The sequence below is a fragment of the Ruegeria sp. CG8 genome, from assembly GCF_056537165.1.
On sequence record NZ_JBQFRA010000001.1, the window covers coordinates 785,043 to 840,567 of the forward strand.

57 protein-coding genes and 1 tRNA gene (1 of these 58 running past the window's edge) are annotated in these 55,525 nt (G+C 60.7%); 39 read left to right on the forward strand and 19 right to left on the reverse strand.

All coding sequences use genetic code 11. The features are described from left to right. The 3 genes from glpX to ACR0EF_RS03840 form a co-directional block, all read right to left on the reverse strand. Positions 1-163, reverse strand: partial view of a class II fructose-bisphosphatase gene (glpX, locus tag ACR0EF_RS03830; protein ID WP_093961740.1) — the 5' portion only. The gene continues 821 nt to the left of window position 1, outside the view; the window shows 163 of its 984 coding nt (coding positions 1-163); its start codon is at positions 161-163; its stop codon lies beyond the left edge, outside the window. 72 nt (positions 164-235) lie between these two features. After that, positions 236-1,522: a homoserine dehydrogenase gene (locus tag ACR0EF_RS03835; protein ID WP_170363721.1), complete on the reverse strand. Its 1,287-nt coding sequence runs from the start codon at positions 1,520-1,522 to the stop codon at positions 236-238. 132 nt (positions 1,523-1,654) lie between these two features. After that, positions 1,655-1,903 (reverse strand): hypothetical protein, encoded by a 249-nt coding sequence (locus ACR0EF_RS03840; protein ID WP_170339166.1) that lies wholly within the window; start codon positions 1,901-1,903, stop codon positions 1,655-1,657. A 100-nt stretch (positions 1,904-2,003) separates the two neighbouring features. Here ACR0EF_RS03840 and ACR0EF_RS03845 point away from each other — a divergent pair, with 100 nt between their 5' ends. Beyond that, positions 2,004-2,591: a TetR/AcrR family transcriptional regulator gene (locus ACR0EF_RS03845; protein WP_093961742.1), complete on the forward strand. Its 588-nt coding sequence runs from the start codon at positions 2,004-2,006 to the stop codon at positions 2,589-2,591. 31 nt (positions 2,592-2,622) lie between these two features. Here ACR0EF_RS03845 and ACR0EF_RS03850 read toward each other — a convergent pair whose 3' ends face one another. Next, complete coding sequence (locus ACR0EF_RS03850) at positions 2,623-3,534, reverse strand: pirin family protein (protein WP_093961743.1); 912 nt, start codon at positions 3,532-3,534, stop codon at positions 2,623-2,625. A 182-nt stretch (positions 3,535-3,716) separates the two neighbouring features. Here ACR0EF_RS03850 and ACR0EF_RS03855 point away from each other — a divergent pair, with 182 nt between their 5' ends. Further along, complete coding sequence (locus tag ACR0EF_RS03855; RefSeq protein ID WP_170371291.1) at positions 3,717-4,187, forward strand: hypothetical protein; 471 nt, start codon at positions 3,717-3,719, stop codon at positions 4,185-4,187. Between the two features lie 3 nt (positions 4,188-4,190). On the opposite strand, the gene ACR0EF_RS03860 is transcribed toward ACR0EF_RS03855, so the two are convergent. From ACR0EF_RS03860 to ACR0EF_RS03870, 3 genes are read right to left on the reverse strand one after another with little or no spacing between them, the layout of a single operon-like run. Beyond that, positions 4,191-4,775: a TadE/TadG family type IV pilus assembly protein gene (locus tag ACR0EF_RS03860; RefSeq protein WP_170357497.1), complete on the reverse strand. Its 585-nt coding sequence runs from the start codon at positions 4,773-4,775 to the stop codon at positions 4,191-4,193. Next, entirely contained in the window at positions 4,762-5,322 is a 561-nt protein-coding gene (locus tag ACR0EF_RS03865; RefSeq protein ID WP_170357498.1) for a TadE/TadG family type IV pilus assembly protein, read from the reverse strand. Before ACR0EF_RS03865 ends, ACR0EF_RS03860 begins: the two co-directional genes overlap by 14 nt. Next, positions 5,319-6,986, reverse strand: coding sequence for a pilus assembly protein TadG-related protein (locus tag ACR0EF_RS03870; RefSeq protein WP_254429305.1), 1,668 nt, complete (start codon positions 6,984-6,986; stop codon positions 5,319-5,321). Before ACR0EF_RS03870 ends, ACR0EF_RS03865 begins: the two co-directional genes overlap by 4 nt. 430 nt (positions 6,987-7,416) lie before the next feature. Between ACR0EF_RS03870 and ACR0EF_RS03875 the strand changes: the two genes are divergently transcribed. The 9 genes from ACR0EF_RS03875 (at position 7,417) to rpoD (ending at position 19,485) form a co-directional block, all read left to right on the forward strand. Beyond that, the gene (locus ACR0EF_RS03875) at positions 7,417-8,847 is read left to right on the forward strand and encodes a Glu/Leu/Phe/Val family dehydrogenase (RefSeq protein WP_170371289.1); all 1,431 of its coding nucleotides are present in this window, start codon (positions 7,417-7,419) and stop codon (positions 8,845-8,847) included. Between the two features lie 198 nt (positions 8,848-9,045). Next, on the forward strand, positions 9,046-9,846 hold the full coding sequence (locus ACR0EF_RS03880) for a hypothetical protein (protein ID WP_170340080.1): 801 nt from the start codon (positions 9,046-9,048) through the stop codon (positions 9,844-9,846). Between the two features lie 134 nt (positions 9,847-9,980). Then, positions 9,981-11,234, forward strand: coding sequence for a sarcosine oxidase subunit beta family protein (locus ACR0EF_RS03885; RefSeq protein WP_170371287.1), 1,254 nt, complete (start codon positions 9,981-9,983; stop codon positions 11,232-11,234). A gap of 53 nt (positions 11,235-11,287) precedes the next feature. After that, positions 11,288-11,551 (forward strand): sarcosine oxidase subunit delta, encoded by a 264-nt coding sequence (locus ACR0EF_RS03890; RefSeq protein WP_170371285.1) that lies wholly within the window; start codon positions 11,288-11,290, stop codon positions 11,549-11,551. After that, a complete protein-coding gene (locus tag ACR0EF_RS03895) occupies positions 11,548-14,481 on the forward strand; it encodes a sarcosine oxidase subunit alpha family protein (RefSeq protein ID WP_170371284.1) in 2,934 nt (977 codons plus the stop codon). The genes ACR0EF_RS03890 and ACR0EF_RS03895 overlap by 4 nt, the downstream gene beginning before the upstream one ends. Then, on the forward strand, positions 14,474-15,019 hold the full coding sequence (locus tag ACR0EF_RS03900) for a sarcosine oxidase subunit gamma (RefSeq protein WP_170371282.1): 546 nt from the start codon (positions 14,474-14,476) through the stop codon (positions 15,017-15,019). Before ACR0EF_RS03895 ends, ACR0EF_RS03900 begins: the two co-directional genes overlap by 8 nt. A 33-nt stretch (positions 15,020-15,052) precedes the next feature. Then, positions 15,053-15,349 carry a hypothetical protein gene (locus ACR0EF_RS03905; RefSeq protein WP_170357503.1) on the forward strand — a complete coding sequence of 99 codons (297 nt, stop codon included), beginning with the start codon at positions 15,053-15,055 and terminating at the stop codon, positions 15,347-15,349. Positions 15,350-15,429: 80 nt separating this feature from the next. Beyond that, a complete protein-coding gene (gene dnaG, locus ACR0EF_RS03910) occupies positions 15,430-17,382 on the forward strand; it encodes a DNA primase (RefSeq protein ID WP_170339727.1) in 1,953 nt (650 codons plus the stop codon). 114 nt (positions 17,383-17,496) lie between these two features. Continuing rightward, the gene (gene rpoD / locus ACR0EF_RS03915; protein ID WP_170339724.1) at positions 17,497-19,485 is read left to right on the forward strand and encodes an RNA polymerase sigma factor RpoD; all 1,989 of its coding nucleotides are present in this window, start codon (positions 17,497-17,499) and stop codon (positions 19,483-19,485) included. Between the two features lie 188 nt (positions 19,486-19,673). On the opposite strand, the gene ACR0EF_RS03920 is transcribed toward rpoD, so the two are convergent. Then, complete coding sequence (locus ACR0EF_RS03920) at positions 19,674-20,693, reverse strand: helix-turn-helix domain-containing protein (protein ID WP_170371281.1); 1,020 nt, start codon at positions 20,691-20,693, stop codon at positions 19,674-19,676. A 412-nt stretch (positions 20,694-21,105) separates the two neighbouring features. Between ACR0EF_RS03920 and ACR0EF_RS03925 the strand changes: the two genes are divergently transcribed. The 4 genes from ACR0EF_RS03925 (at position 21,106) to ribD (ending at position 23,631) form a co-directional block, all read left to right on the forward strand. After that, positions 21,106-21,507 (forward strand): hypothetical protein, encoded by a 402-nt coding sequence (locus ACR0EF_RS03925; protein WP_170371279.1) that lies wholly within the window; start codon positions 21,106-21,108, stop codon positions 21,505-21,507. A 22-nt stretch (positions 21,508-21,529) separates the two neighbouring features. Continuing rightward, entirely contained in the window at positions 21,530-21,943 is a 414-nt protein-coding gene (locus ACR0EF_RS03930) for a secondary thiamine-phosphate synthase enzyme YjbQ (protein ID WP_170371277.1), read from the forward strand. Positions 21,944-22,063: 120 nt separating this feature from the next. Continuing rightward, entirely contained in the window at positions 22,064-22,534 is a 471-nt protein-coding gene (gene nrdR / locus ACR0EF_RS03935; protein ID WP_039534475.1) for a transcriptional regulator NrdR, read from the forward strand. Further along, a complete protein-coding gene (gene ribD / locus ACR0EF_RS03940) occupies positions 22,531-23,631 on the forward strand; it encodes a bifunctional diaminohydroxyphosphoribosylaminopyrimidine deaminase/5-amino-6-(5-phosphoribosylamino)uracil reductase RibD (RefSeq protein ID WP_170371275.1) in 1,101 nt (366 codons plus the stop codon). Before nrdR ends, ribD begins: the two co-directional genes overlap by 4 nt. 9 nt (positions 23,632-23,640) lie before the next feature. Here the strand turns inward: ribD and ACR0EF_RS03945 are convergent, their stop codons facing one another. From ACR0EF_RS03945 to ACR0EF_RS03955, 3 genes are all read right to left on the reverse strand, one after another. Next, a complete protein-coding gene (locus ACR0EF_RS03945) occupies positions 23,641-25,641 on the reverse strand; it encodes a capsular polysaccharide biosynthesis protein (RefSeq protein WP_170371273.1) in 2,001 nt (666 codons plus the stop codon). 3 nt (positions 25,642-25,644) lie between these two features. Further along, a complete protein-coding gene (locus ACR0EF_RS03950; protein WP_367646390.1) occupies positions 25,645-26,778 on the reverse strand; it encodes a polysaccharide biosynthesis/export family protein in 1,134 nt (377 codons plus the stop codon). Positions 26,779-26,870: 92 nt separating this feature from the next. Continuing rightward, positions 26,871-28,169, reverse strand: a complete 1,299-nt coding sequence (locus ACR0EF_RS03955) for a capsule biosynthesis protein (protein ID WP_170371269.1) — start codon at positions 28,167-28,169, stop codon at positions 26,871-26,873. A gap of 152 nt (positions 28,170-28,321) precedes the next feature. Between ACR0EF_RS03955 and ACR0EF_RS03960 the strand changes: the two genes are divergently transcribed. From ACR0EF_RS03960 to ACR0EF_RS03980, 5 genes are all read left to right on the forward strand, one after another. Beyond that, a complete protein-coding gene (locus ACR0EF_RS03960) occupies positions 28,322-28,909 on the forward strand; it encodes a riboflavin synthase (protein WP_170371267.1) in 588 nt (195 codons plus the stop codon). Positions 28,910-29,025: 116 nt separating this feature from the next. Continuing rightward, positions 29,026-30,147: a 3,4-dihydroxy-2-butanone-4-phosphate synthase gene (gene ribB / locus ACR0EF_RS03965; RefSeq protein ID WP_170339708.1), complete on the forward strand. Its 1,122-nt coding sequence runs from the start codon at positions 29,026-29,028 to the stop codon at positions 30,145-30,147. Between the two features lie 2 nt (positions 30,148-30,149). Beyond that, the gene (locus tag ACR0EF_RS03970) at positions 30,150-30,701 is read left to right on the forward strand and encodes a 6,7-dimethyl-8-ribityllumazine synthase (RefSeq protein WP_170371265.1); all 552 of its coding nucleotides are present in this window, start codon (positions 30,150-30,152) and stop codon (positions 30,699-30,701) included. Beyond that, positions 30,698-31,180, forward strand: coding sequence for a transcription antitermination factor NusB (gene nusB / locus ACR0EF_RS03975; RefSeq protein WP_170363703.1), 483 nt, complete (start codon positions 30,698-30,700; stop codon positions 31,178-31,180). Before ACR0EF_RS03970 ends, nusB begins: the two co-directional genes overlap by 4 nt. A gap of 67 nt (positions 31,181-31,247) precedes the next feature. Beyond that, complete coding sequence (locus ACR0EF_RS03980; protein WP_170371264.1) at positions 31,248-31,547, forward strand: hypothetical protein; 300 nt, start codon at positions 31,248-31,250, stop codon at positions 31,545-31,547. A gap of 138 nt (positions 31,548-31,685) precedes the next feature. On the opposite strand, the gene ACR0EF_RS03985 is transcribed toward ACR0EF_RS03980, so the two are convergent. Further along, entirely contained in the window at positions 31,686-31,910 is a 225-nt protein-coding gene (locus ACR0EF_RS03985) for a hypothetical protein (RefSeq protein WP_170371263.1), read from the reverse strand. 123 nt (positions 31,911-32,033) lie between these two features. Here ACR0EF_RS03985 and ACR0EF_RS03990 point away from each other — a divergent pair, with 123 nt between their 5' ends. After that, on the forward strand, positions 32,034-33,011 hold the full coding sequence (locus ACR0EF_RS03990) for a PIG-L deacetylase family protein (RefSeq protein ID WP_170371262.1): 978 nt from the start codon (positions 32,034-32,036) through the stop codon (positions 33,009-33,011). 350 nt (positions 33,012-33,361) lie between these two features. Beyond that, positions 33,362-33,793, forward strand: a complete 432-nt coding sequence (locus tag ACR0EF_RS03995; protein WP_170357518.1) for an MmcB family DNA repair protein — start codon at positions 33,362-33,364, stop codon at positions 33,791-33,793. 2 nt (positions 33,794-33,795) lie between these two features. On the opposite strand, the gene ACR0EF_RS04000 is transcribed toward ACR0EF_RS03995, so the two are convergent. Next, positions 33,796-33,984 (reverse strand): DUF6324 family protein, encoded by a 189-nt coding sequence (locus ACR0EF_RS04000; RefSeq protein ID WP_093961768.1) that lies wholly within the window; start codon positions 33,982-33,984, stop codon positions 33,796-33,798. 70 nt (positions 33,985-34,054) lie between these two features. Here ACR0EF_RS04000 and ACR0EF_RS04005 point away from each other — a divergent pair, with 70 nt between their 5' ends. The 7 genes from ACR0EF_RS04005 to ACR0EF_RS04035 all read left to right on the forward strand — a co-directional run bounded on the left by ACR0EF_RS04005 (position 34,055) and on the right by ACR0EF_RS04035 (position 41,102). Next, the gene (locus ACR0EF_RS04005) at positions 34,055-34,546 is read left to right on the forward strand and encodes a GNAT family N-acetyltransferase (protein ID WP_170357519.1); all 492 of its coding nucleotides are present in this window, start codon (positions 34,055-34,057) and stop codon (positions 34,544-34,546) included. A 47-nt stretch (positions 34,547-34,593) separates the two neighbouring features. Next, positions 34,594-34,670: transfer RNA gene (locus ACR0EF_RS04010), tRNA-His, on the forward strand. Between the two features lie 364 nt (positions 34,671-35,034). Beyond that, complete coding sequence (locus ACR0EF_RS04015; RefSeq protein WP_170371261.1) at positions 35,035-36,018, forward strand: glycosyltransferase family 2 protein; 984 nt, start codon at positions 35,035-35,037, stop codon at positions 36,016-36,018. A 5-nt stretch (positions 36,019-36,023) separates the two neighbouring features. Then, a complete protein-coding gene (locus ACR0EF_RS04020; protein WP_170371260.1) occupies positions 36,024-36,959 on the forward strand; it encodes a hypothetical protein in 936 nt (311 codons plus the stop codon). Next, positions 36,956-38,950 carry a hypothetical protein gene (locus tag ACR0EF_RS04025; protein ID WP_170371259.1) on the forward strand — a complete coding sequence of 665 codons (1,995 nt, stop codon included), beginning with the start codon at positions 36,956-36,958 and terminating at the stop codon, positions 38,948-38,950. Before ACR0EF_RS04020 ends, ACR0EF_RS04025 begins: the two co-directional genes overlap by 4 nt. Positions 38,951-39,114: 164 nt before the next feature. Continuing rightward, entirely contained in the window at positions 39,115-40,119 is a 1,005-nt protein-coding gene (locus ACR0EF_RS04030; RefSeq protein ID WP_170371258.1) for a glycosyltransferase family 2 protein, read from the forward strand. After that, positions 40,119-41,102, forward strand: coding sequence for a hypothetical protein (locus tag ACR0EF_RS04035; RefSeq protein ID WP_170371257.1), 984 nt, complete (start codon positions 40,119-40,121; stop codon positions 41,100-41,102). The genes ACR0EF_RS04030 and ACR0EF_RS04035 overlap by 1 nt, the downstream gene beginning before the upstream one ends. Before the next feature lie 18 nt (positions 41,103-41,120). On the opposite strand, the gene ACR0EF_RS04040 is transcribed toward ACR0EF_RS04035, so the two are convergent. Then, positions 41,121-41,423, reverse strand: a complete 303-nt coding sequence (locus ACR0EF_RS04040; RefSeq protein WP_093961773.1) for a DUF6476 family protein — start codon at positions 41,421-41,423, stop codon at positions 41,121-41,123. Here ACR0EF_RS04040 and ACR0EF_RS04045 point away from each other — a divergent pair. Together ACR0EF_RS04045 and rpoH are read left to right on the forward strand one after the other, a co-directional pair. Continuing rightward, positions 41,422-42,465 (forward strand): RluA family pseudouridine synthase, encoded by a 1,044-nt coding sequence (locus ACR0EF_RS04045; protein ID WP_170371256.1) that lies wholly within the window; start codon positions 41,422-41,424, stop codon positions 42,463-42,465. The two genes, ACR0EF_RS04040 and ACR0EF_RS04045, sit on opposite strands and share 2 nt — an antisense overlap. Positions 42,466-42,589: 124 nt before the next feature. Then, on the forward strand, positions 42,590-43,486 hold the full coding sequence (gene rpoH, locus ACR0EF_RS04050) for an RNA polymerase sigma factor RpoH (RefSeq protein ID WP_170366919.1): 897 nt from the start codon (positions 42,590-42,592) through the stop codon (positions 43,484-43,486). Between the two features lie 61 nt (positions 43,487-43,547). On the opposite strand, the gene ACR0EF_RS04055 is transcribed toward rpoH, so the two are convergent. Next, positions 43,548-44,726, reverse strand: a complete 1,179-nt coding sequence (locus ACR0EF_RS04055) for a dipeptidase (RefSeq protein ID WP_170371255.1) — start codon at positions 44,724-44,726, stop codon at positions 43,548-43,550. 147 nt (positions 44,727-44,873) lie between these two features. On the opposite strand from ACR0EF_RS04055, the gene ACR0EF_RS04060 reads away from it, so the two are divergent. Genes ACR0EF_RS04060 through ACR0EF_RS04070 form a run of 3 tightly spaced genes read left to right on the forward strand, consistent with a single transcriptional unit; the run spans position 44,874 to position 47,059 of the window. Further along, positions 44,874-45,848 carry a Gfo/Idh/MocA family protein gene (locus ACR0EF_RS04060; RefSeq protein ID WP_170371254.1) on the forward strand — a complete coding sequence of 325 codons (975 nt, stop codon included), beginning with the start codon at positions 44,874-44,876 and terminating at the stop codon, positions 45,846-45,848. Between the two features lie 57 nt (positions 45,849-45,905). Then, positions 45,906-46,175, forward strand: coding sequence for a DksA/TraR family C4-type zinc finger protein (locus ACR0EF_RS04065; protein WP_093961778.1), 270 nt, complete (start codon positions 45,906-45,908; stop codon positions 46,173-46,175). Continuing rightward, positions 46,172-47,059 carry a DMT family transporter gene (locus ACR0EF_RS04070; RefSeq protein WP_170371253.1) on the forward strand — a complete coding sequence of 296 codons (888 nt, stop codon included), beginning with the start codon at positions 46,172-46,174 and terminating at the stop codon, positions 47,057-47,059. Before ACR0EF_RS04065 ends, ACR0EF_RS04070 begins: the two co-directional genes overlap by 4 nt. An 18-nt stretch (positions 47,060-47,077) precedes the next feature. Here the strand turns inward: ACR0EF_RS04070 and ACR0EF_RS04075 are convergent, their stop codons facing one another. The 4 genes from ACR0EF_RS04075 to ACR0EF_RS04090 all read right to left on the reverse strand — a co-directional run bounded on the left by ACR0EF_RS04075 (position 47,078) and on the right by ACR0EF_RS04090 (position 50,469). Further along, entirely contained in the window at positions 47,078-47,314 is a 237-nt protein-coding gene (locus tag ACR0EF_RS04075; RefSeq protein WP_170371252.1) for a hypothetical protein, read from the reverse strand. Then, positions 47,311-49,131, reverse strand: coding sequence for a M3 family oligoendopeptidase (locus tag ACR0EF_RS04080; protein ID WP_170371251.1), 1,821 nt, complete (start codon positions 49,129-49,131; stop codon positions 47,311-47,313). The genes ACR0EF_RS04075 and ACR0EF_RS04080 overlap by 4 nt, the downstream gene beginning before the upstream one ends. 70 nt (positions 49,132-49,201) lie before the next feature. Further along, positions 49,202-50,179 carry an alpha/beta hydrolase gene (locus tag ACR0EF_RS04085; RefSeq protein ID WP_170371250.1) on the reverse strand — a complete coding sequence of 326 codons (978 nt, stop codon included), beginning with the start codon at positions 50,177-50,179 and terminating at the stop codon, positions 49,202-49,204. After that, positions 50,179-50,469: an SCP2 sterol-binding domain-containing protein gene (locus tag ACR0EF_RS04090; protein WP_093961784.1), complete on the reverse strand. Its 291-nt coding sequence runs from the start codon at positions 50,467-50,469 to the stop codon at positions 50,179-50,181. Before ACR0EF_RS04090 ends, ACR0EF_RS04085 begins: the two co-directional genes overlap by 1 nt. A 29-nt stretch (positions 50,470-50,498) precedes the next feature. Between ACR0EF_RS04090 and ACR0EF_RS04095 the strand changes: the two genes are divergently transcribed. The 5 genes from ACR0EF_RS04095 to ACR0EF_RS04115 all read left to right on the forward strand — a co-directional run bounded on the left by ACR0EF_RS04095 (position 50,499) and on the right by ACR0EF_RS04115 (position 55,504). Then, the gene (locus tag ACR0EF_RS04095) at positions 50,499-51,107 is read left to right on the forward strand and encodes a tetratricopeptide repeat protein (RefSeq protein WP_170371249.1); all 609 of its coding nucleotides are present in this window, start codon (positions 50,499-50,501) and stop codon (positions 51,105-51,107) included. Between the two features lie 20 nt (positions 51,108-51,127). After that, positions 51,128-53,929, forward strand: coding sequence for a helicase-related protein (locus ACR0EF_RS04100; RefSeq protein ID WP_170371248.1), 2,802 nt, complete (start codon positions 51,128-51,130; stop codon positions 53,927-53,929). Positions 53,930-53,935: 6 nt separating this feature from the next. Continuing rightward, positions 53,936-54,307, forward strand: a complete 372-nt coding sequence (locus tag ACR0EF_RS04105; RefSeq protein WP_170339096.1) for an RNA-binding S4 domain-containing protein — start codon at positions 53,936-53,938, stop codon at positions 54,305-54,307. A gap of 66 nt (positions 54,308-54,373) precedes the next feature. Then, on the forward strand, positions 54,374-54,712 hold the full coding sequence (gene fdxA, locus ACR0EF_RS04110) for a ferredoxin FdxA (protein WP_170339660.1): 339 nt from the start codon (positions 54,374-54,376) through the stop codon (positions 54,710-54,712). A gap of 282 nt (positions 54,713-54,994) precedes the next feature. Further along, on the forward strand, positions 54,995-55,504 hold the full coding sequence (locus ACR0EF_RS04115; protein WP_093961789.1) for a CarD family transcriptional regulator: 510 nt from the start codon (positions 54,995-54,997) through the stop codon (positions 55,502-55,504). Positions 55,505-55,525: the final 21 nt, after the last annotated feature.

The window sequence follows — 55,525 nt, forward strand, 5'->3', positions numbered from 1 at the left end:
GCAGGTTCAGCTGTTCACGCATCGCGTTGACCGCGGCCTGGTCGGCGGCTTTCTCGTCTCCGCGTCCGACCAGCGAGGCCGAGGCCAGAGCGGCCTGCTCAGCCACGCGCGCAAGTCCAAGGGACAGAAGGCGGTCGTTGAAATCGATTTTGGCAGCGCTCATGCGATGTAATCCTTTGGTAAAGCGAAGACGTCCTGACTGGCATAGCCTGCTCGTGGCGCAGGCCGCAAGGGTTCAAACCTGCTCGATACGCAGAGCTACCGGTTCGCCCGCAACCACATCCGTGGTGCGCAAGTCCTCCAACGCAACGTCCAGCGTGGCGCGTGTGGTCTTGTGTGTAACGATCAGTACCGGTGCCGTGTCCTCGGCATGTGCGTATTGGCGCATCCGGTCGATTGAAACGCCGGCATTGCCCAGAATCGCGGCCACCTTGGCCAGCGCACCTGGTTTGTCCAGCAATGCAAGGCGCAGATAATAAGGGGCAGGCAGGCCGGTGATTGCGGGCTTGGAGTCGACCAGCGACGTGGCGGGTTGACCAAAGGTGGAAATCCGCAGGCCCCGCGCCAGGTCGCAAACATCCCCCATCACCGCACTGGCCGTCGGGCCTTCGCCAGCGCCGGGTCCGCGCAAAACGATCTGTTCGACGGCGTCGCCCTCAATGACCACCATGTTGGTGCCGCCTTCCAGCTGCCCCAAAGGCGAGTCACTGGGTACCAGGCAGGGTTGCATCCGCTGTTCAAGCCCGCGCGGCGTGCGCTGCGCAACGCCCAGCAGCTTGATGCGGTAGCCCATATCGTCGGCCTGATGGATGTCATCCAAGCTGATGTGCTGAATACCCTCGATCTCGATCCCGTCGAAATTCGGCTTTGTTCCAAATGCGATCGAGGCCAACAGCGCCAACTTGTGCGCCGCGTCGATGCCGCCTACGTCCAAGTTCGGATCCGCTTCGAGATACCCCAACTGAGCGCACTCCTCGAACAAGGCATTGTAGCCCAATCCCTGCGATTGCATTCGGGTCAGGATATAGTTGCAGGTGCCATTCATCACGCCCATGACGCGTTTGATGTCATTTCCGGCCAACCCTTCGGTCAGGGATTTTATGACCGGAATTCCTCCGGCCACGGCAGCCTCGAACCGGATCACGCGGCCTGCGGCTTCGGCCTGTTCCGCCAATGCCTGGCCGTGAATGGCAAGCAGCGCCTTGTTTGCGGTGACCACATCCTTGCCGGTGGCCAATGCCGCCTCGACCGAGGCCTTTGCCGGGCCGTTTTCACCACCCATCAGTTCGACGAACACATCGATGTCGTCTCGTTTGGCCAAGGCCACCGGATCGGTTTCCCACGCGAAGCCGGACAGGTTTACTCCGCGATCTTTGGCGGCGTCGCGCGCCGAAACGGCAACGATTTCGATCGGTCGACCAGTGCGCGCTTGCAGCAATTCGGCATGACGGCGCACGATCTTGACGACGCCCACTCCCACGGTTCCCAAGCCAGCAATTCCAAGCCGCAGCGCCTGTGTCATTCCGTGGGTTCCTTTCCGCTCGAAGTCTGCCTGTTGGACGCAAGGTCCTTTGTCGGCTGCCATAGCTGGTTCAACGCGGCGGTGCAATCCGTCAGGGACAGAGTTGTTGCGCAGCGGGCGAGCGTACGGGGCTTACTGGGTCTCGGCGTTCTGGAGTGCCTGTGCCTTTTGCGATAGCCGCTCGGCCCGTTGTTCCAATTCTTCTTCCACGGCGGCTGCCTCGTTCACCGGGTCGACGGGCGGCACGTTGACCTGGGTCAACGGGATCAGCTTGGGGTAGGGCGCGGCCTTTACCGAGGCTGCTTCGCTTCCCTCCAACTCGGGAATATCTGCGCACGCGGCCAAGAGGAGAAGCGGCAGGATGACGGAAACAGCTTTCATTTCGCGACCCGAACAGTGAGGAACCTGAACGTGATGCACTTTTTGCATGAACGGTTCAAGCGGGGTTCTATATGAACGTACGTTCATATACGATGGATCCATGGCACGTACTCAAGGCTCTCATTCCGATATCACCGGGCCCCGTATCCGCGAGGCCGCCCTGGGATTGTTTGCACGGCATGGCTATGCCGCTGTTTCCATGCGTCAAATCGCGGGGGAGGTCGGGGTGCAGGCCGGCGCGCTCTACAATTACACTCCGGACAAGCAAAGCCTTCTATTCCGCCTGATGCAGGACCACATGCAAGAGCTGCTGGCGGCCTATGAAGAGTTGGAACCACAGGCGGATGCATTGGGCGCCCTGCGGCAATTCGTGGGTTTCCACATCCGGTTTCACATGCAGCGACCGGACGAAGTGTTCATCGCGTACATGGAGCTGCGAAACCTGACGCCTGAAAACTTCGCCGAAATCGAAAAGCTACGCCGGCGGTATGAAGATGCGTTGCAGAGCATCCTGCTGGCCGGCCAGAAGGACGGTCTGTTCTCGGTTCAGGATGCCAAAATCGCGACTCTGGCAGTGATTGCCATGCTGAATGGTGTCATGACGTGGTACCGGGCCGGTGGACGGCTTTCGCTGGACGAGGTCGAGCAGATTTATTGGGATATGGTACGCAAGGCGGTCGCGGCCTGACTGGCCGCGCCCTGTTACCGGCTGTTTGGAGTCAGTGCGCCGGCTTGATGAAAGTACCGTTGCGCAACTCCCGAAACGCCTGCTCGAGTTCGGCGCGCGTGTTCATCACGATCGGGCCATGCCATGCGACCGGTTCATTGATCGGCGCACCCGAGATCAACAGGAATCGTACACCTTCAGGCCCGGCCTGAACGGTTATTTCGTCTCCGGTACCAAACCGCACCAGCGTCCGGTTGCCCGACATATCGCGAATGTTCAGCTCTTGCCCGGCGACTTCCTTCTCAAGCAGAACGCCGGTCGGTTGCGAGGCGTCGGCGAAAGCGGCCTGCCCATCGAAAACATAGGCGAAAGCACGGCGATAAGTATCTATCTTGAATGTCTTTTTCACCCCTGCAGGAATCGATACGTCCAGGTATTGCGGGTCCGCGGCGATACCGTCCACCGGCCCGGTCTTACCCCAGAACTTGCCGACGATGACCCGCACCGTGGTGCCATCATCGTCGATCACTTCGGGAATGTCCTTGCCCTGAACGTCCTGGTATCGAGGAGCCGTCATCTTTTGAGCCGAGGGCAAGTTGCCCCACAGCTGAAACCCATGCATCTGCCCGGATGTGTTTCCCTTGGGCATTTCCTGATGCAGAATTCCGGACCCCGCCGTCATCCACTGGACGTCTCCGGCACCCAATTGGCCGCTGTTGCCCAGCGAGTCGCTGTGATCGACGGTTCCTGACAGCACGTAGGTGATAGTTTCAATGCCGCGGTGAGGGTGCCAGGGAAAGCCGGCCTGGTAGTCCTGCGGGTGCTCGTTGCGGAAGTCATCAAACAACAGGAATGGATCAAGTTCGGACGGATCCTGAAATCCAAAAGCGCGGTGAAGCTTTACGCCAGCGCCTTCCATCGTCGGAACGGCCTTGCGGGTTTCGAGTGTTGGTCTGAGCGACATGTGGATCTCCTGTCTCTGGACCCGTTATCTAATTTTCGCTGAAGTACGGTATCTAATTTTCGCTGAAGTACGGTCAATTTGCGAGAAAGCACTGCCTCTGTGCAAAATTGCGCCGGGTGAGTCTTGGTCTGTTGCTTGTCGCTGAAAGCGGGTATGGGGGGCAGGCAAAGGCGGAGTTGGAAATGCAAGAAGACGTACTGGCAACGATTCAGGCTTCATCGGCACGGCGGTGGATGGGCGTGGGAATGCTCGTCACCGTGGGCGCGTTCGTGACTTATGTCGCCCTGGCCGCACCGCCAGCGCCGGAATGGCAGCTGTTCCTGTTCGTGGTCGGAGGTGGCGCGCTTTGGCTTGCGCATCGCGTCTGGCATGCGACCGCGGACCGGATCGAGCTGACGCGCACGGAACTGCGGACAGGCAGCGGCAAGCTGATTGTCGAGGTTGGTGAAATCGAAGGGGTGGATCGGGGTGTGTTCGCCTTCAAACCGTCAAACGGCTTTCTGCTGACGACCCGTAGCAAACGGGGCAGGGCTTGGGCCCCGGGCCTTTGGTGGCGCGTCGGGCGACGTATTGGCGTCGGCGGCATGACGTCCGCCGCCGAGACCAAGTTCCTGTCAGAAATGCTTTCCGCGATGCTGGCCGAGGCCGAATAGCTCTCAGCACCCGCCCGGTGCGTCGATCTTGTCGTAGACGCGCGGGTGGGTGAATACGAAATTGTCCATGGCAAATTCGTTTTCGCCGTATCCGATGCGGAAGGGACGGCGATAGAAGTCCTTCACTTCGACCAGGATCATCTTGCCGTTGTCCGGCATGATGGGCAGCTTGTCCCGGATTTCGCTGATGGTGCCATCGGTCCACGCCTCAAAGCTTTCGCCGCGAATACAGGACCACTGCACATAGTGCCGGTCATCCGGCAGGTCGAAGCGAAGGAACGAGATGCGCATCGACACGTCGGAGCGGTCCGACATCATCTGCTGCAGCAGGTCGTACAGCGTATCCATGTAGGTCGCGTTGATGTCATTGCGTTCGCGGGAAATGACGTCGGCGATCGCATAAGACGCCTTGAGATTCCGCGAGCTCTGCTTGTACCCGTCGAAGAACGTATAGGACGCACACATGCCCCAGAAGAGCAAGGGATAGATCATCACGGCCTCGACACTGATCACGCCGGATTCCTTGCGCGAAAACCGTTTCAGATACCGGACAGCCAGCGGGAAGATTGAGCGATCAGGTCGGTTCATAGACAAACACCGTTGTTGCGTGCAGTTCGTACATACCGTTGGGCTTTTTCCGCGCGATGGCGCCCAGAATGGTACCCCACCACAGCGGCTTTACCTCGACGCAGGCGCGGACGATCATCAGTTCGTCCGACGTGCCGGGCTCGAAGATCTGGCTGTTGCGGATCGTTGCCGGGGTATCGATGCAGTAGGGGTTGGGATCCAGCGTGGTCCCAATAAACGGATCGACGCGGGTCATTTCCAGGATCAGGTTTTCCTTGCACTCAGGAATGTAGCCTGCCTTGTCGCAGACGATGTCCTTCAACAGAGTGTGGGTCCAGCCATCCTGAACGTTGGTGGTATACTTGTCGAGGTTGTTCAGGCGAACGTCGCGGATCGTTTCGTCCAGACCACGCTCGAGATTGGCGTGGTTGAAGGCCCCGATTCCGACTTCGACGGCCGAATAGGTCGTCATGATGAAGATGGGGAACCAGAAGACGAACTCGATCGTCGCCATCCCATCTTCTTTCCGCCGGAACGTGCGGAATTGATGAAGCAAACGCTTGATCATTGGGTCAGCCTCAAATTGCGGATGGTTGATCCGATCGATGCAAATACGTCGACGATTTCGTCACCGGTCGCCTCGTAGTAGGCGCCATCATCGCTTTTGCAGTCTTTCAGAAGGGCCTTGCCCTGATCGGGAGCTTCGAAAGCGATAGTGAAGACTACGATGCCATTGGCGCGAGCGGCGGCACACATTGCGCGCGCGCGCGGGTCCTTGGTGCCCGACCCGATCGAAGTGACCGCGTTGTTGTACCAGGTGTTGCCTTTCGTGCTCCCCAGCGCTTCGCGGAACAGGTCGCGGATCGCGCGACGGGTCGTGCGTTCCCAGACCTGAACCCAGGTCAGGTTGACCGATGTCGCGGGGTCGCCATTGTTGTCCAGAACAGTGCGGGTTTCGCTTCTGCTGTAGTCAAAGTTGTAGCAGACGCCGCCGGACCGGTAGGTGCACCGATAGACAGTATACTCGTCGTTGCCATAGGGATCGTCCTGCCAGATCTCGCGACCCCAGTACCAACCTTTGCTGCTGTCCCATTCGGTATAGTCGACATCGTGCCAGAAGTACTTCTCGGTCTCGTAGTCATAGGTCGAATAGGTGGACTTTTTGGCATTCCACCACAGAATGGACGTACCCTCACGGTAGGGGTCGTTTACCATGTATTGTGTGGTGTTCGCGCCGTCCGTCATCAGCACCAGAACCTTCATCGAGTCGTTGCTGGAGTAGCTGTTGGGACGGGTGGCGAACTCTGCAGGCACTTCGTCACCCGCCAGGCGTGCGATCACCGGCTGAATGCTTTCGTCAAGCAGGGCAAGACCCCATTTCAGACCGACGTCGATCGACGTGTTTCCGCCGGCCGTAAAACTTTCGATGTGATCTTTGAGAACCTGCGGATCCTTTTGCAGGACCGAGACCTCACGGTTGGCGAGTTCGTCACAGACTTCGCTGTAGACGTAGCCGTTGCTGGGGCGCCGGTCATAGGTGCTCCACGGCGTGAAGTGCAGTGTGCGTTGGCGGATCGTATCGGGGTCCAGCGCGGTGGTGTTGAACTCGCTGCTGGTGAAGTTGATGCAGTTTGCCCGGTTATTGGTGCCGGTCGTGCTGAATTCGTCCATCAGATAGTCGGGCAGCGACACCTGAGTTGCGTATGGGATGATCGAGATCGACAGCTTCCCGTCCTCGGTCTTGTCCGCCATCTCTTGCACGAAGTTTTTGGCCGCCACTTTCAGGTTGGCCAGGCGATTGTAGCTGTTCATCGAGCCAGAGACGTCGAGGACCAAAGAAATCTCAACATCATCAATGGCTTCTTCGGCAACGCTGGTTGCCGCGCTCACGATCGAGTCAACATCCCACCACTGCATGAAGTGCATGCCGACATCCATCTGGGCGCTCGCTTGGACCTTGCGGTAGCCTTCGATCGTAACGGCGGTCGCGCCGCAGACATTGGGTTCCACGATCGGGTCACCAACCAGGTACTGGTCCAAGCCTTCCTTCGCGAGGTAGTCGACGACTACGTCCTTGGGGCAAAGGTCCTGGTCCAGGTCGGCCGCCGCCAATACGGCGCGGTCCAGAGCATATTGCAGGCGCGCACGTTCGCGATCGTACCGCATAACGTCCACGGCGAAGCCCGCCGCGGTGAAGATGATCATCAGAAGGAAGAGGGCGAAGATGGTCATCGTCCCGCTTTCCGAGGTCGCGAAAGACTCGACGGCGCCCCGGCAGCGGTCTGCGTGGCGCGGTTTCCCCGACCGTGTCGATGTCCATTCAAAATTGCGCATAACGAAATCCTTTTGCCGGCCAAAAGCAGCGAAGCCAGTTCTTCGGAACTTTAATAATTTAGATGTGGATCGTGGCGAGAATTGGGCGTGATCGTCACTATGGTGCTCTTTTTGAATGAAAATCGGCGGCAGTCTGGCTGGGAGGGGCATCTTTGTTTCGTTGCTCGGGACAATTTCTGGAAATCGTAAATGTCCGCGACTCGGCTCGGTTGGTCGAAACGCGCTGTTCATAAATTGATGAAAAAAAGTGCAAATCTCGATTGCAGCCGCTTGCCAAGGGTGCGACAAAACTTCATGACGCTCGACGTCAACCGGCATGGAGGATTTTATGACGGCCATCAAGGAACCCAGCTTTCGGGAGAGTGTAGATCTGATGTTCAACAGGGCGGCTGCCCTGATGGATCTTCCACCCGGACTTGAGGAAAAGATCCGGGTCTGCAATGCGACCTACACCGTTCGGTTTGGCGTGCGTCTGCGGGGGCAGATACATACTTTCACCGGCTATCGCTCGGTTCATTCCGAGCATATGGAGCCGGTAAAAGGCGGTATCCGCTATGCGATGGCCGTGAACCAGGACGAGGTCGAGGCGCTTGCTGCGCTGATGACCTACAAGTGCGCTTTGGTCGAGGCTCCGTTTGGCGGGTCCAAGGGCGGCCTGCGTATCGACCCGCGCAAATACGAGGAGCATGAGCTGGAGCAGATCACCCGCCGTTTCGCCTATGAGTTGGCCAAGCGCGACCTGATCAACCCGTCGCAGAACGTCCCGGCCCCTGACATGGGCACCGGCGAGCGTGAAATGGCTTGGATGGCTGACCAGTATGCGCGGATGAACACCACAGACATCAACGCGCGGGCCTGCGTGACCGGCAAGCCGTTGAATGCCGGCGGCATCTCGGGCCGGGTCGAGGCGACGGGGCGTGGCATCCAATACGCGCTGCGAGAATTCTTCCGGCATCCGGAGGACGTCAAAAAGGCTGGCATGTCAGGCTCGCTGGACGGCAAGCGGGTCATCGTTCAAGGCCTCGGCAACGTGGGCTATCACGCGGCCAAGTTCCTGAGTGAGGAAGACGGCTCTCTGGTCGTGGGCATCATCGAACGTGACGGTGCGATCTATAACCCCGAGGGGATCGACGTTGAGGCGGTTCACCAGTGGATCGTCAAACATGGCGGCGTGAACGGCTACCCGGATGCAACGCACACCGCAGAGGGCACTGCTGTGTTGGAAGAGGAGTGCGATATTCTGATCCCGGCAGCGTTGGAGGGCGTGATCAACCTGTCTAATGCCGAGCGCATCAAGGCGCCGCTGATCATCGAGGCCGCGAACGGCCCGGTGACTGCCGGGGCCGACGAAGTGCTGCGCAAGAGGGGCACCGTGATTATTCCTGACATGTATGCGAACGCTGGCGGTGTGACGGTCTCGTATTTTGAGTGGGTGAAGAACCTCAGTCACATCCGTTTCGGTCGGATGCAGCGCCGTCAGGAAGAGGCACGGCACGAGCTGATCGTGAAAGAGCTGGAACGGCTAGACCGCTATCTTGGCGATGCATGGTCGATGTCTCCGGACTTCAAGGCCAAATACCTCAAAGGCGCGGATGAGCTTGAGCTGGTGCGCTCGGGTCTGGATGACACGATGCGCATCGCCTACCAGGCCATGAGCGAGGTCTGGCATGATCGCGACGACGTCGATGACCTCCGCACCGCGGCTTACATCGTGTCCATCGACCGTGTGGCCAAGAGCTATCGGGCCAAGGGCCTCTGACGTCTCGGAAACCGGGCAATCGGGCTTTGACAAAAAGTCCGGTTGCCGCACATCCTGCGCTGGAGTTCAGGCAGTGAAACCAGCGAGGATCTCATGCAAATTACCCGTTCTGTAGCTTGGGCCGCGGCGATAGGATCCGCGACCCTGGCGCTTGCGACTGCTGCCATCGCCCAACCCCGGCAGGGATGGACGCCGACTGTGGAAGGGTTGGCTGTCTATCAGGGCAGCGCCGATCTTGAGGACGGCGGTGATTTCAGCGCATCGCGCGCATTTCTGCGGGCAGGCGGCATTTACAGCTATGGTGACGGGTCCTTTGTGGGTTTGCTGGCGAGTTTCGGGCAGTTTTCCTACGATTTCGGGTTGCCCGGAAACCAGCCGTGGGACGACATCCGCGACATTCGCCTGAGCGTTCCATTGCGTTTCACTCTGGACAACGGGGCTGCGGTGATCGTCTCGCCCCAATTGAGATGGGACTATGAGACCGGCGCCAGTGCCTCGGACGGCTTCACCTATGGTGCCTTCGCCGGCATTTCATGGGCGGTGAACCCCAATCTGCGCATCGGCCCGGCATTTGGCGTATTCTCTGAGGTTGGAACCAATGACCTCGAAGTCTTTCCCGCGCTTCTGGTCGACTGGACCTTTGCCGAGCGCTGGCGTCTGAGTACCGGGCGCGCGCTGGGGGCCACTCAAGGCCCCGGCGTCACGTTGGAGTACAAGGCTTCGGAAAGTGTCAGCGTGGGGCTTGCCGTTCGGTCCGAGCGGGTCCGCTTTCAGCTGAACGACAACGGGTTGGCACCGGGCGGAGTGGGCGAGGACAGCAGCATTCCGGTTGTTCTGTCGGTTGAATACGCGCCAAACCCCGGAGTTTCGCTGTCGGCATTTGCGGGCGCTGAGTTTGACGGCGAGTTGCGCCTGGACAACGCAGCAGGGCAAGAGGTCAGCCGGCAGGGCTATGATACCGCTCCGATCGTGGGCGTTGCCTTCCGTCTGCGGTTCTGAAGGCGAATTCGTTTGCGACCGGTTTGGTCGCGCGTTGACAAGTTCTTGTCGAAAACGGATGCGGAGCCCCGAGCCCGGATTGCTACTCCTGTTGGAAGTTGGTTTGATGCCAGCAAACCCGCAGGGAGATCTGAATGCGCTTTTCCGGCTTTCGCGTCCTGAAGGAAGGACTGACGGGCAACAAGGGTTGGACGGCGCATTGGCGTGATCCCGAGCCCAAAGCCGAGTACGACATCGTCATCATCGGCGGTGGGGGGCATGGTCTCAGCACCGCGTACTATCTGGCGAAAGAACACGGCCTGACAAATGTCGCCGTGCTGGAAAAGGGTTATGTCGGCGGCGGCAATGTGGGGCGCAACACGACGATCGTGCGCGCCAACTATTTTCTGCAAGGAAATTCCGAGTTCTATTCACATTCCCTCAAGCTGTGGGAGGGGTTGGAAGAGGACCTGAACTACAACGTGATGCATTCGCAGCGGGGCATCATCAACCTGTTCCATTCGGACGGGCAGCGGGACGCGGCCGCGCGCCGGGGCAACATGATGATCAGCCAGGGCGACGATGCCATCCTGCTGGACCGCGATGCACTGCGCGAGATGCTGCCCTATCTGAACTATGACGATCTGCGCTTTCCCATCTATGGCGGTCTGTACCATCCGCGTGGCGGCACGGCCCGGCATGATGCCGTGGCCTGGGGCTATGCCCGCGGGGCGGACCAGCGCGGGGTGGATCTGATCCAGAATTGCGAGGTCACCGGCATCGACATCGAAAACGGCGCCGTTCGCGGGGTGCAGACGACGCGCGGGGCGATCCGAGCCAGGAAGGTAGGGATCGTGGTTGCGGGTCGTTCGGGGCTAGTTGCCGGCATGGGCGGGATGCGCTTGCCGATCGAAAGCCACGTGCTGCAGGCCTTCGTGACCGAAGGACTGAAGCCTTGCATCGACCACGTCGTGACCTTCGGCATGGGGCATTTCTACATCAGCCAATCCGACAAGGGTGGGCTGGTGTTCGGCGGCGACCTGGATTTCTATGCCTCCTACGCGGCGCGGGGCAATCTGCCGACGGTCGAAAGTGTAATGGAGGCCGGCGTGGCCCTGATGCCGATGATCGGCAAAGCCCGGGTGCTGCGGTCCTGGGGCGGGATCATGGACATGTCGCCGGACGGGTCGCCGATCATCGACCGCACCCCTATCGACGGGCTGTACCTGAACTGCGGCTGGAACTACGGCGGGTTCAAGGCGGTTCCGGGCTCGGGCAACGTGTTTGCCCACCTGATGGCCACCGATCGGTACCACGAGAACGCGACAGGGTTCCGGCTGGATCGTTTCCGCACCGGGCGCGGGATCATCGATGAAGAGGGCAAGGGCTCTCAGCACAATCTGCATTAGGGGCGGGCCGGGATGTTTCGTTCGAATATTTGTGAAAGCCAGGAGGCGCGGCCATGAGGATCACCTGTCCGTATTGCGGCGAACGCGACCGCCGCGAGTTCTACTATCGCGGGGCCGCCGTCGATCTGGACCGGCCCGCCCCGGATGCCGGGCCGGAGGCTTGGGACGATTTCGTCTATCTGCGCGACAACCCGGCGGGCGAGACGCGGGATCTGTGGTATCACGAGGGCGGCTGCGGCGCATGGATCGTAGTGACCCGAAACACGCTGACCCACGAAATTTCGGCAATCGAACCTGCGTCCGGGGGCAAGCGATGAGGGTCGCGGGCAGGGGGCTGATCGACCGCGGCACTCCGGTCGAGTTTTCCTTTGACGGAATCCGGTATTCGGGCTTTCAGGGCGATACACTGGCCTCGGCGCTGCTGGCCAATGGCGTGCGCCTGATGGGGCGGTCGTTCAAATATCATCGCCCGCGCGGCGTCCTGACCGCCGGCAGCGAAGAGCCGAACGCGCTGGTCACCATCGGCCGGGGCGCCGCGCAGGACCCGAATGTGCGGGCCACGATGCAAGAGATCTATCCGGGCCTCGAGGCGCGCAGCCAGAACCGCTGGCCCAGCCTGAATTTCGACGTGATGGCGGTGAACGATCTGGCCGCGCCCTTCCTGGGGGCGGGCTTCTACTACAAGACCTTCATGTGGCCCCGCAGCTTTTGGGAGAAGCTGTACGAACCGATGATCCGCCGCGCCGCGGGGTTGGGCGCGCTGTCCGGGCAGGCCAACGCCGACAGGTATGAAAGCGCCTATGCCTTCTGCGACCTGCTGGTGATCGGGGCTGGCCCGGCGGGTTTGATGGCTGCCTTGACGGCCGGCCGGGCCGGGGCGGATGTCATTCTGGCCGATGAAAGCAACCAGATGGGCGGGCGGCTGCTGGCCGAGAGGCTCGAGGTGGATGGCAAGCCGGGTCACGTCTGGGCAGACGAGGTTCTGGCCGAGTTGCGTGCGATGGACAATGTGCGGTTGATGACCCGCACGACCGTGGCGGGTGCCTACGACCAGGGCACCTTTGCCGCGCTCGAACGGGTCATGCACCATACGGGCGACTGTCCCGCCGGTGCGCCGCTGGAAGCATATTGGAGGATCGCCGCCCGCCGCTCGGTTCTGGCGGCCGGGGCGCTGGAACGCCCGGTGGCGTTTCGAAATAATGACCGGCCCGGCATCATGACCGCCGGTGCCGTGCGGGCCTATCTGAACCGCTGGGGCGTCGCGACCGGCCGGAGTGTCACGATCTTCGGCAACACCGATGACATCCACCAGACGGCCCGCGACCTGTTGGCCGCCGGGGTCCACGTTGCCGCCGTGATCGACAGCCGCCATGACGGGCCGGTGTCGACCGACTATCCGGTGCTGCGCGGGGCGCAGGTCTGTGGCAGTTCGGGGCGCAAGGGGCTGGAGTCGATAACCGTGCGCCGCGCTAGCGGAGAAGAGCGCATTCAGACCGACTGCCTGGCGATGACCGGCGGATGGAACCCCTCGGTCCACCTGACCTGCCACATGAACGGGCGCCCGACCTGGCGGCGTGACATTGCCGCCTTCGTGCCCACGCCGGGCGCCGTGCCCGGGATGCGCCCGGCCGGGGCCTGCAACGGCGCGTTCTCGACCGCGGCTTGTCTGAGCGAGGGCATTTCGGCTGCGACCGAGGCGCTGGGTGATCTGGGCCTTAAGGCGCCCAAACTCGAGCCTCCGCAGGCCGAGGATCAGCTCTATGAAATCGCGCAGCTGTGGGCGGTGCCGGGCAAGGGGCGCGCGTGGCTGGATTTCCAGAACGACGTGACCGTCAAGGATGTCAAACAGGCCGCGACCGAGAACTTCCGCTCGGTCGAGCACATGAAGCGTTATACCACGCAAGGCATGGCCACCGATCAGGGCAAGAACTCGAATGTCGCGGCGCTGGCCATTCTTGCGGATGCCACCGGGCGTGCGATCCCCGAGACCGGAAGCACCACCTTTCGCCCGCCTTACGCGCCGATTGCCATTGCCGCGCTGGGCGCGGGGGCCGAGGGGGCGGGGTTCAAGCCGCAGCGCTTCACCACCTCGCACAAGGCGTCGGTGGCGCGCGGGGCGCCGATGGTCGAGGCGGGGCTGTGGTATCGGCCCAGCTATTTCCCGCAGCCGGGCGAGACCACATGGCGCCAATCCTGCGACCGCGAAGTGCAGATGGTGCGCACGGCGGTCGGCGTGTGCGATGTCTCGACCCTGGGCAAGATCGACATTCAGGGGCGCGACGCCGCTCAGTTTCTGGATTTCGTCTATACCAACATGTTTTCGACACTGAAGGTCGGGCGCGTGCGCTATGGGCTGATGCTGCGCGAGGACGGGTTCGTCATGGATGACGGCACCACCGCGCGCCTGGGTGACAGTCATTTCCTGATGACCACCACGACCGCCGCCGCTGGTGACGTGATGAAGCATCTGGAATTCGTGCGCCAGGGGCTGCGGCCCGATTGGGACGTGTCGCTGGTTTCAGTGACGGAACAATGGGCGCAATTCGCCGTGGCCGGCCCCAAATCGCGCGAGGTGCTGAACGGCGTTCTGGACACCCCATTGGATGATGCCGTGTGGCCGTTCATGGCCTGTGGGCCGGTTTCTGTTCTCGGGGTGCCGGGGCGTCTGTTCCGGATCTCGTTCTCGGGCGAACACGCCTATGAGATCGCCGTGCCTGCGCGGTATGGGGCCAGTTTGTTCGACATTCTGACCCAACGGGCCGAGGCGCTGGGCGGCGGCCTGTATGGGATGGAGGCGCTGAACGTCCTCCGGATCGAGAAGGGGTTCATCACCCATGCCGAAATCCACGGGCGAACCACGGCCTATGACATCGGGATGGGCCGGATGGTGTCGCAGAAAAAGGACTGCATCGGCAAAACCATGTCGGAACGCCCGGGGCTTGAGGAGCCGGGGCGCGAGCGGTTGGTCGGGCTCAAACCCATCGGGGAAAGCCGCCAGTTGCTGGCCGGCGCCCATCTGTACAACGAAGAGGACGCGCCGGTGCGTACCAACGATCAGGGCTATGTGACCTCGGTCTGCTATTCGCCGACGCTGGGCAGCATGCTGGGGCTGGCGTTTCTGGCCGACGGCCCCGACCGTCATGGCGAGATCGTCAAAATGGTCGATCACCTGCGCGGCGTGACCACGCTGTGCGAGGTGACGGACCCGGTGTTCTTTGATCCAGAGGGAGAGCGTGTGCGTGGATAAGCTGTTTGCTCAGACCCCGTGTGACGGGCTGCTGCCGCTGACCATCGGAACGGTCTCGGTCTCCGAGGTCGACCCGGGCGCGATACATGCGGTTTCGGCCTTTCATGGGCAGACCAATGCATTGTCCGAGGCGATGAAGTCGGCGCATGGCATGGCGCTGCCGGCCCCAAACCGCGCCACCGGGAAGTCGGGCGCGCGGGCCATCTGGTTCGGCCCGGGTCAGGCCATGCTGATCGGCCCCGCACCAGATCCTTCGCTGTCCGCCTATGCCGCGGTCGTCGACCAGTCCGATGCCTGGGCCGTGGTGCGGCTTGAGGGCGACGGGGCCGAGGATGTTCTGGCCCGTCTGGTGCCCGTCGATCTGCGCCCGCATCACTTCAAGCGTGGACATACGGCGCGCACGCTGCTGTTTCACATGACGGCGTCGATCACTCGGGTTGGCGAGAAAGCCTTTCAGATCATGGTGTTCCGGTCGATGGCCACATCGTTGGTGCATGATCTGCAGAGGGCAATGGAAGGTGTGGCAGCACGCGGTTAGACTGTTGCAAAGAACTGATTCCAAGGGGACCTTATGCTGCGTATCGCACTTGCCGCCACTCTGCTTGCCACACCGCTGGCTGCCGCTGAAACCAAGGAGCAAAGCTGCCGCTATCAAGCAGACGTTGTGGCGGCGGTTCAAAAAGCCCGTCTTGATCGCGTGAAAGAACGGGACGTTCCTGAAGCGGTGGCCGAGGCCGGCCCGACCTGGCCCGAGAACTACAACGCCGCAATCCCGTTGATCACTCCATGGGTCTACGAGCAGAAGATGCGCGACATCCGCAAAAAAGATCTCGGTGCCGCATGGATGGAGCTGTGCCTGCAGCAGTAATCCACAGGGCCGCGAATTGGCTGTGGACAAAGGCCTGCCGTGCCCTTGGCGGGCGGCCTGGTTTCTGCCATGTATGAAGCATGTCATTGCCCCCTGGATTTCTGGATGAGCTACGCACCCGTCTGAGCCTGTCTCAGGTCGTCGGGCGCAAGGTCATGTGGGACAACCGCAAGTCCAATCCGGGCAAGGGCGACATGTGGGCACCATGCCCGTTCCATCACGAAAAGACCGCTTCGTTCCATGTGGATGACCAGAAGGGGTTCTATTACTGCTTCGGGTGCCATGCCAAAGGCGACGCGATCAGCTTTGTGAAGGAAACCGAGAACGTCTCGTTCATCGAGGCGGTCGAGATCCTGGCGCGCGAGGCCGGCTTGCCGATGCCCGCGCGCGACCCAAAGGCGCAGGAAAAGCAGGACCACCGGGCGCAATTGGCCGATGTCTTGGAGCAGGCGGTACAGTTCTTTCGCCTGCAACTCAAGACCGGGGCAGGGGCCGAGGCGCGCGCCTATCTGGACCGCCGCGGTCTGGACGCTCAGGCGTTGGACCGCTGGGAAATCGGGTTTGCGCCCGATGGCTGGCAGGCGTTGTGGGACCATCTGCGCGGCAAGAACGTGGCCGAGGACCTGATCCTAGGCACCGGTCTGGCCAAGCCGTCGAGCAAGGGCAAAAAGCCCTATGACACCTTCCGCAACCGCATCATGTTCCCGATCCGCGATCCGCGCGGCCGGTGCATCGCGTTCGGCGGGCGGGCGATGGACCCCAATGACAACGCCAAGTATCTGAACTCGCCCGAAACCGCGCTGTTCGACAAGGGGCGAAGCCTCTACAACCACGGACCGGCCCGTCAGGCGGCGGGCAAGGGGCAACCGCTGATCGTGGCCGAGGGCTATATGGATGTGATTGCCCTGTCCGAGGCAGGTTTCGGCGCCGCCGTCGCACCGCTGGGCACCGCGATCACCGAACATCAGTTGCACATGCTGTGGCGCATCGCCGACGAGCCGATCATCGCGCTGGATGGCGACACGGCCGGCCTGCGCGCGGCGATGCGGGCCATCGACCTGGCGCTGCCCCTGCTGGTGGCCGGCAAGTCTCTGCGGTTCGCCCTGATGCCCGAAGGCAAGGATCCCGACGATCTGCTGCGCGCCGAAGGCCCGGCAGCGGTTCAGGCGGTGCTGGACGCGGCCATTCCGATGGTGCGGCTTCTGTGGCGGCGCGAGACCGAGGGCAAGGTGTTCGACAGCCCCGAGCGCAAGGCGGCCCTCGACAAGGAGCTGCGCGAAAAGATCCAACTGATCCGCGATCCCTCGATCCGGTCGCATTACGGGCAGGAAATCAAGGACCTCCGCTGGCAGCTTTTCCGCCCGCAGCGGCAAGGGGCAGGGGCTCGAAACTGGCAGCCGAAAGGCAAATGGCAACCGCCAAAACCGTCGGCAACTCCGGATGCGCGGGCCTCGTTCCTTGCGTCCTCGGAGAATGCGGATATCCAACTGCGTGAAGCGGCAATCCTAGCGATTGCAATCCTGAACCCAGAGGTGGTCGTTCAATTCGAGCATCAACTGGAAGAGATGGAATGCCTGAACCCCGATCACGCGGCCCTACGCGATGCGATCCTGCGGCACGCGATCGACGATCCCGACAACCTCAAAGAGCACATTGTTCAGTCTTTGGGGCCGGCCCCTCTTGAAAACCTGCTGGCCCTTCGCCATGTCGCTGTAATCCCCTGTGTGCACAAACCGGGCGACGTCGAAAAGGCACAGATGACTCTGGCCGAGGAACTCGCAAAAATCAAAGCGCTCCGGGGGCTGGATGCCGAGATTGCTGAAGCCGAAGAGGAGTTGTCCGATCTGGCGGACGAAGCGTTGACGTTCCGGTTGGCCCAGGCCGCCGAAGAACGCAACCGCGCAAGCCGCAGCCAGAATGAGGACAGGGCCATTTTCGACATTGCGGACAACGGGGCGCGAATCAATCGTGACGAGAAAGACGCGTTTCAGGCGATCATGTCCGGTATCAAGTTCGAGCGGAAACGCCGCTGAAGTGGTGTTTTCATAAAGCACTGGAAAAGAAAAACGGGTAAACGGGTGGCCGAATCACTTCTACGCGCTAATGATTCGGTTCCATCGAATCACCCATCCCTGCAGGAGCACTGAATGGCCGCCAAGGATACCAACGAGGAACGGAAGTCCGACGACCAGGAACAGGAAATCTCGCTGGACATGAGCCAGGCCCAGGTCAAGAAGATGATCGCCGAGGCTCGCGAGAAAGGCTACATCACTTACGATCAGCTCAACCAGGTCCTGCCGCCGGATCAGGTCAGTTCGGAACAGATCGAGGACGTTATGTCGATGCTGTCCGAGATGGGCATCAACATCATCGAAGACGAAGAGGCCGAAGAGGAAGAGCAGAAGGGCTCGACCGATCTGGTCACCACCGACAGCAACCGCGAGGTTGCGCTGGCCGGTGCGCAAACCGAAAAGCTGGACCGGACCGATGACCCGGTGCGCATGTATCTGCGCGAGATGGGGTCGGTCGAACTGCTGAGCCGCGAGGGCGAAATCGCCATCGCGAAACGGATCGAAGCCGGTCGCAACACCATGATCCTCGGGCTCTGCGAAAGCCCGCTGACCTTTCAGGCGATCTCGATCTGGCATGACGAACTGTTGTCCGAGGACATCCTGCTGCGCGATGTCATCGATCTGGAAGCGACATTCGGCAATCAGATGGACGAGGATGGCGACGTAGAAGAGCCAGTGGTGGATACCTCGACTGTCGCGGCCGCCAAGCCCGCCAAGGACACGGGTCCCGAACTGGACGCCGACGGCAACCCGATTGCCAACGATGATGACGATGACGAAGACGATCAGGCGAACATGTCGTTGGCCGCGATGGAAGCGGCACTGAAAGATCAGGTTCTGACCCAGCTTGAGCGGATCTCGACGGATTTCGCAAAGCTCTCGGAAATGCAGGACAGCCGGATCTCGGCAACTCTGAACGAGGATGGGTCGTTCAGCGACAAGGATGAGCAGACCTATCAAAAGCTGCGCGCCGAGATCGTTGAACTGGTGAATGGCCTGCATCTGCACAACAACCGGATCGAAGCCCTGATTGATCAGTTGTACGGCATCAACAAAAGGGTGATGTCGCTGGACAGTGCCATGGTGAAGCTGGCCGACCAGGCCCGCATCAACCGCCGTGAGTTCATTGACGAGTATCGCGGTCGCGAACTTGATCCCAACTGGCTGTCCGACATGGCTCAAAAGCCGGGCCGGGGCTGGCAGATGTTCATCGAACGCTCGTCGGACAAGGTCGAGGAACTTCGCAACGACATGGCGCAGATCGGTCAATATGTCGGTTTGGACATCAGCGAATTCCGCCGCATCGTGCAGCAGGTCCAGAAAGGCGAGAAAGAGGCGCGTCAGGCCAAAAAGGAAATGGTCGAGGCCAACCTGCGCCTGGTGATCTCGATCGCTAAGAAATACACCAACCGTGGCCTGCAATTCCTTGATCTCATTCAGGAAGGCAACATCGGCCTGATGAAGGCGGTGGACAAGTTCGAATACCGCCGTGGCTACAAGTTCTCGACCTATGCGACCTGGTGGATCCGTCAAGCGATCACGCGCTCGATCGCGGATCAGGCGCGCACCATCCGTATTCCGGTGCACATGATCGAGACGATCAACAAGCTGGTGCGGACTGGCCGCCAGATGCTGCACGAGATCGGACGCGAGCCGACGCCGGAAGAACTGGCCGAAAAGCTTCAGATGCCGCTTGAAAAGGTCCGCAAGGTGATGAAGATCGCCAAGGAGCCGATTTCTCTGGAAACCCCGATCGGCGACGAGGAAGACAGCCAGCTGGGCGATTTCATCGAGGACAAGAATGCGGTGCTGCCGCTGGATAGTGCCATTCAGGAAAACCTTAAGGAAACCACCACGCGGGTACTGGCCTCGCTTACCCCGCGCGAGGAGCGGGTTCTGCGGATGCGTTTCGGCATCGGCATGAACACCGATCACACGCTGGAAGAGGTCGGCCAGCAGTTCAGCGTGACGCGCGAACGTATCCGGCAGATCGAAGCCAAGGCGCTGCGTAAGCTGAAACATCCCAGCCGAAGCCGAAAGCTGCGGTCCTTCCTGGATCAGTGATCAAAAAAGGCGCCTCGACCGAGGCGCCTTTTTTCATTTGCACGGCGGTTTGGTTCACGACGGCCAAACGTGAATTCAATTTGGCGGGAATTCGCAAGTGGTCAAAACCTTCGCGGACCATATCGCTTGTGTCCACTCATGGGACAGGTCGGGGCGAGGCGGCAACGCTGATGACCCCCGGCCGCTTGTCAGGCAAGCATTCTGCGCCGGGACTTATCCTTGTACGCGCTGGGAGATTGCCCGGTCCAGCGTTTGAACGCAGTCGAAAACGCCGCCTGGTCTGCGTAGCCAAGGCTGTATGAGATCTCAGATAGGCTCATGTCGTTCTTCAGAAACGTTCTGGCGAGGTCACAGCGCAGGTCGTCGACAATTTCGCGAAAGCTGGTGCCTTCCTCGGTCAGGCGCCGACCGAATGTCCGCGGGCTCATGCCCAGATCCTTGGCGACCTGTTCGGCGCGGGCGATGGCTCCCGGAAGCGATTGGGTGATCCGCCCTTCGACCCGCGACCGCAATGTCTGTTTTTCGTCACTGTTTTCACGCAGAAGACGGTCACCATATTCCATCAGGTGCTGTCGCAAGCTGGGGTCGTAGGTCGGGACAGGCACGTCGAGCGTTGATTGCGGCAAAATGATCTCGAGCTTTTCCGCGCCAAACACCACCGGGAATTTGCCGAGTTTGGAATAGTCTTCCTCTCGCGCGCCGACCTTGTGCTGAAACCGTAGTTCGATCGGTTGGATCGGGATCCCCGTCAGAGCACGCAGGCGGGCAATGCAGGCAAACATGAGGAACTCGGTTCGCCGGTGGTACCGCGAAAAGCTTGGGTCCTTCCACCTGGCCTCGATGGTTGCCGAATTTCCGGACTCATGCAGCCTCACGGCGATGGCCGGATCAATCAGCCGGTGGAAGTGGTTGGCGTTCTCCAGTACCTGCCGGAGATCCCGGGAATACTTGCTGATATAAGCGGTCAGGCTAGAAGTTGCGCTGAACTGCAAGCCCGTTCGCGCGCCGAACAGGATGTCGTTGAGTTCATCGCAAGCGTGGCGGGCAAACAAGGCCTCGCTATGGGCACTGTACAACTTTGCGGGCGGCGCGAGGTCTTGCGCACTCAGCCCGCTTTTGGCGAGGACTCGAACGACCGTATCAGTATTCCCTGCCTGATCCTGCAACGCGGACGCCAGCAGCTGAATTCTGGCGATATCGACTTGCATGCCACGCTCCGGAACCCGCTGAATTGGCCGGATTATGTAGCGAATTTTGTCATTTGCATAGTTTTTGTGAGGTGACCGTTTCCACATAGGGTCAGACACGGCGCACTTACGTGCACCGGAAATGGCTTCAGATCACAAAGACGTGGCCGGGCAAAGAAAGACTCGATGGTACGGCCGTCATAGATCAGCCGCGTGCCGGGTCAGTCCCGTGGGGATCGGGCAGAGCCGAAGGATTTGGTCACACCAACCGATCTGTGGCTCCCCGGCACACATTGAATGCATGTCCCAGTTCCCCGGACGCAAGGCACCACTCGCGTGCGCACTGTTCCTGAAATCATCGTGAACGACGCTGTTCTGGGCTTGGTGAAAAACTAGGCTATGATGCGTGTCGAAATCAGGGAAGATATTTGCAATGAAACATATTCTGACATGCGCCGCGTTGGCGGCAATGGTTGCAGCCGCTCCGGTCGAGACTGAAGCCGCCCCGAACGGGTACCGGACCGAGCCGATGAACAGCACCGATTTTGAGGTCATCCCCCGCGCCCGGCAGGACGTTGATGGGTATTGGTGCGCGGCGGCGGATTTTGCTCGGCGCAAACTCGGGGCCGGCTGGCAGCAGCGGATTTACGTTTTGCGCGGCTATGGGCCCAGTGTGACAACCGGGCGTCGGACCGCCGTGCAGTTTTCGATCAAACCGCCGACAGGCGGCGTGCCACAGCAGCCCAGCGTAGTGGTTTCTGGATTTCAACCGGGCTACAGCATGTCGGTCCAAGGTGCGAATGCCCGGTGCAACGTGCGCCCATTCTTCAACTGACGCAAACAGGGCCACCCGGTTGATGCAGGCCGAATTCACCATCGAAACCCGAGGGCAGGGGCTGTACGAGTTCACCTCCGACATCCGTGACTGGCTGTCCTCAAGTGGGGCCGACGGATTGCTGACGCTGTTCGTCCGCCACACATCCTGTTCACTCTTGATACAGGAAAACGCGGATCCCGAGGTTCAGACGGACCTGCAGGCATTTTTCTCGCGGCTGGTTCCGCCCTCAGATCATCCGTCGATGTCTTATCTGAAACATACGTATGAAGGGCCCGATGACATGCCGGCCCATATCAAGGCGGCTATGATGCCGGTCTCGCTTTCGATCCCGGTCCGACGTGGGCAACCTGCCTTGGGAACATGGCAGGGTATCTACCTGTTCGAACACCGGACCGCGCCCCATGTTCGCCGAGTTGCGGCGCATTTCAGGTGACCCTGCATATAGCGGTTGAAATTTCCGACTACCCAAACTCTAGCGGCTGCCCTATAGTTGTGGATAAGTTGGCCACAGCGCTGACAAAAAGAGGCGGAACAAGGGACGAGGAGACGGCGGATGCGCTGCCCGTTTTGCGGAAATATCGATACTCAGGTCAAGGACTCACGTCCGGCAGAAGATCACGTGGCCATCCGCAGGCGTCGGTTCTGCCCCGCATGCGGGGGCCGTTTCACCACCTATGAGCGGGTCCAGTTGCGCGACCTCGTGGTTATCAAGACAAATGGCAAACGCGAGGATTTCGACCGGGACAAACTGGAACGGTCAATCCGAATTTCGATGCAGAAGCGCCCGATTGATCCGGACCGCATCGACCAGATGATATCCGGCATCGTGCGGCGCTTGGAAAGCATGGGTGAGACCGACATTCCGTCCAACAAGATCGGCGAGATCGTCATGGAAGCTCTGGCGCGGATCGACACCGTCGCCTATGTTCGCTTTGCGAGCGTATACAAGAATTTCCAGGCGGCCGATGATTTCGAGGAGTTCGTCCACGAACTGCGCCCGCCGCAGCCATCGACTGACGAGTGACCGAAACAGACAAGCGATACATGGCGCTGGCCCTGTCCTTGGGGCGGCGCGGACAAGGATCTTGCTGGCCCAACCCCGCGGTCGGATGCGTTCTGGTGAAAAACGGCCGGATCGTCGGGCGCGGGTGGACGCAGCCCGGCGGTCGCCCTCATGCGGAAACCGAAGCTCTGGCCCAGGCCTGCGAACAGGCGCGTGGCGCGACCGCTTATGTCTCGCTGGAGCCATGTTCGCATCACGGCAAGACGCCACCCTGTGCTCAGGCTTTGATCGACGCCGGAGTGGCCCGCGTGGTTTCGGCGATCGAGGACAGCGATCCGCGCGTCGCGGGGCAGGGTTTTGCCATGTTGCGCGATGCCGGGATTGAGGTCACGACCGGGGTTCTGAGCGATCAGGCCGCAATGGACCACGCGGGCTTTTTCATGAAGACCGAGCAAGGCCGACCCTTCGTGACGCTGAAACTTGCCAGCAGCTTTGATGGACGGATCGCAACCGAGACCGGGCAGAGCAAGTGGATCACCGGCCCCGAGGCCCGCCGGGCGGTGCATGCCATGCGTGCGCGGCACGATGCGGTGATGGTCGGCGCGGGCACCGCGCGGGCCGACGATCCTTCGCTGACGGTTCGTGATCTGGGTATCGACCGGCAGCCCGTGCGTGTCGTGGTTTCACGTCACCTCGAATTGCCTTTGCTCAGCCAGTTGGCCCGAACCGCCTCTGATATTCCCGTTTGGTTGTGCCACGGCCCGTCGCCCGATCCCGAGCGTGCCGCGGCGTGGCAGGGACTGGGCGCGCGGCTGATATCCTGCGCGTTGCAGGATCACCGGATCGACGCTGCAGACATGCTCCACCAATTGGGGCAGGCCGGTCTGACCCGGGTGTTCTGCGAGGGGGGCTCGGCTCTGGCAGCGTCCCTGCTGGCAAATGATCTGGTCGACGAGTTGGTCGGTTTCAGCGCGGGCTTGGCCATCGGGGCCGAAGGCTTGCCTGCCATTGGCGCCATGGGGCTTGAGGAACTGGGCGACGCGCCTCGCTTTGCGCTGGTCGAAACCCGGGACTTGGGTGGCGATGTTCTGCATGTCTGGCGCAGGCCGGTCCGCTAGCGGGGAGCCCTAGCGCCACAGGTTCGCATGTGTCGCAAAAGCCCCCTGAAGCTTGGCCAGCAGCCGGATTGCCGGCCCAGCAGGTGCAATCGGGCCATGCGTCAAACGGTCTGCGACAACCTCCGCCGGGCAGGTATCGCGAGTGACTGGATCGAAATATCGTGGATAGTCGATGAGCGTGGCGTAGGCTAGGCCCAGCACCGTTGGTCGCGCGCCTCGTCGGGCCGGGACCGATCCGAGGTCGGTCGTCAGACCCCAGCCGGCGTAGAACGGGGCCCCAAGCGTAGTGACCTTTATCCCGCGCAACAAAGCCTCGAACCCAAGCAGTGAGGTCATAGTCCAGACCTCCTGAACCTCCGGCAGAACCAGTGCTGGGTCGACCTCGTAGAGGACGACATCGGCCAAACCCTCGGCGTCTATTCGACCGTCCCGAAGCCCGGCCTCAACATCCGGATGCGGTTTGTAGATCAGAACTGCGTCGGGATTGGCCGCGCGAACGGTGCTCAGCAACTCGAGATTTGTGCGGACTGTGCTGGTGCCCAACCGGATCGAGGCGTCGTCCTCTACCTGGCCAGGTACAAGAATCCGGTGCCCGTCCGGCAAAGGGGGGCAACTGCCGCCCGTATTGTATTTGCTTAGCCCCGCGGCGGTGAGTTGCGTCACCAGGCGGCGTATCCGTATCTCCTGATCGGGTCGCAACTCTTCGCGAGCGGTGATCAGTTCTTCCAGACGGCTGGGTCGGGTGGGGTCGTTGTAAATTCCAAGGTCGTCGGTCACCAGTGAAAGCGGGGGCACAAGGTTGGCCCCCAACCCGCGCGAGCGCAAAAAACCGTCTTCGACGCGGACCACATCTTCGGCTTCCAGATTACGATTGGCCCAGACCATATGAGGCCTGTCGGATGCCGAGGGCCGTTCCGGTACGAAACGGACTTTTTTCCACTTCCCGAAGGTTTGCTGGATATGCCTGCGTTTCCACAAACGCATTCCAGATGCTGTCCAGCCGTGCCTGTCCTGTCGCCAGGCGCGGCTTTGGGCCTCAAGCGTATCCAGCACCGTTTCCAGCTCACACAGCTGGTCGCGATAGGGATCGTACCACGTCGGGTACAGTATCATGGCGGCAGCGAATAGTTGAGCGCGGGTCAGATTACGCTGACGGCGCGGCAGAGGCATCTCGTCCTGCGTCAGACCCCACCCGGCATAAAAGGGTTGCCCAAAAACCCTAGGTTTGTGACCGGCCAGAATGGCCTCAAACCCCAGTTGGGAGGACAGGGTATAGACCCCAATCGCGCCTTCCAGCAACGACCAGGGGCTGATCTGATCCGCCAACAGGGAGACACGGTCAGTTTCGTCATCCTCCGAGAAGAAACCGCGCCGATGGCCCTGCAGTGTTTCCGGGTGGGTCTTGATGATCACGCGCGCGCCGGGGTTTTCCTCTTGGGCCATGATCAGCATTTCGAGAAACCGCGCCGGGTCGCCCCGGCTTGCCGTAACCGCCGCATCGCCCTGTATCTGATCGACAACCAGTACATAGCCCGGATCCGGGGGTGCGATATCCGGGTCGCAGGCCGAATACTTGCTCAGGTGCGACTCCTTCAGCCGTGCGATCGCGCCGCGCGCCCGATCCAGCAGGGCGGTGTCATCCAGCGGATGCGTGGCCAGCAGAGTTTCGAGGTCCGACGGCTGTGACGGATCGAAATGCATCGCACGTCGTTCCAGAAGCAGGCCCAGCGGCGGCTCGTGATCGCGCCCCGGCAGCAGGGATCGCAGGAAGGAATCCTCGACCCGCAACAGCGGGATATTCCGGTCCTTCGCAACTCGGGTTCCGCGGTGCGCGGTCGGGCTTTCGCCCCAGATGCCCACCATGTCGCCCGAACGCGGAAGCCCAACGCGAATGTCAAACCCCTCCAGCGACAGGATGCGTCGGACCCTGCGTTGGGTCAGAAACCCACCATTGTAGACATACAGGCGCGTTCGATCCTCGGCGTCCGCAGTGTCGGCGCCGGGATTCATGCCTCAGTTTCCGGTCAGCGTGGCGACGTTTGCAACGGGTGTCAGACCGCCGGCAATCAGCGAAATCGACTTGGTCCACTGTGCATAGGGGGCTTCGGTCACGTAAATCGTGTCGTCGTCGCGGATCACGAAATCACGTGCTACAAACAGACCGTTTGGCGCCGTGAGGTTCAGCAGGTAGATCACGCGTTGTTCGCCCTGAAGGTTCGCCTGGCCCAGCACTTTGCGTGCAATGTCTTCGCGCTCGTCTCTCAGAACGAAGATACCTGTGGGATCTGAGGACAGCGATTGCAAGCCGCCGACCTGCGCCAGTGCTTCCAGCGCGGACAGATCCTGACTGTCGAAGGCGACCCGGGATTGCCCACCCGTGGCCCCCAGCGCGATATACGACCGGGTGTCCTGTTCGACCAGGATGCGATCACCGCCGCGCAGTGCGATGTCGGTTTCAGGATTGCGGAACAGATCGTCATACCACACGGTGCCACGCTGATTGCCGCGGATCACCGTGACCAGCGCAATATCCGGGGCGACCGCCACGCCGCCGGCCCTGGCAAGCATCGTCGAAAGCGTGCGGGTCGGGCGCTCGATCGGGTAGATGCCAGAGGCGCCGATCGTACCGGTTACCGAGACCGTCGCACCGTCACCCGCCACGCGGCGGATCTGAACCTGCGGATCAGGCGTTTGCTCGCGCAGCTTTTCCGCAATCAGCGAGCGTAGCTGCTCGGGCGTGTTGCCCGAGGCGCGCAAGCGGCCGGCATAGGGCACGAAAATAAAGCCTTCGCTGTCGACCTGAACCTCATCGAGATTGGTAGATGGGCCGGTTTCACCAGCCAGCAGACCGTCGTCGACGTTTTCCCAGATGGTCAGGCCAAGCACGTCGCCGGGACGAATGGTGTCGGATGTTACGCTTTGTGCTGACCGGAAGGCAGGGGGAAAGCCAAACTGTGGAACCGCAGAGGTGACGTGGGCCACCCGGTCATCAACTTCGACCACGTGGGCGTTGCCGCCATTGACTGTCGAGCCCGCCAGAATTTCGGTTTTGTTCGGCCCTGCCTTGGGCAGTTGGCACGCTGTCAGTAGGCCAATGGCTGCAACAAGGGACAACCCTCGTATCCATCGAGTAGGGAAACGCTGCACTGCCGAAATACCTCGAGTTTCGTATGTAGTCTTTTGGTTTGCGGTCAAACTAGCGGTTTCATACTTCAAGTTCCAGCCAGCCAAGCACCGTGTCATTCAACGATTTTCAACTGTGGCGTGATGGTCGCGATTCCGGTCAGCGCGGCCTGATAAGGGTCACGAGCCTGCAACATCATGTCCGCAACCCGCCGCAGCAATTGGCGCCGTCCGCCGCGCGAGTAATACCCGCCCGGCACCTGGCTGGTTTCCAACAGGAATTGGCGGTATGCCCGATAGGCTTCCGTGTCCGGTTTTTGCGGGTGCCTGAAAAATTCGTCAATCGGTTGATGCGAGACCAGTTCAGGCTTGTCGTAGACCGACTTTCCAAAGACACGCAGAGGGATGCCACGCCACAGAGCCTGCTGTCCGGCGGTGGAATTGATAGTCAGGGCCGAGCTCGCGTGATCCAGAAGGCGCGCCAGCTTTCCCCCGGGCACGTAATGCACGCGATCCGAGATGCCCAGTTCGCGCGCAAGTGCTTGGACGCGTCTTCTCAGCGGCTCGCGCTGGTTCTCAAGGGGATGTTCCTTGATGACCAGGCGGTGGTGGGACGGTGCGCCCTTGGCGAACCCTTCCATCACCGGGGTGATGAAATCGGCCATGCATGAAAAATCCGAATGCGCCTGGACCGAACTGTCGTGCCCCAGTTGCAGCAGCACCAGATGATACGGGAACCCGCCGCGCCTTACACGCCAAGTGGCGAGAACGCGCTGCAGTCGATGGATTGGCATGAGCGCCAAACGTTTGAAATACAGTTTGAATTCCTTTGAGACAGGCACTTCTCGGTGCGGGCGGAAATTCCGGTACCCGCGGTTCGCACACAGAACGAACCAATGGTACAGAGCGCCGTAGAAAATGTGTTGCCGCATATCCCCCCAATGTGACGGGGGTGGGGGCGTTTTGGCGCCCGAGCTTTGCAACGCTTGTTGCATCTGGGCGATTTCCAGATCCATCAGGCGAGAATGTCCGTTTGACCCATTGCGCTCATAGGTGACCCACCAAGGTCGAAGGTACCCTTCCTCGAACACATGAACACGGATGCCGTGGTGTCGCGCCGTACGGATCGCGTCGGCGTGCACCGGGCGAACATCGCCATAAAGCACGATGTCGGTAACACCGCGCGACAGGATGATGTTCGTCAGGCTTTCCGGCCAGTCGTCGAGCCGGCCGCGATAGGGGATATAGCTGGCGCGATCGAACCAAAAGGCCTGGTCCCCGGCGTTGAACCCGACACGCCACACCTGCGCGCCAGCCGCGCGCAACATGCGACCCAGGCCGCTGAAGAACGGCCCATGCGGCCCCTGCAGAAACAGGAATACGCGACTGTCGGAGGTGGCCTTCGGTTGCCTCATGCCAGATGCTCGAATTCTTGTTGCCCGTGTTTTGTTGAGCAAACTATGCCTTTTTGCGGCCAGCCGGGCAAGGCAGGGCTTGCTCCGCCCGCCACTTGGCCTTACCTCGGCGTGGATTGCATGGCACAGCTTAGGCGCAGAGGGTTAACGGAATGTTTACTGGGATCGTCACCGATATCGGCACAATCATCGAGTTGGAGCAGCAGGGCGATTTGCGTGCGCGCATTCGGACAGGCTATGATACATCCGGCATGGATATTGGTGCGTCGATCGCCAGCGACGGGGTTTGCCTGACCGTCATCGCGCTGGGTGATGACTGGTACGATGTTCAGATCAGCGCCGAGACCGTTTCCAAAACCAATCTGGACGGCTGGAAGGTGGGCTCAAGGGTCAACCTTGAACGGGCCTTGAAGGTGGGTGACGAATTGGGTGGCCATATCGTATCGGGACACGTGGATGGCGTCGCAGAGATCGTCGCCATGGCCGAAGAAGGTGACAGCACCCGCGTGACCCTGCGCGCGCCCAACGATTTGGCGCGCTTCATCGCGCCCAAGGGCTCGGTTGCTCTGAACGGCACTTCGCTTACGGTCAACGATGTCGACGGGTGCGATTTCGGGATCAACTTCATTCCCCATACCAAAGAGGTGACGACCTGGGGTGCAGCGAAGGTCGGAGATCGGGTCAATCTGGAAATCGACACGCTGGCCCGGTACGTGGCCCGTCTGGCCGAGGTTTCGTGATCGCCAGCGAAGAAATTGCGTCGCGTTAGGTACGGCCCACTTCGTTTGCGGACTGGCCTTTGCGCGCGCGCTGGTCTATCCCGCGATGCAACACCTGCTCTGTGAAAGGCTGCCCCATGAGCTTTGAAACACCCGGACCGGTCGAGGCCCAGCTGCGCGACGCGATCAGCCCGATCGAAGAGATCATCGAAGAGGCGCGCCAGGGCCGGATGTACATTCTGGTCGATCACGAGGACCGCGAAAACGAAGGCGACCTGGTGATCCCGGGGGAATTCGCCGATGCCGAGGCGATCAATTTCATGGCCACCCATGGCCGCGGGCTGATCTGCCTGCCGATGACGGCCGAGCGGATCGACCGGCTGGGCCTGCCGATGATGGCCGTGAACAACTCGTCGCGGCACGAAACCGCCTTTACCGTCTCGATCGAGGCACGCGAAGGCGTCAGCACCGGGATCTCGGCCGCCGACCGGGCGCTGACCATCGCCACCGCGATCAACGAACAGAACACCATGGCGCATCTGGCCACGCCCGGCCATGTCTTTCCGCTGCGCGCCAAGCGGGGCGGGGTGCTTGTACGCGCCGGCCACACCGAGGCCGCCGTGGACATCTCGCGTCTGGCCGGGCTGAACCCTTCGGGCGTGATCTGCGAGATCATGAAGCCCGACGGCACCATGGCCCGGCTGCCCGATCTGGTCGAATTCGCCAAGGAGCATGGGCTGAAGATCGGCACCATCAGCGACCTGATCTCGTACCGTGCGCGCCACGACAATCTGGTGGTCGAGACCGCGCGCCGGATGGTCACGTCGGAATATGGCGGTGAGTGGGAGATGCGGATCTTCACCGATCAGACCCACGGGATTGAGCATTTGGTGATGATCAAGGGCGACATCAGCACGCCCGAGCCGGTGCTGACCCGCACCCATGCGCTGCACGAGGCTTCGGACATTCTGGGTCTTGGTCCGAAGTCGCCGCAGGAACTGCCGCGCGCGATGGAAAAGATCGCCGCCGAGGGGCGCGGCGTGGTCTGCCTGTTCCGCAACCCGCGCAACTCGTTGTACGCGGCCGAGGACGAAGGCCCGCGCACCATCAAGCAAACCGGTCTGGGCGCGCAGATCCTGTCCAAGATGGGCATCAAGGAACTGGTGCTGCTGACCGACTCGCCGCAGACGAAATACCTGGGTCTGGACGCCTTTGGCCTGTCCATCGTCGGGACCCGCTCGATTCTTAAGGATGACTGAGCATGGCTGAGCAAGACAAACACGGCGTTCTGCCGACCCCGAAATTCGACGACCCGGTCAAGCTGCTGATCGTCGTGGCCCCGTTCTATCGCGCCATCGCCGACGACCTTGTTCGCGGCGCCAAGGCCGAGATCGAGGCCGCTGGCGGCAGCTGCGAGGTGGTCGAGGTGCCCGGTGCGCTCGAGATTCCGACCGCGATTGCCATGGCCGACCGCCAGTGCAACTTTGACGGCTATGTGGCGCTGGGCTGCGTGATCCGGGGCGAGACCACGCATTATGAAACCGTCTGCAACGACTCCAGCCGCGCGATCCAGTTGATGGGCCTGCAGGGGCTGTGCATCGGCAACGGAATCCTGACGGTTGAAAATGACGCGCAGGCCGAAGTGCGCGCGAATCCGGAAAAGATGAACAAAGGTGGCGGCGCGGCGGCTGCGGCCTTGCATCTGATCGCACTCAGACGTAAGTGGGGCGCTTCGAAAAAGGGCGTCGGATTCAAGCCGCCGTCCGAGTCCATCCTCGTGGCGGGCGACAGCAACGGATCAACGACAGCATGACCCAGACAGACACGCCGAAACCGGCAAACCGGAAACGCCTGATGAAATCCGCCGCGCGGTTGTATGCCGTGCAGGCGCTGTTCCAGATGGAGCAGTCGGGCCAGACGACCGAGCAGGTAGTCAACGAGTTTCTGGATCACCGGTTCGGCGCGGTCTACGAGGGCGACGAGATGCTGGAAGGCGACAGCTCGGTCTTCCGCAAGCTGGTGGATGACGCGGTGAACTATCAGGCGCCGATTGACCAGATGACCGACCGGGCGCTGGTGGCCAAGTGGCCGATTTCGCGCATCGACCCGACCCTGCGGGCGCTGTTCCGCGCGGCCGGCGCCGAGTTGAGCCAGAGCGACACGCCGCCCAAAGTGGTCATCACCGAATTCGTCGACGTGGCGCGCGCCTTCTTCCCCGAAGGCAAAGAGCCGAAATTCGTCAACGCGGTTCTGGATCACATGGCCCGCGAAGCCAAGCCCGAGGCGTTCTGACGCGCCACGGGCGATTTTACCCGGCATGAAATTGCGCTAGACTCCTGTCATGTGAAGGAGGTGCGTCATGCCGAAACTGATCCGTCTTTACATCACCCAAGTCGCGCTCGGCTTTGTGATCTCGGCTGTGTTTGTCGCGGTGCTGCTGCTGTTGAACGTTGCCAACCTGCGTCACCTCATCACGGGCTCAGACATTGGCTTTGTCGCGCTGATCATGATCTGGTTCATGAACGGGATCGTCTTTGCGGGCGTCCAATTCGCCTATGCGATCATGAGCATGGCCGAAAAGCCCAAAGGCCCGCGCAGGGGCACCCCGGTCGCGGTCAAGTTGGAGCCCGTGCGCGTCGAAGCGCGCCGGTCGTCATAGGTGGTTCCTGGCGCTTGCAATTGGTTTTCCCCTGACATTTGATGCGCAAGCGTATCGAATTGTCCATGAAAGACCGTTTCCTTGACCAAGCCAAGTTATGAAGACGTCATCAATTCGCCGGCGTTTCTGGAGGATCTGTCAAGTTTGAATCAAGCGATTGCGGACGGGCTGAAACAAGCAGGTGAGCCAGTCGCGATCAATGGAAACGTGTGCTATGCGCACATGCAGGAAAACTTTCACAAATCCGACCTCGCGCCATCGATGGAGCCGAAACGGCGTGCTCTTCACCGGCTGGCACAGGAAAGCAATTGCTTTGCCGAGGTCGGAGTGGCGGGCGGCCACGCGGGTCTGTTGGCGCTGCATTCGAACCCCGGTTTGAAGTATATCGGCATCGACCTTGGACAGCGTTTGCGCGCCTCGTGGCCGCCGGTCGACATCTACGTACCGATCGCGTTCCGATGGTTCGAAAACCGTTTCCCGGATCGCGTGAAGCTCTACCTCAGGCCAGCGATCGAAGGGCTTGAGCAGGCGATTCAGGATCGGCCGTTCGGCCCGATCGACCTGTTGCACTTGGATGCGCAGAAGAACAGCAGGGTCGCCGAGGTGGATGCGGTCTGGTCTGGCCTGGCTGACAGATGCTACCTGATTCAGGGAGACAACCGAAACGGCCATGTGCAGGCAAGCTCGGCCCTTTTGGTTCAGCAAGGGCGCGCGCGGCCGGTCAACCTGATTGGACCGGAAACCCTGCACAGCGCGAATTTCGGCCTTTTGGAGACTGGTCCGGGCGTGGCGCGCAACGCACTCAGCCTGGACGGGCTTGCCCATCAGCGCATTCTCGTGTGCGTGTGCCATCAGGATGATGAAACGCTGTTTGCCGGCTCACTCCTGGCGCACCTCAAGGGACGTGCCGACGTTGTCGTTGCAAGCTTCTTCCGGCCTGCGTCCAACCGTAGAGACACCGATACGCGCGAGGCCGCGATGCAACAGGTGTGTGACCTGATTGGGGCCACCCGGGTGCAACTGCCCTTTGCGGTCGAAAGTGATTACCCGAGGCTGCGCCGTTTTATTCGCATGCCAACCGGCGATGGCATGCCAGAACCTGAAATCGTCCGGCCATTGCGCCGCCATCCGTTGTTTGGGCTGTTATCCGGATCCGCCTATGCGTTGATGAAGCAGTTCGCGCCGACAACCGTCGTCACTCACAACCGAGTTGGCGAATACGGGCATGTCGAACACGTGCTGTTGCATCATGCGGTCAAGCAGGCATCTGCACGGTACACGGACGCCCAGATGTTGACGTTTGGATTGAACCTGCCAACGGCAGATTTGACTGCGCCAAGCCTGCCGGATCAAAAAAACAGGATGTTTGACTGCTATATGCCGCAATGGAACGGGCGCAGGCTTTATGATTTTGCACTGGATGACGAAACCTTCGCACGGGTCGATCCGCAAGAAATCCCCTGATCGGAAGGCGGCGGGACCACCAGGCAACCGTGCGGTTTTGATTCCCGAGGACCTGTATGTACAGGTGGGTGCCAGGTAAACGGGCCAGGACCCGAACAGAGCCAGCTCCCTCGGAATTGCTTAAGGCCACCGGAATGCTACCAGTCACGAGAAGGGCAGAACCCGCCAAGGGCGTAAGTAGGGCGCAACACTGAGTTGCACAAGGGGCTTGCACAACAGTTTTTTGGTCTGGGTCGTGCCGAAGTTGATTGTGGGAGCAAATCTTGGGCATGCGGGCCGGGTCAAATCCGGGATTATGATCAACACTCGCCAACTTGACAATTTGTTCACTAATTGTTCACACTCTGCGCATGACAGTTGAACTTCAGCCCGGACAAAGACTGGCCAGGGGGGTCTCTCGGCACCTTGTGACGCACGGCTTTGTTTCGATTGAGGAATTCGTCCCGACCCGCGGGTTGCGCGTTGACGTCATGGGGTTGGGGCCAAAGGGAGAGCTTTGGGTGATCGAGTGCAAGTCCAGCCGGGCGGACTATATGTCCGATTCGAAGTGGCAGGGTTATCTGGATTGGTGCGACCGCTTCTTCTGGGCGGTGGACACGGACTTTCCCACCGAGCTGCTGCCCGCTGAAACCGGACTTATCATTGCGGATGCTTATGACGCCGAGATCATCCGCATGTCCCCCGAGACCAAGTTGGCCGGGGCAAGACGCAAAAAGATGATCCAGAAATTTGCCATGGACGCCGCGCGACGGTTGCACGGCCTGCGTGATCCGCGGCTTTGATTTCAGCCTTTGACGGCGCGTGCGGCTTGTGCTGCGGCGCGGATCTCGTCGGCGATTTCCTCGGCTTCTTCCGGGTCGAAATCCATGGGGATTTCCAGCTCGCCCGCCTCGATGAACAGGCGTACCATTCCATGGTCGGTCGGACCGATCTGAAGGTTCGCTTCGATGTCACGTTCGGTATTGATGCCCATTCTCGCCTCCGGGGACTGAGCGTTTCTGCTAGCCTGCAACGCAATGGGAATCAAGCGGAGTGTGTGGCCGATGCTGCAAGGGGACAATGCTGAGATCCGGCCGTTTTGCGAAGATGACCGCGATTGGCTGGTCGAGCGCCACGGAACACTTTACGCGCGGGATGAAGGATTTGACGAGAGCTTCGCTCCGCTGGTGGCCCGTATTCTGGACGAATTTGTCGCCGGGCATGATCCCCAACGCGAGAGGGGATGGATCGTTGAAAGTGACGGAAAGCGCCTTGGTAGTGTTTTCTGTGTCGCGCAGGATGAAACTACCGCCAAACTGCGGCTTTTTTTGCTGGAACCCGACGCGCGGGGCAGGGGACTTGGGGCGCGGCTTTTGATGACATGCATGGATTTTGCACGATCCGCGGGCTATGCGTCGATGGTGTTGTGGACCCACGAAAGCCACAGGGCTGCCTGCAAGCTGTACCAAGCGTATGGATGGCGCCTGACCGACAGCAAACCGGTTCATTCCTTCGGCGTCGATCTCATCGAACAAAGCTGGTCAATTCGACTTTAAGGCTCTTGCAATCCCCGAACGCGTTCGTTAAATCGCCCCTCACGAGTGCCGCCTTAGCTCAGTTGGTTAGAGCGCTGGATTGTGGATCCAGAGGTCCCCTGTTCAAGCCAGGGAGGCGGTACCATCTCCCCTCGACAAGACTGCTCGTCCGCCGCTTTTGACGTGCGCTGTTTTTCCGTCAGTAGGGTTGGGATTAACGAGGCCGGTCGCACGAGATTTGCGATGCAACCGGCGGAACTAGTTTGGTTTTTACTGTTCTCCTTTATGCCGTAACCCAAAATTCTGGGATTATTTGAGAGGGCAATCGACTCCAGATGGAACCTGTCGTCTGCTTCCGTGGTGCTAAGGGCGCTTGCGTCTGAAGGTCCGGTGCGCGTGTAGCGGTGCACCAGTCGGCGCAGACATTCCCTTGTACGGAATTCGACCCTCGCAGCATTGGTGCGCTTTGTGTAAGAAGAAGGTCAAATGCAGTTCGGGAACAGGCGTAAATGTCTCAGACCATTACCGTATTCACGACGATGAAAAACGAAGGCCCCTACATGCTGGAGTGGGTCGCTTTTCATCGGACTTTGGGCGTCGATCACTTTGTGATCTTCACCAATGACTGTGAGGACGGTACCGACAGAATTGCACAACGGCTTGAGCAGATGGGTTTGGCATCCCACGTCCCGAATGCTGTGCCTGAGGGTGGAAACCCCCAGCACCAGATGCTCCGGCGGGCACGGCGACATCCCAGGGTCAAAGAAGCCGACTGGCTGATGTGTCTTGATGTCGATGAGTTTTGGAACATCCGATGCGGCGACAACAGCTTCGCGGCCTTGATTGATGCCGTCGAACAGAAGGCAGGACAATCGGTGGACGCCATTTCGTTCGCATGGCGGTTGTTTGGGACGTCGGGCAATATCAGTTTTGACGACACGCCCGTGACACGGTCATTTTGCATGGCCGATCAGGAGTTTCCCTATCATTCGGGTCGCGCTTATGGTCTGAAAACGCTGTTTCGGAACAATGGCAAGTTCACTCGGTTCGGACCGCACAGACCCAAGGGCATTGAAGAGGGCAAAGAGGCCGAGGTCGCATGGTCGGACGCGGGCGGAAATCTGTTTTCGGCCGAGAAAGTCGGTTGGCGCGCCTGGCGGAATTTCGATCATTCCTTCGGACGGCTCCATCATTATTCTGTTCGATCTCTGGATGGCTTTCTTATCAAGCGGGACCGGGGGCGGACCAACCACGTAAAGGTGGATCAGGGGCAATCCTACTGGTCGGACATGAATGCTAACAAGGTTCAGGACACCTCGATCCAGCCGATCGCTCAGCGTGCAGCACCGTTGCTTGACGAACTCAAATCGGATCCCGAACTGCGCGAATTGCACGAACAGGCCTGCGATTGGCACCGCGCCAAGATAGCCGAGATCAAGATGCGCCCCGATTGGGTGGAGTTCCGGTCTTGGCTGGCCGACAATCTGGTGTGACGGCAATGGCGGACGATCTGACCAAAGCGCAGCTGCAACCTGACCACCCGGATCGGAACACCGGCTATGAACGCATTCTGACCGATCCGCCTCCGCCTTGGTTTGTCGAGATTTACCCCGGCGGGGACGGGACGGGGTTTCTGCAAAAGCTCGACCGCCATTCGGTTATCTTCCACCAGCGTGACCCGGCGCGGCTGGTCATCAGTTTTGACAATATTGCAAATGCCAATGACCTGTCCTTTGCCCGCGAGCCGTGGGGCTGGAAGTTTTTTCGGGACGAGGGGTGGTCCCATCTGGGCGTGATCGCCCGCACAAAGGCCTGGTATCGCGACCCCGAAATCATCGGGTATTTCGAGGACAAGGCGCGCGAGGGGTTTTTTGACAAGTTCGAACAGGTCGTGTTTGCCGGCGCGTCCATGGGAGGGTTCGCCGCGTTGACGTTCTCAGCACTGGTTCCGGGTGCGATCGTCATTGCTTTCAATCCTCAAACCACATTGGACGAGCGGCGGGTCCCTTGGGAAACTCGCTATCGGTTCGGCCGTGTCCAAGACTGGGATCTGCCGCTGAGTGACGCTGTCGAAACCGTTCAGGCCGCCGCTCGGGCCTATGTGTTTTACGACCCGTTCTTTGACTTGGACAGGCAACAGGTCAAACGGCTGCAGGGCGGCAATGTCGTTCTTCTCAAAACCTGGTTCGCCAACCACTTCGCCGCACCCATGCTGCGGAAACTCAATCTTTTGAAGCCGGTGATGCAGCAGGCGATGCGTGGGACCCTGGAGCCGTCCGAGTACTACAAGATGATGCGTGCCCGACGGAGACTGCCGATCTACATGCGCGGTATTGAAGCCGTGGGCGAAGAACGTCACCCAAAGCTGGTAATGGCCGCCCGCCAGCGGTTCCGGGCCATGCGCCGGGCTATGGCGGCAGGGGACGCGTCATGACGCCCAAACGGGGCGTGTTCATCGGCCAGCGCAAGGACCGCATGGGTGCCCGACTGCTGATGATGCTGACCTGCATACGCCTGGCCGAGGATTTCGGCGCGGATTATCGGGTCAACTGGTTTCCACCGGGGGCCGATGCCCCAGAACTGGACAACCCGGAAGAGCTGTTCGATTCCGAATGGATCAAATCTCACGTTCTGGATCAGAAAACCCACGATCGGCTGTCGAAGAATGCGCTGCCGGTCTGGAGCTTTTTGGGCGACGCGACGCCCGATCGGCTGATGGCGCATCTGGCCGCTGGCCGCTCGGTCTTGGTCGAAGAGGGATTCGAGGTTCTTGCCTTTCCTTGGGAGGATATTGAAGCGATCCGCCCGCGCTACCGCGAGTTCATTCACCGTATCGGGTTCACTCCGCAAATCCGGCACATCATGGAGCTTGCCGATGCAAGGCTCTCGGGGCAGGGCGTTTCTGCCTACCATATCCGGCGCGGTGACATCCTGAACGCGCTGCCCTGGAAGCACACCACCTGGCCGGCAAAGGTCGAGCCGGAAGAACTCTACGATATGCATCTTTCCAAGAGGCTGGACCGGCCCGCGATCATGTTCTCGGACCAGCCCGAGCTGATTGCGCGGTTTCAAAAGCGTTATCCGAACCTGATGCAGATGTCCGACATTGCGGACCTGTCTGGAATGACCCGAGCACAGCGCGACTTTCTCGAGCTTTTTGCCATGTCCCGGGCCGAACAGGTGATCGCTCCGTTCATCTCGGCCTTTTCCATGGCGGCTGCACGGATATCGGGGCAGCAAAGACTGGTATTCCGCGATGTCCTGACCGAGGCCGAATTGGACGAGGCGAACGAAACCGTCATCCGGCGCGTGGCGCAAGGCCCCGAGACTTTTCTGAACCCATCCGAGGCCGCCCATGTCTATGCCAAGGCAGCGCAATATCTGTGCGCCCAAGATCGGTGCCAAGAGGCTTTTGATCTGGGCCAGCCGATCCTCGATGCCGGGGCGGACAACGCTTTTCTGCCCCTGCTGCAGGCGTTGAACGCGTTCTATCTGGGCAAGTGGAAGGAAAGCGAGCAACTGGCCCGGGACGGGTTGGAAAACCCGCATCTTTGGCCCGAAGATCACGCGGTTCTGACCGCATTGCGGGGGGCCATTCTTGGCGCCAGAAAGAAACGCTGGGCTGCCGGGCGTCACTTTGCAAAAGCGTTTTGGGCCAAGCCGTTGCGACCCGATGTTGTGGTTTTGGGTTCGCGCATGCTGTACCGCGACCAACTGCCGGTTCGACTGTTTCCGCCCGTGGATTGGGCCCTGCAGCGCAGGCTGCGCCAACGTCGGTTTCCGCCGTTCAACAACCTGTACCTTGTCCAGCACAAGGTGATCGTGAGGGCGCCCTGCAATTTCGACATGATCCTGCTTGATTGGTCCGATCTTTCCCTGGACCAGCGCGCCAGGCGGCTGCAGGACAGCGGTCCGCGCCTGCAAGCTTTGTGGGCCGGGCTGACTGCGATCGACGACGTGCCGGAACAGGACCCCGCTGTGGAAAGCCTGTCATCGTTGCTGCAATGGCGCATGGGCGAGGTTGCCGTCGAGACGGCAATTGATGCCGCCCGGGACGTGGTTCTGCGGTGCCCCGACAACCCCCTGTACTACAAACGTCTTGCCGAGCTCTATGCGGATGCAGGTGACCGACGTCAGGCGCGATTGACTATGGCCGAGGCGCTGGCTTGTGACCCTGACAGCGCGTTTCTGGTTTTCGCGATGGGGCAACTCTTGGTGCGCATCGGCGCCGAAGAGCAGGCCGAGGCGCAGATCCTGCACGCGGCCGAGCTGGACAACATCACCGCCGCCATTCAAGGGGCCGCGGGTCAGATTTGCCTGAAGCGCGGCGAAAAACAGCGGGCGCAGGTGTTTCTGCAACGGGCCAAGGCGTTGTGTCCAACCTACAAACGTTTTTCCAACCAGCTCAAAAGGGCAGAGGGGTAACATGCGGGCCTTTCACGATATCCAGCACCATTCAGGGTCATCTGTGTGCAAACACGCCCAAGGTTTCGGCTTGGTCATCGCCTGCAATGGAATTATTCTGGCGGGCAAACACTGGTCTTGCGTGCCCGCGTCCGGCCTGCATGGCACCAAAAACTGAGGCAAAAATGGTCGATCAGTCCCCCCGCTTTGTCAGCGTTACCCCGATGAAGAACGAAGGCCCGTTCGTTCTGGAATGGGTCGCGCACAATCAGGCTATTGGCATCGACCAGATGGTCGTGATGACGAATGACTGCACGGACGGGTCGGATGCGCTGCTCGACCGGCTCGACCAGCGCGGGGTTCTGATCCATGTGGACAACAATTCCCGCCGCGCAACAAGCCCTCAGAAACGCGCGTACAAACGCTTTTTTCAGATGGACATCGCGGGGCCTGAAGACTGGGTGATCGTGATCGACGCCGACGAGCAGATCAATGTAAAGACGGGTGACAACACGCTGAAATCATTGGTTGATGCCGTGCCGGATGCCAAGATGATTTCAATGACCTGGCGGTTGTTCGGCAATGCCGGAGTGGTTCAATACGAAGACAGGTTCCTGTCCGACCAATTCCGCCGTGCTGCCCCCGAGCGAAAACCCAGACCGGCGCAGGCATGGGGATTGAAGACGATGTTCCAGCGGCACTTGTGGGATGTGATCGGTGTTCACCGCCCCAAACGTCCGACGGTCGACCGCATGGAAGACTGCCACTGGTACAATGGTTCGGGCCAGCCAATGCCCGAGCGGTATTTTACAAGCAGTTGGCGGTCGGCGCGGGACTCGGTCGGATATGACCTTGTGCAGCTCAACCACTACGCTCTGAAGTCCTGCGAGAGCTACTTGGTCAAGAAAGTGCGGGGACGGGCTCATCACACGGGCGACAGCCTGGGCTTGGAGTACTGGAACATCATGAACCAGAATGCGGTGGTCGAGACATCGGTCGATGCGATTGCCGCGCGCAAGCGGGACTGTTTCGACGACCTGATGTCGGACCCCGAAACGGCCCGGCTGCACCGCCAGTCCTGCGAATTGCACCGCAAACAGATATCGGAACTGCTGGGCACGTCCGAGATGCAGGAGTTGATGCATCAGATGACCGCGCAGGCCGATACCGTCACAAAAGGCGCAACCTGATGCTGTGGTTGCATTTGGGGATGCCGAAGACAGGGACGACGGCATTGCAGTCCTATCTGCGCAACAATGCGTCGGCCTTGTCGGATTCCGGGCTCAGATACATGGAGGCCGGACGTCGCAGACCGGAAGGGGACGATCGCCCCAAGGTCAGCCATAATCTGTTGGCGTTCCACATGAACCAGTCCGCAGAACCAATGGACAAGTACCGTGAGGCCGTTGCGCGCGAGTACGAGGCACATGGCAGCAAGGCCTGCCTGATGTCGTCGGAAATGTTCTATTCGGCCGATCTGGAACGGCTTGCGCAGCTCTTCACCGAGATACCCGCTCGCGAAATGCGTGTGGTATTCTATTGCCGCCGCTACTCCGATTTCTTTGAGGCGGACTACAAGCAGCGGGCTAAAAATGGCCGTTTGTCAGCCGACGGTTCAGCCTTGATTCGGGACCGGCTGGCGAAGATCAAGGCCGAGCCTCACTCGGTTTCTTTTTACGGCGCGGTTTCCCGAATCCGCAACGCGTTCCCGGGTGTAACGGTTGTGCCGGCACTCTATGACCGCGAGGAAATGTTGAATGGCAATATCGTCGATGACTTCCTGAACAGACTGGGTGTGTCGCGACCCGGAGGTGAGGTTGCCAGCGCGCCTGCCAATCCGACACTGTCCCGCGCCGCCAGTGAAGCCTTTGGCGTCGTCACGCGAGCCATCGGGCGCAAGCGCAGCCGCCAACTGCGTCGCCAAGTACCCAAAGAACCCATCATGTTCCGGCGCCATGACGTTCTGGAACCCGAGGAACGGGCATGGCTTGATACCTACTTGACCGAAGCCGACGAAGGATTTCGGGCTGAATTCTTTCCCGACCGGGACACTCTGTTCAAACCGGTCTGGCTGAGCCCGGACGAAGTCAGGTTTCGTCGTGATGCGCCGGACGAGATCGTTGCGTTCAAGCAGGCTGCAGAAATCGTGTTCAGAATGGCCTTGGGTGAATAGGCTGGCGGCGCCACAGGCCTAGTCAAGCGAGATCTGCTGCCGTTGCTTCCCGGTGGTCTTGTCGAAGATCAGGATGCGGTTGTCATCGGTCACCACGGCGAACCAGTTGTTTCCGATGGTCACGGCTTGGGCCTTTGCACCGTCCGGCAGTTCGATCTGATCGGGCAGGGTGGGGGTCCGGTCGGATAGACGGATGACAATCAAGGCGAATGTCACTAGAACCCCGCCAATCATCACCGCGGTCAGCAGCATGACCATGCGGCGCAGAAGGCGCAGTTGAGGCGTTTCCTGCGGTTCTTGGGGATCTGAAGGGACAGTCATGGGCACCCGGCAAATAGACTTCGTTATCGCGGACGCTCCGCCGCCCCGCCTTGATAAGGCGCTTTCGCGGGATATTCCAGCAGATGAAAACCTGTCGCGTACCCGGCTGGCCCGGCTGATCGAAGAGGGCTCGGTTCTGGTCGACGGCAAGGTCGTGCTCGACGCCAAAGCCAAAGTGCGGGAAGGCGCCGTTGTGTCCATAACCGTCTCCGAAGCGGACGAGAGTCACATCGGGGCCGAAAACATTCCTCTGGACATCGTGCACGAAGACGCCGATCTGATCGTGATCAACAAGCCCGCGGGCTTGGTCGTCCATCCGGCACCGGGATCACCCAACGGCACTTTGGTGAACGCCCTGCTGCACCACTGTGGCGAGGAATTGTCGGGGGTAGGCGGGGTCAAGCGGCCGGGCATCGTGCACCGGATCGACAAGGATACCAGCGGATTGCTGGTGGTTGCCAAATCGGACGCCGCCCACCATGGGCTGGCGGCCCAGTTCGAGGCGCACAGCGTCGAGCGCTACTATCGCGCGGTCTGCTATGGCGTTCCGGATGCCAATGATCCGCGGCTGCGCGGTGTCAAAGGCGTGAGTTTTGAGCCCGGCAACGTGATGCGCATCACAACGCAACTGGCCCGGCACAAGCACGACCGGCAGAAACAGGCGGTGCTTTTTCATGGCGGGCGCCATGCCGTGACGCGTGCGCGCGTCGTTGACGTGTTCGGACAACCCGGCGCGGTATCATTGATCGAGTGCTGGCTGGAAACCGGGCGCACCCACCAGATCCGGGTGCACATGGCACATACGGGCCACGGCTTGGTGGGCGACCCGGTCTATGGCGGCAAGCGCAAACTGTCAGCCCGGTCGTTTGATGCAGACGCTGCGGAGGCGGTGCGTGCGTTCCCGCGCCAAGCCCTGCACGCGGCTGTCCTGGGCTTTGTACATCCCGTCTCCGGCGAGGAAATGCGTTTTGAGGCAGCATTGCCGCAAGATATCGAGGCACTCATCTCGGTTCTGAAACAACCTGCAAAGTCTCGTGACTAAGACTTTCTTAGCTTTCCTTTATCGTTCCTTAATCCCAGACTGTTAACACCTGCTCTTGAATGGTCCTGAACGTGGCCCCATATCCATGTTAAGGGCGTAAACATTTGTCCAAGGGACGTGATACATGGCAAATTACAAAAATCTCCCCGTGCCTACGCCAGAAGGTGGGCTGAACCGGTATCTGCAGGAAATCCGCAAATTCCCGCTGCTGGAGCCGGAAGAGGAGTACATGCTGGCCAAACGTTGGGTCGAAGAGCAGGACACCGAAGCCGCGCACAAGATGGTGACATCGCATCTGCGACTGGCCGCCAAGATCGCCATGGGCTATCGCGGCTATGGTTTGCCGCAGGCCGAGGTGATCTCCGAGGCCAATGTGGGCCTGATGCAAGCCGTCAAGCGGTTCGATCCGGAAAAAGGCTTCCGTCTGGCGACCTATGCGATGTGGTGGATCCGCGCCTCGATCCAGGAATACATTCTGAGATCCTGGTCGCTGGTGAAACTGGGCACCACCTCGGCGCAGAAAAAGCTGTTCTTCAACCTGCGCAAGGCGAAAGCACGGATTGGCGCGTTGGAGGAGGGCGACCTGCACCCGGACAATGTCAAGCGGATCGCCAATGACTTGGGCGTGACCGAAGAAGAGGTCATCAGCATGAACCGCCGCATGTCGGGTGGGGATGCGTCGCTGAACGCCACGGTCGGGTCCGAGGGCGAAGGCACCATGCAGTGGCAGGACTGGCTGGAAGACGAAGATGCCGACCAGGCCGGCGACTATGAGGCCCGCGAAGAGCTTGAGGTGCGCCGCGAGTTGCTGACCGAGGCGCTGGACGTCCTGAACGACCGCGAAAAGGACATCCTGACCCAGCGCCGGTTGATGGATCAGCCCGTGACGCTCGAGGAACTGAGTACGCAGTACAATGTCAGCCGCGAACGCATCCGTCAGATCGAGGTGCGCGCCTTTGAAAAGCTGCAGAAAAAGATGCGTGAGTTGGCGCGTGAAAAGGGCATGCTGGCCAGCGCCTGATCACGGCAATCCGATGAACAAGCGGCCCGGGGAAACCCGGGCCGTTTTTATTCGCCACGTCCTACTGCAGCTGTTGGCGGAATACCCGTACCATGTTTTCGCCCATGACCTTGCGGATCTGCGCTTCGGTCAGGCCTTCGTCCAACAAGGCCGAGGTCAGCGCCGCCAGTTCCGACGTGTCGAATGCGGTCTCGACCGAGCCGTCATAGTCGGACCCCAGTGCCACATGATCTTCCCCGACCGTCTCGATGGCTGCCTTGATCATTTTGGCAATCCCCGCCGGGGCGATGTCGCCGCAAGTGACGTCGGCCCAGTATCCCATCCCGATGACACCGCCGGTCGCCGCGATTTCCTTCATCAGGTCATCGGGATAGTTGCGCTTGACCGGGCAGAACCCGTGAAGACCGCCATGGCTGACGATCAGCGGTTCGTCGGTCATGGCCAGCACGTCGCGCGCCACTTGCGGGCTGGAATGGGCCAGGTCGATCACCACCGGGCGCTTGGCCAATTCGGCCACCACCTGCCGCCCGAATTCGGTCAGGCCCGTGTTCCCGGTGCCGTGAAGCGAGCCGCCCAGTTCGTTGTCAAAGAAATGCTGAAGCCCGAACACCCTGTGGCCCGCCTCGAATATCGGGTCGAGATTGGCCAGATCGCCCTCCAGCGGATGGGCGCCTTCGATCCCCAGAATGCCACCCACGACCTGTTCGCCGCGCGCGCCGGCGTCGAGCACCGCATCCAGATCCGCGCGGGTCTTGATGACCTTGAGATGTCCGCTTGAGGCGGCCTCGAACCGGTGCAGTTTCTCGGCCTGATAAATCGCGCGTTCTTTCAAGCTGTCCCAGGTGCGCAGCGGCCAAAGCTGACCGATGGCCAGCAGGGTGATGTTGTCGAACGCCTCGGCCGAGTTTGCCTCGTAATTCTGCCCGGCCGGTGATTTGGTCACGGCGGTGAACACCTGCAGGGCCACGTTGCCTTCGATCAGCCGGGGAATATCCACCTGGCCGCGGGTTCCGCGCTCGGTCAGGTCGCGGCTCCACAACAGCGGATCGGCGTGCAGGTCGCCCACGATCAGGGTTTCGTGCAGGGCAGCGGCAGTGTCGGACACCGGATATGGGTCGTGGTCGATCACGTTGTTGCGCGCGTTTTCGACATATGGCGGCACTACCACGAAAAATATCACGGCCCCGATGACGACCACAGCCGCCGTGAGGCCTGCCAGCCATTTCAGAAATCTTCTCACGTTAGTCCCTCCCGTTTGTCATGTGCAGATTACGGGTGTCCCGCGCACAGAAAAGCCTGACTTGGCGTCGCTTGGCTGATACAGAAGGCGCAACAGATGTTGGCGCAAACATTTCAGCGCGGAACATGGTCAAATACGGAGGAAACCATGCACAATCCGGTTCAATGGGGCATTCTGGGGGCGGCGAAATTCGCACGCCAGTTCATGGGTCCAGCGATCCATGCGGCCTCGGGCGCGCGTTTGTCTGCTTTGGCGACTTCGGATCCGGCGAAAGCCGGTCCATTCCAGGACTTCTGCCCGGACCTTACGGTCTTTGACGACTATGACGCGCTACTGGCTTCGCCCGAAATCGAGGCGGTCTATATCCCTCTGCCGAACCACCTGCATGTGGAATGGAGTCTGAAAGCGCTGGACGCTGGCAAGCACGTTCTGTGTGAAAAGCCGATGACCATGCGCGCCGAGGAGTTCGACGCTCTGATCCACAAGCGCGACCAGACCGGGCTGCTGGCGGCCGAGGCCTATATGATCGTGCACCACCCGCAGTGGCAGCATGTGCGCGACCTGATCGCCGACGGCGCCATCGGTGATCTGGTGCACGTCACGGGCGCATTCAGCTTCGACAACAGAGCCGACACCGGCAATATCCGCAACCGCGCCGAAACCGGCGGGGGCGGGCTGCGCGACATCGGCGTCTATGTCATCGGGTCGGCCCGTTTTGCGACGGGGCAGGAACCGGACGCCGTGCAATCGGCCATCCGCTGGGAGGATGGCATCGACGCGTTCACGGAAATACGTGCGCAATTTCCGGGCTTTACCTATTCAGCTTACGTCTCGATCCGCATGCATCCGCATCAGGAAATGGTCTTTCACGGCGAACGCGGCCTGATCCGCCTGACCGCGCCGTTCAACGCGCGAGTGTTTGGCGAGGCCCGGGTCGAGCTGCATCGCCCGGGGCTTGAGGTTCTGGTGCGGCGTTTCCCGGCCGACGATCACTACAAGCTGCAGGTCGAGGCGTTTTGCCGGTCCGTTCGCGCGGGCGACGAATACCCGTGTCCGCTCGAATTCTCGCGCGGGACGCAGGCGATGATCGACCGGGTGTTCGACGGCGCAACACCGCTCTGACTTGCGTGATCAGCCGCCCCGCGCCTAAACTGGTGAGCACCTGAACAGGAGGGGGCCATGGCCGGAGGCTGGGCGCGCGACGGCGCTGTAAGTGAACAGATCGAGGCTTCGATTTCAGACGAGCTGGCACGGATGCAGGCGAAAAAGCGTCCGGTCGGTGAAAGCCTGACCCATTGTGCAGAGTGCGAAGAACCGATCCCCGAGAAGCGCCGACTGGCGATCCCCGGGGTCAAGCTGTGTCTGGATTGCCAGCAAGAGCGTGATGGTGCTTTCAAGGCCCGCGGCGGTATCAATCGGCGCGGCTCCAAGGACAGCCAGCTCAAGTGAAGGGGCCCGGCAAAGACGGCGGTTCCTTTTCTCAGAGTGGTCTGTTTCTTGGGTTCCTCGCCGCATTTCTTTGGGGCACGCACAGCGTCATCGTGCGTTACTTGACTGGAGATCTAGGTGGCATGCAAATTGCCACAAGCAGGCTGTTCATAGCTGCTTTGGCCATCTATGGCATGTTGCGTGCGATGAATGCGCCGGTTTCCGTCCAGTTCCGGGATTGGAACTTCCGTCTTGCCGTGTTGGCGACCGTCATCAACTATATTCTGTTCCATATTGGGCTTGAACACACCGGTGCAGGCAGCGCGATGGTGTTGGAAAATACCGCGCCGTTCTTTGTTTTGGTTTTCTTGTATTTCTTCGCCGACACCCCTGTTGGAATAACCGATGTTCTGGCGACCCTTCTGGCCATCTTCGGAGTTATTCTTACGGTTTTCCGCGATTTCGAAGGCGGCGGGGACCCGGTTCTGGGGGATATGATGGAAATTGGGGCCGGGGTCAGCTGGGCGGTGTTCCTGATCGCCAGCAGCCGGGCCATGCGCGCGTCGAAATCGACGGCCGAGCGTCTGAATTTCCTGTTTGGTGTGTTCCTGTGCTCGGCCGTAATTCTACTTCCGCTGTCCGTTTTTGCGCTGCGGATGCCATCCGGCAGCGATTTGGTGTTTTTGATTTTGCTGGGCGTTTTCCCGACTGCGCTGGCCTATTACCTTTGGTACGAGGCCGCCGCGCGTGTAACGACGTTGACCGCGACCCTTTTGTTCGCCACCTCGGTGGTGTTCACCTTCGTCAATTCGGCAATTTTTCTGGGGGCACCGATCACGCCAATGGCTGCGATTGGGGCGGGATTGATCGTATTCGCGGTGTTCCTCACGACCAGAAAAAACTAGGCGACAGCCGGAACAGGGTTACCGGCGGCGCCACCAGCGTCGCAGCAGGTTGACGTCCATGGCGGCAACCATGATGCCCAAGGGGATCATCCAAAACCCCAGAACAGGAAGGAAACCGAAGACGCCGGCGACGACCAACAAAAGTCCCACGACAAACCGCAGCCCCCGCGGGACATTGCGGCGGATCCGGGCGAGGACAGGGCGCAGGCGGTCCTTGATGGCCCGCCAGCGCCCCTTGTCGGTTGGGTCTGTCACCCCTCCAGGGCCTCCAGTTCGTCGATCATTCCCGAGATCATCGACAGGCCCTTATCCCAGAATTTCGGGTCGCTGGCATCCAACCCGAACGGGGCCAGCAGCTCTTTGTGGTGCTTGGAGCCGCCCGCGCGGAGCATCTCGAAGTACTTTTCCTCGAACCCGTCCGCGCCGCTTTCATAGACCGAGTAGAGCGCGTTCACCAACCCGTCGCCGAAAGCATAGGCGTAGACATAGAAGGGCGAATGAACAAAGTGCGGGATATAGGCCCAGAAGGTCTCGTACCCGTCCATGAATTCAAACGCCGGGCCAAGGCTTTCGGCCTGAACGCTCATCCACAAGGCATTGATGTCGTCCGGCGTCAGTTCGCCCTCGCGGCGTGCGGCGTGCAGCTTGCATTCAAAGTCGTAGAAGGCGATCTGGCGGATCACCGTGTTGATCATGTCCTCGACCTTGCCGGCCAGCAGAACCTTGCGCTGCTCGGGCGTTTCGGCCTGATCCAGCATCTTGCGGAAGGTCAGCATCTCGCCGAAGACGCTGGCAGTTTCGGCCAGCGTCAGGGGGGTCGAGGACAGCATCTCGCCCTGACCGGCGGCCAACACCTGGTGCACGCCGTGGCCCAACTCGTGCGCAAGCGTCATCACGTCGCGCGGTTTGCCCAGATAGTTGAGCATCACGTAAGGATGCACATCGGTCACGGTGGGGTGCGCAAAGGCGCCCGGAGCCTTGCCCGGTTTCACCGCCGCGTCGATCCAGCCTTTCGAAAAGAACGGTGCTGCAATCTCCGCCATGCGGGGATCGAAAGCGGCATAAGCCTCCATCACGGTCTTCTCGGCGTCCTCCCACGACACGGTGCGGGTGTCTTCCATCGGCAGCGGCGCGTTGCGGTCCCAGACCTGCATCACATCCAGACCCAACCATTTGCGCTTGAGCTCGTAGTACCGGTGGCTGAGCTTGGGGTAGGCGGCCACGACCGCCTCGCGTAGGGCTTCGACCACCTCGGGTTCGACATCGTTCGCCAGGTGCCGCGCGGTCTGCGGGGTCGGCATCTTGCGCCAGCGATCGATGATTTCTTTTTCCTTGGCCTGCGTGTTGTGGACGCGGGCAAAGGTTTTGACGTTGTCTTGGAACACGCGGGCCAGTTCGCGGGCCGCGGCCTCGCGTTTGGACCGGTCCTGTTCGGTCAGCAGGTTCAGGGTGCCTTCGATGTTCAGCTCGTCGCCGTTTACGGTAAAGGTCAGCCCGGCGATGGTTTCGTCGAACAGCCGTTCCCACGCGTCGCCGACCACCCCCAGATCATGCAGGAATTTCTCCAGTTCGTCCGACAGTTGATAGGGCTTCATCGCGCGGATGCGGCGGAAGACGGGCTCGTACCGGGCCAGGTCCGCGTTGGCCTTGAAATGGGTGGCCAGCACGTCATCGTCGATGCGGTTGATCTCGAGCGTGAAGAACACCAGCGGCGTGGTGAACAGCGTGACCTTTTCCTGCATGTCCGACAGGAACTTGGCGCGCTCGGCATCCGTGGTCAGCTGGTAATATCGCAGTCCGGCAAAAGACATGATGCGCCCGGCGATGGCGTTGATCTTTTCGTTGCGCTGGACACAGTTCAGCAGACCCTGAGCGTCAAGATCGGCCAGCTTGCCTTCGTAATCGGCGGCAAAAGCCGCGCATTCCTGCTCCAACCACTCAAGGTCGCGGGTCAGTTCCGGCGCGTCCTGCCCCTTGTACAGATCGTCCAGGTTCCATTCCGGCAGGTTGCCAAGGTTGTCGGCGCCGCCACCGGCATTTGCGTCTCGGACGGGGAAGGGAAGCTCGTGCATGGAACACCTCTATTGTCTGCGTCGGATCACATCTAGGCGCAGGGCGCGCGGATCACAAGCAGCCGAGGTGTCAGCGCGTCATCGCAAGTTCGGGTGTCTGACCGTTGGCGGCGGCCGAGAAATGCGCGGCCATCTCCTCGAATACGGGGCCGCGGACCTCGGGCGGTTCCATCATCACCTCGTGTTCGCCGTCAGGGATCTCGACCAACCGGCCGCTGGGCCAATTCGCCATCCGCGCCCGGATCGCCTTGCGGTCCACGATCTGCTCGTGGCTGCCAAGATAGGTCAGACAGGGAATGTCGGGGGCGGTCTGCGCCATCAGCCAGGAGCATTCGTCCAGTGCCTCGCGTAGCCAGATGGTCGACGGCGCACCCAGGGCCAGTTCGGGATGCGCTTTCAACTGATCCTGCATCATCCGGTACATTCCGGCGTCGCGGGTCAGCGCGTTGCCCTCGAAAGGCTGGATCAGAACATAGCTTTCCAGTGACGTGGTCGGGGGCGTCTTTTCGCCCAGCCCGATCCGCGGCCCCCAATAGGCGGTCAGACGGCTGAGCGGTTTCATGAGTGGGGTGAAGAAAATGCCCCACATCGGACCGGTGAAGGCACAAGAGGCAAACAGGCCGGTTTCCAGAACCGCGCGCATCCCGATCGCGCCGCCCATCGAATGGCCGATCACGTGCCAGGGTTTCGGCAGGCCAAGCTGCTCGGCCAGTTTCAGTGTTTCGCGCACGTCCTGCTGATAGTCGGTAAACTTGTCCACATGGCCAACGCGCGGATCTTCCAGCAATCTGTCAGCCAGACCCTGTCCGCGCCAATCCACGGCCAGTACAGCAAAGCCGCGTTGTACGAACTCACCCGCTGCATTGCCATATTTTTCAATATATTCCGTGCGGCCGGGAAAGATCATCACCGTCCCGGTCGCCTCACCTTCGGGGCGCCAATGGCCCACGCGAATGCGTGTGCCGTCGCTTGTGGTCAACCAGTGCGCGGCGCCGCCGGCGGGACCGCCGGCCACATCTTCAAAGAACGGGGCCGGCGACAAATCCATCAGGCCAGCACCGAGGCAAGCTTCATGGCAACACCCATGTCGCCGTCGACGCTCAGCTTGCCGGCCATGAACGCGCCCGTGGGGTTCAGCTCACCGCTGAGGATTTGCTCGAACGTTTCCGCGTCGGCGCTCAGGGTGACTTCGGCGTCTTCGTCGCTGACCCGAGCACCGTTTTCATCCAACACGATCGAGCCGAGGTCGGCGATGGCGAATTTCGCCGACGAATCGAAATCGCCACCCGACAGTTTTTCGTTCAGCGCGGCTGCCGCTTTTTCAAGAGTGTCGCTCATGGTCTTCCTCATTTGTTAGTGCGCCGTGAATGGACATCCGCGGTCGCAACGCTACACTGGTCATTGTTATGAGCATTGCAATCAACAATCTCAAAGGTACCGTTGCGGCATTTGCCCTCCTAGTCATGTATTCCACCACTGGGATTGCGCAACAGGCCGATTTGCGGGACGAAGCCGAGCTGCTGCGGCAGCTTGCCGAAGCGTCGCCCGAGCAGGCAGCCGGTCTGGATCGGCAACTTCAGTCGCTGTGGTCGCAATCAGGGTCTGCCTCGGCTGATCTGCTGCTTGAGCGCGGACGCGAAGCACTGGACGAGGGCAATGTCGAAGCCGCGTTGGACCATCTGACGGCACTGACGGACCATGCGCCCGATTTCGCAGAAGGTTGGCATGTGCGCGCCTCCGTGTTTTTTGGGCTGGAGCGGTTCGGCATGGCGGCTGCCGATCTTGAGCACGCGCTTGCGTTGAACCCTAACAATTACGAAGCCATCTACGGGCTTGGCCTGATCTTTGAGGTGCTGGGTCAGCCCGAACAGGCCTATGACGCCTATTCCCGCGCGCTGGCTATACATCCCCATCACGAAGAAGTAACCAATGCCGTGAATCGGCTGAAACCGCAGATTGCGGGCAAGGCGCTTTAAGGTCCGGGCAGGGGGCAAAGGTGAACGGGGCATCCCGAATCGTGGCCGTACTTGGCCCGACCAACACAGGCAAAACCCACTATGCCATCGAACGCATGCTGGGGCACCGGACCGGTGTCATCGGCCTGCCGCTGCGGCTGCTTGCGCGCGAGGTCTATGACAAGATCGTCGCCATCCGCGGCCCCTCGGTGGTGGCCCTGGTGACGGGCGAGGAACGCATCGTTCCGCCGCGCACGCAATATTGGGTCTGCACGGTCGAGGCGATGCCCGAGGGAATGGGCACCGATTTCGTGGCCATCGACGAAATCCAGCTGTGCGCCGACCCCGAGCGCGGTCATGTCTTTACCGACCGGCTGCTGCGTATGCGTGGGACGCACGAGACACTTTTTCTGGGTGCCGACACGATGCGCGGCCCGATCGCGGCGCTGGTGCCGCAGGCGCAGTTCGCCCGGCGCGAGCGGATGTCGCAACTGGTCTACACCGGGTCCAAGAAGATCAGCCGCATGCCCCCGCGCAGTGCCATCGTCGGGTTCTCGGTCGAGAACGTCTATGCCATTGCCGAGCTTCTGCGGCGGCAAAAGGGTGGGGCGGCCGTGGTCATGGGCGCGCTCAGCCCGCGCACGCGGAATGCGCAGGTCGAGCTGTACCAGAATGGCGAGGTCGACTATCTGGTGGCCACCGACGCCATCGGCATGGGGCTGAACCTCGATGTGAACCACGTCGCGTTTTCGTCCCTGTCCAAATTCGATGGCCGGCGCATGCGGCCGCTGGCTCCGAACGAACTGGCCCAGATCGCCGGGCGCGCCGGGCGCGGCATGTCGGATGGCACCTTCGGCGTGACCGGTGAAGCATCGCCGCTGGACGAAGGCGTGGCGCAGGCCATCATGGACAGCCGGTTCACGCCGATGAAAAAGCTGAACTGGCGAAATGCCGCCTTGCGGTTCGGCTCGGTCGATGCGCTGATCGACTCGCTCGAGGCCAGCCCGGACAACGAGCATTTGGTCAAAGCCCGGCCCGCAGACGACCTGAACGCGCTCAAGTCGCTGGCCCAAGTGCCCGAGGTTGCGGCCCGTGCCAGCGATGGTCCGTCGATCCGCCTGTTGTGGGATGTTTGCCGAATCCCCGATTTTCGGGGGATCAGCCATGCGGAACATGCCAGCCTGCTCGAATCGATCTTCGGACATCTGCACGAACGCGGCACGATCCCCGAGGATTTTCTGGCGCGCCAGATCCGCCGGATCGACAGAACCGACGGCGATATTGATGCACTGTCCAAAAGGTTGGCATATATTCGCACGTGGACATATGTTGCGCAACGAAACGGCTGGGTGCGCGACGAATCCCATTGGCGCGCGGAAACCCGCGCTGTAGAAGACAGGGTGTCAGACGCTTTGCATGAACGTCTGACGCAAAGATTTGTGGACCGGCGTACATCTGTTCTGCTGCGCCGGCTCAAACAGAAGGAGGCCCTTTTGGCCGAAGTGAATGACAAGGGTGAAGTGACCGTCGAAGGCGAATTCGTCGGTCGTTTGGAAGGGTTCCGGTTCATCCCGGACAAAAGCGCGCAGGGAACCGAGGCGAAAGCGCTCAAATCGGCCTCACTGCAAGCACTCGCGCCGCAATTCCATCTGCGTGCCGATCGCTTCTACAATGCGCCCGATACCGAAATTGATTTTACCGATCAGGGTGGTCTGATGTGGGGCGAATATGCCGTGGGCAAACTGGTTGCCGGGGCCGAACCGCTCAAGCCGATGGTCGAAGTGTTCGTGGACGAGGCCGCAGGGCCGGAGGTTGAGCAGAAGGTGCAGCGCCGCCTGCAACACTTCATTGACCGCAAGATCGCGGCGCTGTTCGAGCCCCTGCTGAACCTGTCGCGCGACGAAGAATTGACCGGGCTGGCCAAGGGATTTGCCTTCCGCATGGTCGAGGCGTTGGGCATCCTGCCACGCGCCGGAGTCGCACAAGAGGTCAAGGACCTGGACCAGGACGCCCGTGGCGCGCTGCGCAAGCACGGCATCCGGTTCGGCCAGTTCACCATCTTCATGCCACTCTTGCTGAAACCTGCCCCGACGCGCCTGCGTCTGGTGTTGTGGGCCCTGGCAAATGGACTTCAGGAGTTTCCCGAAGCGCCGCCGCCGGGCTTGGTGACGGTGCCCGTCGCCAAGGGCGCGCCCGAGGGCTATGACACCATGTGCGGCTACCGCAATGCGGGCGAGCGTTCGATCCGTATCGACATGTTGGAGCGTCTGGCCGACATGCTGCGCGCCGAAGACAGCCGGGGCGGTTTCGAAGCCAAGGCGGACATGTTGTCGATCACCGGCATGACGCTGGAACAGTTCGCCGACCTGATGCAGGGGCTGGGCTACAAGGCCGAGCGCGGTGAACGGACCAAGATCAAGCCGGCTCAGCCGACCGAGCAACCACCGGCGGCAACTGCTGAAGCTCCGACCGAGACCGCCGAAGCAGAGGCGCAGTCGGATGTGGCCGTCGCCGCCGAGGCGCCAGCCGAGGCTACCGACAGCACTGAGGTTGAAGCCGAGGCCACGGCCGCAGACCCGGCATCGGACGAACCCGAAGTCGAGGTGTTCTACACCTTTACCTGGGGTCGTCAGGCCAACCGGGGGCCACGTGGTGACCAACGGCAGGGTCGGGGCAAACCGGGCGGGAAGCCTCGGGATGGTCGCGGCAAGCCGCAGGGCAAAAAGGGTGGCAAGCCGCAAGGGGCCAAGACCTTCTCGTCCCGGCCGCCCAAAAAGGAAAAGGCGATTGATCCCGACAACCCGTTTGCCGCTGCGCTGATGGGTCTGAAGGACGGCAACTGATCGCTGATGGCCGACGCACCGGCCAAGCTGCGGATCGACAAGTGGCTGTGGCATGCGCGGTTTTTCAAGACCCGCAGCCTGGCCGCCAAACAGGTCAGCGGCGGGCATGTGCGCATCAACGGCGACCGGGCCCAGAAGCCGGCGCAAACCGTCGGGCCCGGTGATGTTCTGACTTTCGCTCAGGGGCGGGTTATTCGCGTGGTTCAGGTCGAAATCCTGGGCGCGCGACGCGGCCCGGCGACCGAGGCGCGGACGCTGTACACGGATTTGACTGAAGAGAAGGATAATCCGCCACAAAATCCGGGTTTCGAAGGAAAAGGTCGTCCGACCAAGAAGGATCGGCGCGCGCTTGATCTTTCTCGCACCCCCAAGGGCTGATCTTCTCTTGAAGATGGGGGCAGACTGAATTAGCTAGTCGCCCAAACCTCTGACGGGAATTGGACCATGACCTACGTTGTCACCGAGAACTGTATCGCCTGCAAATACACCGACTGCGTCGAGGTATGCCCGGTGGATTGCTTCTATGAAGGTGAAAATACCCTGGTCATCCATCCGGATGAATGCATCGATTGCGGCGTGTGCGAGCCGGAATGCCCGGCGGACGCCATTCGCCCGGATACCGAACCGGGGATGGAGCAGTGGGTCGAATTCAACCGCAAATATGCCGAACAATGGCCGGTTATCGTAACCAAGAAAGACCCGCTTCCGGGCGCCGAGGAGCGCGACGGTGAAGAGGGCAAGATGGAGAAATACTTCTCCGAAACCCCGGGCGAAGGCGGCTGAGCGATTCGGGTCGCAAAACCCGAAAGACCGCCGTAAGTTTTGGCCCTAATGCGCTGAAAACCTTCACAGATTCCGATCCGAAGGCCCCGTCCGCTTTCAGGTGTCGTAATTTTGTGATATACTCTTAAGGCAAATGATGATCGAGATGGGGACGACTCCGTAAGTATGCTCACTTTGGAGTTCTGAGTTTTTGACATGTAATCAGCCTGACAGGGGTCGCGGGTGACCCCGGTTAGGTTTTTTGTCGCTTTTTTCCCGCTCTGCAACCAAGGAAACACGTGCATGACAAAGTCGAAGAAGCTTGAGTTCCGTCCGAACGACTATGTTGTCTACCCTGCACATGGGGTCGGGCAAATCATATCGATTGAAGAACAGGAAGTCGCTGGATACTCGCTCGAGCTGTTCGTCATCTCATTCGAGAAAGACAAGATGACCCTGCGGGTGCCGACCAACAAGATCACTGAATCCGGCCTGCGTTCGCTGAGCTCGCCCGATGTGATCAGCCAGGCGATGAAGACTCTGAAGGGCAAAGCCAAGGTAAAGCGTGCCATGTGGTCGCGCCGGGCGCAGGAATACGAACAGAAGATCAATTCGGGTGACCTGATCTCGATCGCCGAGGTGGTGCGTGACCTGCACCGCACCGACGACCAGCGTGAGCAGAGCTATTCCGAGCGTCAGCTCTATGAAGCCGCGCTTGAGCGTCTGACGCGCGAAGTTGCGGCCGTGTCCGGTTCGGACGAAATCGCTGCGGCCAAGCAGGTGGACGAAGTCCTGACCTCGCGCGCGGCCTGATCGGGCTTTGAAGCAACACCA

What these genes read in the sequence shown, in the direction of transcription:
- ACR0EF_RS04025 (WP_170371259.1), top strand. Translation starts at nt 36,956, where the DNA reads ATGACGCCCAAACGGGGCGTGTTCATCGGCCAGCGCAAGGACCGCATG.
- ACR0EF_RS03890 (WP_170371285.1), top strand. Translation starts at nt 11,288, where the DNA reads ATGAGGATCACCTGTCCGTATTGCGGCGAACGCGACCGCCGCGAGTTC.
- ACR0EF_RS03895 (WP_170371284.1), top strand. Translation starts at nt 11,548, where the DNA reads ATGAGGGTCGCGGGCAGGGGGCTGATCGACCGCGGCACTCCGGTCGAG.
- ACR0EF_RS03970 (WP_170371265.1), top strand. Translation starts at nt 30,150, where the DNA reads ATGGCTGAGCAAGACAAACACGGCGTTCTGCCGACCCCGAAATTCGAC.
- ribB (WP_170339708.1), top strand. Translation starts at nt 29,026, where the DNA reads ATGAGCTTTGAAACACCCGGACCGGTCGAGGCCCAGCTGCGCGACGCG.
- ACR0EF_RS03885 (WP_170371287.1), top strand. Translation starts at nt 9,981, where the DNA reads ATGCGCTTTTCCGGCTTTCGCGTCCTGAAGGAAGGACTGACGGGCAAC.
- nusB (WP_170363703.1), top strand. Translation starts at nt 30,698, where the DNA reads ATGACCCAGACAGACACGCCGAAACCGGCAAACCGGAAACGCCTGATG.
- rpoH (WP_170366919.1), top strand. Translation starts at nt 42,590, where the DNA reads ATGGCAAATTACAAAAATCTCCCCGTGCCTACGCCAGAAGGTGGGCTG.
- ACR0EF_RS03925 (WP_170371279.1), top strand. Translation starts at nt 21,106, where the DNA reads ATGAAACATATTCTGACATGCGCCGCGTTGGCGGCAATGGTTGCAGCC.
- ACR0EF_RS03870 (WP_254429305.1), bottom strand. Translation starts at nt 6,986, where the DNA reads ATGACCATCTTCGCCCTCTTCCTTCTGATGATCATCTTCACCGCGGCG.
- ACR0EF_RS03860 (WP_170357497.1), bottom strand. Translation starts at nt 4,775, where the DNA reads ATGAACCGACCTGATCGCTCAATCTTCCCGCTGGCTGTCCGGTATCTG.
- ACR0EF_RS03855 (WP_170371291.1), top strand. Translation starts at nt 3,717, where the DNA reads ATGCAAGAAGACGTACTGGCAACGATTCAGGCTTCATCGGCACGGCGG.
- ACR0EF_RS04015 (WP_170371261.1), top strand. Translation starts at nt 35,035, where the DNA reads ATGTCTCAGACCATTACCGTATTCACGACGATGAAAAACGAAGGCCCC.
- ACR0EF_RS04045 (WP_170371256.1), top strand. Translation starts at nt 41,422, where the DNA reads ATGGGCACCCGGCAAATAGACTTCGTTATCGCGGACGCTCCGCCGCCC.
- ACR0EF_RS04000 (WP_093961768.1), bottom strand. Translation starts at nt 33,984, where the DNA reads ATGGGCATCAATACCGAACGTGACATCGAAGCGAACCTTCAGATCGGT.
- ACR0EF_RS03840 (WP_170339166.1), bottom strand. Translation starts at nt 1,903, where the DNA reads ATGAAAGCTGTTTCCGTCATCCTGCCGCTTCTCCTCTTGGCCGCGTGC.
- ACR0EF_RS03905 (WP_170357503.1), top strand. Translation starts at nt 15,053, where the DNA reads ATGCTGCGTATCGCACTTGCCGCCACTCTGCTTGCCACACCGCTGGCT.
- ACR0EF_RS03845 (WP_093961742.1), top strand. Translation starts at nt 2,004, where the DNA reads ATGGCACGTACTCAAGGCTCTCATTCCGATATCACCGGGCCCCGTATC.
- ACR0EF_RS03920 (WP_170371281.1), bottom strand. Translation starts at nt 20,693, where the DNA reads ATGCAAGTCGATATCGCCAGAATTCAGCTGCTGGCGTCCGCGTTGCAG.
- ACR0EF_RS03945 (WP_170371273.1), bottom strand. Translation starts at nt 25,641, where the DNA reads ATGAATCCCGGCGCCGACACTGCGGACGCCGAGGATCGAACGCGCCTG.
- ACR0EF_RS04085 (WP_170371250.1), bottom strand. Translation starts at nt 50,179, where the DNA reads ATGGATTTGTCGCCGGCCCCGTTCTTTGAAGATGTGGCCGGCGGTCCC.
- ACR0EF_RS03960 (WP_170371267.1), top strand. Translation starts at nt 28,322, where the DNA reads ATGTTTACTGGGATCGTCACCGATATCGGCACAATCATCGAGTTGGAG.
- ACR0EF_RS04115 (WP_093961789.1), top strand. Translation starts at nt 54,995, where the DNA reads ATGACAAAGTCGAAGAAGCTTGAGTTCCGTCCGAACGACTATGTTGTC.
- ACR0EF_RS03995 (WP_170357518.1), top strand. Translation starts at nt 33,362, where the DNA reads ATGACAGTTGAACTTCAGCCCGGACAAAGACTGGCCAGGGGGGTCTCT.
- rpoD (WP_170339724.1), top strand. Translation starts at nt 17,497, where the DNA reads ATGGCCGCCAAGGATACCAACGAGGAACGGAAGTCCGACGACCAGGAA.
- ACR0EF_RS04030 (WP_170371258.1), top strand. Translation starts at nt 39,115, where the DNA reads ATGGTCGATCAGTCCCCCCGCTTTGTCAGCGTTACCCCGATGAAGAAC.
- ACR0EF_RS04065 (WP_093961778.1), top strand. Translation starts at nt 45,906, where the DNA reads ATGGCCGGAGGCTGGGCGCGCGACGGCGCTGTAAGTGAACAGATCGAG.
- fdxA (WP_170339660.1), top strand. Translation starts at nt 54,374, where the DNA reads ATGACCTACGTTGTCACCGAGAACTGTATCGCCTGCAAATACACCGAC.
- dnaG (WP_170339727.1), top strand. Translation starts at nt 15,430, where the DNA reads ATGTCATTGCCCCCTGGATTTCTGGATGAGCTACGCACCCGTCTGAGC.
- ACR0EF_RS04005 (WP_170357519.1), top strand. Translation starts at nt 34,055, where the DNA reads ATGCTGCAAGGGGACAATGCTGAGATCCGGCCGTTTTGCGAAGATGAC.
- ACR0EF_RS04080 (WP_170371251.1), bottom strand. Translation starts at nt 49,131, where the DNA reads ATGCACGAGCTTCCCTTCCCCGTCCGAGACGCAAATGCCGGTGGCGGC.
- nrdR (WP_039534475.1), top strand. Translation starts at nt 22,064, where the DNA reads ATGCGCTGCCCGTTTTGCGGAAATATCGATACTCAGGTCAAGGACTCA.
- ACR0EF_RS03980 (WP_170371264.1), top strand. Translation starts at nt 31,248, where the DNA reads ATGCCGAAACTGATCCGTCTTTACATCACCCAAGTCGCGCTCGGCTTT.
- ACR0EF_RS03865 (WP_170357498.1), bottom strand. Translation starts at nt 5,322, where the DNA reads ATGATCAAGCGTTTGCTTCATCAATTCCGCACGTTCCGGCGGAAAGAA.
- ACR0EF_RS03875 (WP_170371289.1), top strand. Translation starts at nt 7,417, where the DNA reads ATGACGGCCATCAAGGAACCCAGCTTTCGGGAGAGTGTAGATCTGATG.
- ACR0EF_RS03985 (WP_170371263.1), bottom strand. Translation starts at nt 31,910, where the DNA reads ATGCAGCGCCAACAGACCCGCGTGGCCGCCCGCCACTCCGACCTCGGC.
- ACR0EF_RS03835 (WP_170363721.1), bottom strand. Translation starts at nt 1,522, where the DNA reads ATGACACAGGCGCTGCGGCTTGGAATTGCTGGCTTGGGAACCGTGGGA.
- ACR0EF_RS04105 (WP_170339096.1), top strand. Translation starts at nt 53,936, where the DNA reads ATGGCCGACGCACCGGCCAAGCTGCGGATCGACAAGTGGCTGTGGCAT.
- ACR0EF_RS04040 (WP_093961773.1), bottom strand. Translation starts at nt 41,423, where the DNA reads ATGACTGTCCCTTCAGATCCCCAAGAACCGCAGGAAACGCCTCAACTG.
- ACR0EF_RS03850 (WP_093961743.1), bottom strand. Translation starts at nt 3,534, where the DNA reads ATGTCGCTCAGACCAACACTCGAAACCCGCAAGGCCGTTCCGACGATG.
- ACR0EF_RS04020 (WP_170371260.1), top strand. Translation starts at nt 36,024, where the DNA reads ATGGCGGACGATCTGACCAAAGCGCAGCTGCAACCTGACCACCCGGAT.
- ACR0EF_RS04090 (WP_093961784.1), bottom strand. Translation starts at nt 50,469, where the DNA reads ATGAGCGACACTCTTGAAAAAGCGGCAGCCGCGCTGAACGAAAAACTG.
- ACR0EF_RS03930 (WP_170371277.1), top strand. Translation starts at nt 21,530, where the DNA reads ATGCAGGCCGAATTCACCATCGAAACCCGAGGGCAGGGGCTGTACGAG.
- ACR0EF_RS03955 (WP_170371269.1), bottom strand. Translation starts at nt 28,169, where the DNA reads ATGAGGCAACCGAAGGCCACCTCCGACAGTCGCGTATTCCTGTTTCTG.
- ACR0EF_RS04035 (WP_170371257.1), top strand. Translation starts at nt 40,119, where the DNA reads ATGCTGTGGTTGCATTTGGGGATGCCGAAGACAGGGACGACGGCATTG.
- ACR0EF_RS04095 (WP_170371249.1), top strand. Translation starts at nt 50,499, where the DNA reads ATGGACATCCGCGGTCGCAACGCTACACTGGTCATTGTTATGAGCATT.
- ACR0EF_RS04060 (WP_170371254.1), top strand. Translation starts at nt 44,874, where the DNA reads ATGCACAATCCGGTTCAATGGGGCATTCTGGGGGCGGCGAAATTCGCA.